We start from the raw sequence: 53283 nt of genomic DNA, 5'->3' as shown, positions 1-53283 counted from the left end.
GCGGAAACCATTGTCAAAGTCCATGAGAAAATCATCCGAGACAGTTCGGGATTACAGACGCTCGTTAAGAAGCGCGACGAGGCGAAGAAAGCGGCTGATAATATCGTAAAAGCGATAGAAAAAGGTATCATCACCGATTTTACCAAAGACAGGTTAGCGGCTCTGCAAGACGAGGTGAACTGCCTGGATATAGAGATTAACAAGGAAACGCAGAAAACCTATGCGCATCTGACAGTCGAGGAAGTAGAAAAATATCTCCTCTCCAAAGTGTTCGAGGATCCCGACGATATGAAAACCCGGAAGACGATTGTAAATACCTTTATCCGCGATATTATCTGGTACGGCGACCGTATCGTGATTACCTATAACTTCCAGGAGAACATATTTACGGAAAGATTTTCCAAAAACTATGTGGAAAAAGCTGAAAAGCAGATCGGGGACGCTTCCCGGTCTGCCTCTTCTTTCTCTTTGAGTTCGTACTTATTCCCTCAATCGGCGCCATAAAAAAAGTTCGAATAGCGATGTAGCTATTCGAACTTTTTTATATATAAAGGAATTTTTTATAAGAAGACAGACGCGTTAATGCGTCTGTCTTTATTTTAATAAAATAAATAATGTGTTATAATAAATGTGAATATCATTCAGAAAGGGGATGATTCCATTGGGTTTTTGATCGTTAAAAAAGAAAAATGGAATAATTTGGTAAAAGTCCGAACTTTTACTGTAATTGAATTTTGTATAATAAAAAGGAGTGATAATGATGAGAAAAAGACATTGAAGAAAGCAAAGATAAAGTGGATCGTAAAACGCCTCTCTTATATTAAGAAAATGATGAAAGAGAATAAGGTGGAAGCGGATTTTCGGATCGGCAAGAAAAAAGAACACATCGTTATCGATGACGATGTGATAAAGGTTTTGGCGATCATGGATGAAATCATAGAAAACGAAAAGACTAAATGGCTGCAAAAATGTTTGTCTGATGTAAAGAAAGGGAGAAAAGGCATAACCATTATAGTTGACAGCCCCTTTGAAAAAGGCAAGTTTTATTTGACAAAAGAACGATTTATCAATAAAATTTACGAATGTTGTATTTATAAAGGATACGTGTCGTATGACGACATAATGAACGAAGATATCGGGTGAGGCAATGCGTAAGAAAAGTGCGGAAGAGGTATTAGAACTTCTAATGCGGCATTTAATAGTCGGGATAGAAGAGTTGTTCGATTATAAGAATATCGAAGGGGAAGAGTTTCAATACGGCGAGAGAGTGGCATACACGGAATGCCTGGAATGTTTACAACAGTGGACCAATGCGGACCGGCACGGATTAGATTTCGATATCGAAAAGAGATATCCGTTATGAACCAAGAGCGAAATAAGCCATATTTATCGCAAGCGCGTATAAATATGGCTTACTTTTTTCTAATGGCACATATAATTTTTTGTGATAAATCGAATTTCTTCTGAATCATTGACAAAACGGCGGGCAAAGAATTATAATTTGGGCATAAAATTCAAACGGGCAACAAAGGCGTTGCGGCGGAGACTTCAAAGGCGAGGTCTTCTCCGCGGCGCCTTTTGCTTTTGCAGGAGGTAAACCATGAAAGTCCCCGAATTGTTCGCATCGAACGTATTCAACCGTCAGATCATGCAGGATAAACTGCCGAAAGAAATTTACAGATCGCTCTTAAAAACCATCGACGAGGGCGCGCCGCTGGATATGAGCGTGGCAAACGTGGTCGCCAACGCGATGAAGGATTGGGCGGTGGAAAAGGGCGCCACGCACTTTACCCATTGGTTCCAGCCCATGACGGGCGTCACCGCCGAAAAGCACGATTCTTTTATATCGCCCACCAAAGACGGCAAAGTCATCATGGAATTTTCGGGCAAGGAACTGGTCGTGGGCGAACCCGATGCGTCGAGTTTCCCCAGCGGCGGCGTGCGCGCGACTTTCGAGGCGCGCGGCTATACCGCGTGGGACCCGACCTCCTTCGCCTTCGTCAAGGACGGCACCCTTTATATCCCCACGGCATTCTTTTCGTACAGCGGCGAAGTACTGGATAAAAAGACGCCGCTTCTCAAAAGTATGGCTGCGCTCAACGAGCAGGCGCTGCGCATATTGCGCCTGTTCGGCAACGAAACGGTCAAGCGCGTGTATCCCACCATCGGCGCGGAACAGGAATATTTCCTCATCGATCGTAAAATGTACGACGCGCGCAAAGATCTTGTTTTTACGGGACGCACGCTGTTCGGTGCGAAAGCCCCGAAAGGGCAGGAGTTGGAAGACCATTATTTCGGAGCGATTAAGACACGCGTTTCCGAATACATGAAGGACTTGGACGAAGAATTGTGGAAACTGGGCATTTTGGCAAAGACAAAACACAACGAAGTCGCGCCCAGCCAACACGAACTCGCCCCCGTCTTTACGAGCACGAACGTCGCCTCCGATCAGAACCAACTCGTGATGGAAACGATGAAAAAGGTCGCAGGCCGTCACGGATTGTATTGCTTGCTTCATGAAAAGCCTTTTGCGGGCATCAACGGCAGCGGCAAGCACAATAACTGGTCGATGAGTACGGATACGGGAATGAACCTGCTCGATCCCGGCTCCACACCTGCGGAAAACGGGCAGTTCATGCTCTTTCTGACGGCGGTCATCAAGGCTGTCAACGAGCATCAGGATCTTCTGCGCCTGTCCGTCGCGAGCGCCGGCAACGACCATCGTCTTGGCGCGAACGAAGCGCCGCCCGCCATCGTATCGGTGTTTTTGGGCGAAGAACTGGAAGCGGTCATCGATTCGTTGGAGAGGGGCGTCAAGTACAGCGACAAGGGAAGAAAAACGATGAAACTCGGCGTAGATACGCTGCCCGAGTTGCCGAAGGATACGACCGACCGCAACCGCACTTCTCCCTTTGCTTTTACGGGCAATAAATTCGAATTCCGCATGGTCGGCGCTTCTCTGTCGCTTGCGGGTCCGAACATCATCATCAACACCATCGTCGCGGACGCGCTGCGTACCTTTGCCGAAGAACTGGAAGGGGCAAAAGATTTCAATGCGGCATTGCACGATCTGGTGGTACGCGAGTTGAAGGAGAACGGGCGGATCCTGTTCAACGGCAACAACTATTCGGAGGAATGGGCGAAAGAAGCGGCGCGGCGCGGCTTGCTGAACTTGAAAAATGCGGCGGAAGCGCTCCCTCTCTTTGCGGATAAAAAGAATATCGGTCTTTTTGAGCGCAACGGCGTATTCACCGCGCGCGAAGTCGTCACCCGCACGGATATCATGCTCGAAAATTACTGCAAGGTGCTCAACATAGAGGCTCTTACCATGATTGAGATGGCAAAGCGGGATATCTGGCCCGCCGTCAACGAATACATCGAAACGCTGTGCAACACCGCTCGCAGTAAAAAGGAGGCGGGCGCCGCAGCGGCTGCGGATCGTCGGCTCATACAAAAACTGTCCGCCGACAACGATGCGATGTTCGAGAGGGCGGAGGCGCTGGAAGGGCTGCTCGTGGAAGGCAAAGCGTGCGGGACGCCCGCGCTGCTCGCGGCATTTTTTGCGGAAAAAGTCATACCCGTCATGTGCGAACTGCGCATGTACGCGGACGGAATGGAGTTGGATACCGCCGCGAAGGTCTGGCCTTTCCCGACATACGGCGATATACTTTTCAGCATGTAAGACGTAAAAAACTGCAACAAACAATAAATTTTCGGAGGTATTTCGAATGGGTATATTCGGTTCGACGGGCATATGGTTTTTGATAGGCGCCATACTCGTCTGGTTTATGCAGGCAGGGTTTGCGATGGTGGAAACGGGTTTCACGCGCGCGAAAAACGCGGGCAACATCATCATGAAAAACCTTATGGATTTCTGCCTCGGCACGATCGTGTTCGTATTGCTCGGCGCGGGGCTGATGATGGGCGAGGACGTACTTTTCGGCTTGGTCGGGCTCCCCAATCTCGGCATTTTTACCGATTTTGCAAATTACGATTGGTCGGCGTTTTTCTTCAACCTCGTATTTTGCGCGACGACCGCGACCATCGTTTCGGGCGCGATGGCCGAGCGTACGAAATTTTTGTCCTATTGCATCTATTCTTGTGTGATCAGCGCGATCGTCTATCCCGTCGAGGCGCACTGGGCGTGGGGCGGCGGATGGCTCTCCAAAGAAATTCTGGGCGTGACATACATTGATTTTGCGGGATCCTCGCTGATCCACATGGTCGGCGGCATCTCCTCGTTTATCGGTGCGCTCATTCTCGGTCCCCGCTGGGGCAAGTATCTGGATAAGGATAAAAGGCCCACGCTTGACCGCAGAAAAGCAGTGCACGTCCGTGCGATTCCCGGGCACAACCTCACCATCGGCGCGCTGGGCGTATTCATTCTCTGGTTCTGCTGGTACGGATTCAACGGCGCGGCAGCGTCCGATATGACGCAGTTGGCGCAGATCCTCGTCGTAACGACGGTCGCGACGGCCGCAGCCACCTGCGCCACGATGATATTTACCTGGATCAAGAATAAAAAACCGGACGTTTCCATGACGCTCAACGGTTCGCTCGCGGGACTGGTCGCGATCACGGCAGGCTGCGCGGCGGTGGACGTGGTCGGCGCGTTTTTTATCGGCGTAGTTGCCGGGATCCTCGTAGTGGTCGCCGTTGAATTCATCGATAAAAAGTTACATATAGACGACCCCGTCGGCGCGATCGCGGTGCATGGCTGCAACGGTCTGTGGGGCACGCTTGCATGCGGACTGTTCTCGGTCGGCACGGGCTTGTTCTATACGGGTAACTTCGCGCAATTACTGGTACAGTTCATCGGTGTCGTCAGCATTGCGGCGTGGACGATCGTGTGCATGGTCGCTCTGTTCCTCATTCTCAAACGCACGGTCGGGCTCCGCGCTTCCAAAACGGAAGAGGTGGAAGGGCTCGACAAGCACGAACACGGTCTGCCCAGCGCATATGCGGATTTCGTGGCCGCGCCGCTCGCGGCTGAAATGCTCGATCCCGAAGGGATACCTGCCGAGCCTGCGGGCGTGCCGGTGGTCGATACTTCGGCGCCCGCGTTGCGGCAGAGTTCCGAAAAAGACGAAAAGTTATCGAAGGTAGTCATCCTTACCAAACAGTCCAAATTCGAAGACCTCAAACAGTCATTGAGCGCTATCGGCGTGACGGGTATCACGGTCACGCAGGTACTCGGCTGCGGCGTGCAGAAGGGCGCGGGCGAATATTACAGAGGCGTCAAGGTGGATATGGATCTGCTGCCCAAGGTCAAAGTCGAAGTGGTCGTCAGCAAAGTACCCGTAGCCGAAGTGGTCGCGGCGGCGCGCAGCGCGCTGTATACAGGGCATATCGGTGACGGGAAAATATTCGTCTACGACGTGGAAGACGTAGTCCGCATCCGCACGGGTGAAACGGGTTACGACGCCTTGCAGGACGAGAACGGATAAACGGGTGCGATTTGTTCCGCACGTTGCTCGCGCAATGGGAGAGCCCCGCCTGAAAATTCTCAGGCGGGGCTCTTCCGTATAAACTCCCGTTATACGGTGTATCAGCATAACAAAACGCAAGTTTTTCTTATGGTTTCCATAAAAAATGGCGAAAAAACGAATTTTTCTCCATTGCTTGACGGTACGCACGGGCGAAACTATAATAAAACGCGTATTGAAAAGTGCAAGGGAGAGCGACAATGATTTTATATGAAGGTCAATTCAGAAACCCGTCGGGCTGCGCGGTCGCGGGCGTTATAGACAGGAGCGGCAGGCCCATGAGCGGCGAGGGAATGATCGAGGCGATCTCTGTCATGCACGATCGTTCCAACGGTCTGGGCGGCGGGTTTGCGGGTTACGGGATCTATCCGCATTACAAAGATTTTTATGCCTTTCATCTCTTTTACAGCAAAAAGGAGGCGCAGGAGGAAACGGAAGCCTTTCTCGGCAGACATTTTGAGATCGTCTATTCCTCGGAAATGCAGACGCGCAAGATCCCTTCCGTTCGGGACGAACCGATCATTTACCGCTATTTTTTCGCGCCTCTTCCGCAAAAACTTGCGCGCAGCCATCTGGACGAACGCGAATACGTCGCAAGGTGCGTCAACCGCGTCAATGCGCAGATAAGCGGCGCCTATGTCTTTTCCTGCGGCAAAAACATGGGGATCTTCAAGGGCGTCGGGTATCCCGAAGATATCGGCAGATTTTACCGTCTGGAAGAATACGAGGGATACGCCTGGACGTGCCACGGCCGTTACCCGACCAACACGCCCGGCTGGTGGGGCGGCGCGCACCCGTTCGGGCTTTTGGATCTTTCCGTCGTTCACAACGGCGAAATTTCCTCCTATGACGCGAACCGGCGTTATATCGAAATGTTCGGCTACAAATGCACGTTGCAGACGGACACGGAAGTCATTACGTATATCATCGATTACCTTATGCGCAAGCAAGGGCTCACGCTTGAAGAAACCGCGCACGTCATTGCGGCGTCTTTTTGGAGCACCATCGCCGAAAAGGAAGCGGGGGCAAGAGAACAGGAAACGCTCCTGCGCCGTATGTTTCCCTCGCTGCTCGTAACCGGACCGTTCTCCGTTATTCTGGGCTATACGGGCGGACTGATGGCGCTGAACGACCGCTTGAAACTACGTTCCATGATCTGTGCGGAAAAGGGCGATAAGGCATACATTTCCAGCGAGGAGAGCGCGATCAGGCGCATCGAGCCGTCACTCGATAAGATCTGGGCGCCGGCAGGCGGCGAACCCGTCGTTTTCGAACTGTACGATAAAAAAGGAGAGCGCGAGCAATGAATATGTATATACAGCCCGATTATGAAGTCGTCCGCAGCGAAAAAAAATGTATTGTTTGCCGTGTTTGCGAGCGGCAGTGCGCCAACCTGGTGCACTCTTTCGATGCGCGGACAGGAAAAATGCTCGCGGACGATTCCAAATGCGTAAACTGTCACCGCTGCGTATGCCTGTGCCCGACGCACGCGCTAAAAATCGTGAGATCGGACGATGTCTATAAACCGAACGCCAACTGGGATAAGCCGACGATCGACGAAGTATATAAGCAGGCAGACACGGGCGGCGTGCTCCTTTCCTCGATGGGCACGCCCAAAACGTATCCGATCTATTGGGATAAAATGCTGCTCAACGCCTCGCAGGTCACGAATCCGCCCATCGATCCTTTGCGCGAGCCGATGGAAACGCAGGTATATCTGGGCAAACGCACCGTTAGGATCGAACGGGACGAAAAGGGCAGGATCAAAAACAATCTGCCGCCGCAACTGAAATTAAAGGTGCCCGTCCTGTTTTCGGCGATGAGTTACGGTTCCATTTCTTACAATGCGCACGAGTCGCTCGCGCGTGCGGCGGAGACGCTGGGTATCTATTATAATACGGGCGAGGGCGGACTGCACAAGGATTTCTACAAATACGGGAAAAATACCGTCGTGCAGGTGGCGAGCGGCCGATTCGGCGTATTCAAAGATTATCTGGAAAACGCAGCCGCCATCGAAATCAAGATGGGGCAAGGCGCGAAACCCGGGATCGGCGGACATCTGCCGGGTACGAAAATTTCGGCGGACGTTTCCGAAACGCGCATGATCCCGCAAGGTGCGGACGCCATCTCTCCCGCGCCGCATCACGATATCTATTCCATCGAGGATCTGCGCCAACTCGTATATTCTGTCAAGGAAGCGACCGAATATAAAAAGCCCGTCATCGTAAAGATCGCGGCGGTCCATAACGTCGCGGCGATCGCGAGCGGCATTGCCCGAAGCGGTGCGGACGTCATCGCCGTCGACGGTTTCCGCGGCGGCACCGGCGCGGCGCCCACGCGCATCCGCGACAACGTAGGGATCCCCATCGAACTCGCTCTCGCGCAGGTGGACGAACGATTGCGCGAGGAAGGGATACGCGACGAGGTTTCCGTCATTGCGGGCGGTTCCGTCCGTTCGAGCGCGGACGTGGTAAAGGCGATCGCGTTGGGGGCGGACGCCTGCTATATCGGAACGGCGGCGCTGCTTGCTTTGGGGTGTCATCTCTGCAGGTCCTGCCATGAAGGCAAATGCAACTGGGGCATCGCCACCCAAAGACCCGACCTCGTCAAGCGGCTGGATCCCGAAGTCGGATATAAGCGGCTCGTCAATCTCGTAACGGCGTGGGAACACGAAATACAGGAGATGATGGGCGGCATGGGCATCAATTCCGTCGAAGCGCTGCGGGGCAACCGCCTGATGCTGCGCGGCGTGGGGCTGAACGAGCCCGAACTGAAAATACTCGGCATTCGGTACGCAGGCGAATCGCTGTAAAGGAGAAAATCATGATCATAGATGCTGAAAGTCTGCATTTTTCCGCGCTCAACGAAGCGGTTCGGGCGTGCGGGGAAAAGCATATTTCCATAAAAAACTGCGTCGGGCAGCGCTACATAGCCGCAGGCCTTACGGGCAGGGAGATCGAGATCTCGGGTACTCCCGGCAACGCTCTCGGCGCGTATTTGAACGGCGGCGCGATCCGTGTGCTCGGCAACGTACAGGAAGCCACGGGCGACACGATGAACGGCGGAGAAATAGACGTGTTCGGCAGTGCGGGCGACGCGTCGGGCTACGCCATGCGCGGCGGGAAAATTTTTATCCGCGGCGACGCGGGTTACCGCTGCGGAATCCATATGAAAGCGTATAAGGAAAATAAACCCGCTCTCGTGATCGGCGGCAGGGCTGGCAGTTTTTTGGGCGAATACCAGGCGGGCGGCATTATCGTCGTGCTCGGCAACCACAAGGACGGCAAACCGATCATCGGCAATTTCTGCGGGACGGGTATGCACGGAGGCGAGATCTATCTGCGCTGCGAAAAGGTCCCCGCAAAACTGCCCGCACAGGTCAGGGCGGAAAGGCTGGAAAAGATTCCGCAGGGTACGGTGCGCGCGCTCGTTTCGCGGTGGTGTTCGCTCTTTGGAGAACAGGAAAGCGCGTTTACGGAAGCGGTGTATTATCGGCTCACGCCCGACAGCGAAAATCCGTACAGACAGATGTACGCGTTTCATTAGGGATATTGCCATGCAGAAGATCACGGTGCACTGCGGTTCGGACACGGTGAATAAAAAGGTCTGCCGTTTTTTGCGGGAGAACGGCTTTCAGCCTCGTTCGGCGTCGGAAGAGGAAAACGGCTCGATTCTTGCGCTGTTCGTTTCTCTTCCTAAGGGGAGTTGGGAGGAAAAAGCGCGCGCACTCGCAAACGGCGGTACGGCGGTTATCGCGATCGTATCTCCCGAAGAGGCGGCAAGCGCCGAACGCGAACTTTCGGGCGTCGGGGGCGCGGTACTTTGCCGCCCCGTGCGGCCTTCGGAACTGTTGCAGGCGTTGCGTATATGCGCGCGCGTAGGCTGCCGCTTGCGTGCGTTGGGCGACGAAAACGAGCGGCTGAAAGCGACGATCGGCGAGTTGAAACTGATCGACCGCGCGAAGTGTGCGCTCGTCGGGTATCTGGGCATGACGGAGAAAGACGCGCACAGATTTCTCGAAAAGCAGGCGATGGACAGACGGCTGCCCCGCCGTGAGGTCGCTTTGGAAATTTTAAAGGCTTACGAAACATAGGAGGGCGTTATGTTGCGGAAATTCGTAAAAATGGAGGGCGCGGGCAACGATTATATTTATTTCGACTGCCTGCGCGAACCGCTCGCCTCACCCGAGAATTTGGCGGTGCGGCTTTCGGACAGACACAGGGGCATCGGCGGCGACGGGATCGTACTCATCTGCCCGAGCGGGCGTGCCGATGCGAAAATGCGTATGTTCAACGCGGACGGGAGCGAGGGAAAAATGTGCGGCAACGCTATCCGCTGCGTGGGAAAATATCTGTTCGAGAGCGGCGCCGTGCCAAAGAGCGAAATGGAGATAGAAACTTTGAGCGGCATAAAGCGGCTTTGGCTTTTTCCCGAAGGCGGAACGGTGCGGCGGGTGCGCGTGGATATGGGAAAGGCAGAATTCGCCGCCGCAAAAATTCCCGTAAACCTTCCCTCGGCACAAATCATCGATTATCCCTTACGGCTCGCGGGCATGCAGCGGCGCATCACGTGCGTTTCGATGGGCAACCCGCATTGCGTCGTATTTGAAGATCCCGACGGCATTGAACTGGACGCAGTAGGACCGTTGTTTGAAAACGCCTCCGTGTTTCCGCAGCGCGTCAATACGGAATTCGTTCAAAAGACGGGCGAACGCTCGCTGAAAATGCGGGTATGGGAGCGCGGCAGCGGGGAAACGCTCGCCTGCGGCACGGGCGCGTGCGCGGCTGCTGCCGCGTCGGTCGCGATCGGTATGTTTCCGCGGGGCGAAGATATAACGGTACGGCTTCCGGGCGGGGAACTGGTCGTCAACGTGGGCGACCGCGTTCTGATGACGGGCGAGGCGCGCATGGTATTTACGGGCGAAACAGAACTGTAAAGAAATGCGGCGATCCTGCCGCAATACTCTCCGCACCGCGCTTTCGCGGGCGGAAAAGGAATCGAAAAACCATGAAGATCAACGAAAATTACCGCAGTCTGCGGGATAGTTACCTCTTTTCGGACATTGCGCATAAGGTGGCGGCGTTTTCCGAAAGTCACCCCGATCGGCGGATATACAAAATGGGAATCGGAGACGTGACTCTCCCGCTCGCGCCCGCCGTCGTTGCGGCAATGGAAGAAGCGGTGCGCGAACAGGGCGAAAGGGCGACCTTCCGCGGCTACGGGCCCGAGCAGGGCTATCCGTTTCTGCGGGAATCGATACGAGAATATTACCGTTCTTTCGGCGCGGCAGTGGATGCGGACGAGATCTTTGTTTCCGACGGCGCGAAGAGCGATCTGGGCAATATCCTCGATCTTTTCGATCCCGATAATACCGTGCTTATTCCCGATCCCGTATATCCCGTCTATGTGGATACCAATAAAATGGCGGGGCGCAAAATCATATATTGTGCGGCAACGCGGGAAAACGCGTTTCTGCCCATGCCCGATACGTCGGTAAAGGCGGATATCATCTATATCTGTTCGCCCGATAATCCGACGGGAGCGGCATACAGCATCGAACGGCTCCGCGCATGGGTGGATTACGCGCGGGAACGCGGCGCCGTGATTCTGTACGACGCGGCGTATGAGAGCTTCGTATCGGAAAAGGGGCTCGCGCGCAGCGTCTACGAGGTCGAGGGCGCGAAGGAATGCGCGATCGAGTTCTGCTCCTTTTCGAAAACGGCGGGGTTCACGGGCACGAGGTGCGGTTATACGGTCGTTCCGTTCGCATTGAAAAGGTGCGGTATGTCGCTGCATGCGATGTGGCTGCGCCGCCAGACGACCAAATTCAACGGCGTCGCATACGCCGTACAGCGGGGCGCGGCTGCGGCGCTTTCCGAAGAGGGGCTTCGGCAGATCCGTGCGAATCTTTCCGTTTACCGCAACAACGCAAAAATCATCTGCGACGCGTTGGATACGCTTGGCATATGGTACACGGGCGGCAGAAATTCGCCGTACGTGTGGCTGCAATGCCCGGGTTTTACAAACAGTTTTGCGTTTTTTGATTATTTGCTGGAAAAGACGGGCGTGGTCGGAACGCCGGGCGGCGGATTCGGCAGAAACGGCGAAGGATATTTCCGCCTGACCTCTTTTGCCGACGAAACGACGGTGCGCGGGGCGATGGCGGCGTTTTCGGCGGCGTTCGGCTGATAAAGGAGTAAGAGTATGTGTTCTATATTTTGCTGTACGAGCAGACAGATAGATAAGGCGCAAATGCAGCGCTGTTTCGATAAAACGGTTTCGCGCGGGCCCGACATGACCGCGCTGGACAGCACGCCGAGCGGGTATATGGGATTTCATAGACTCGCCGTTATGGGACTGAATGCGGAGGGGATGCAGCCTTTCTGGATGGGCAAAAATATGCTCGTATGCAACGGAGAAATATACGGTTTCCGCGCCCTTCGGCGGGATCTGGAGGCAAAGGGGTACGTCTTTCATTCGAAGAGCGACTGCGAGATATTGCTGCCCCTGTATGCGGAATACGGCGTAAATATGTTTTCCATGCTCGACGCGGAATTTGCGCTCGTGCTTTACGACGGAAATACGGGAGAGTATATCGCTGCGCGCGATCCCATCGGCATACGCCCGCTCTATTACGGGTATCTTTCGGGCGGGGAGATCGTGTTCGCGAGCGAGCCGAAAAACCTTGTCGGGTTTGTAGCCGGGCAGATTTATCCGTTCCCGCCCGGAAAGTATTACCGCGGCGGAAAGTTTATTTCTTACTGCGATATGACCGCCGTCGGCGGCTATACGAACGGCAGTCTCGATGAGATTTGCAGAAATATCCGTGAAAAACTCGTTGCGGGCGTTGAAAAACGGCTGGACAGCGATGCGCCGCTCGGGTTTCTGCTCTCGGGCGGGCTGGACAGTTCCCTTGTGTGCGCCATCGGACAGCGCGTGCTCAAAAAACCTATCCGCACGTTTGCCGTCGGCATGGATACGGACGCCATCGATCTGAAATATGCCCGCGAAGCCGCCTCCTATATAGGTTCTGATCACCGCGAAGTCATGATTACGCGCGAGGATGTGCTCGCCGCTCTGGAAGAGGTCATCGCCGCGCTCGGCACTTTTGACATCACCACGATCCGCGCATCCATGGGAATGTATCTGCTGTGCAGGGAGATCCGTCGCACAACGAATGTGCGCGTTCTGATGACGGGCGAGATCTCCGACGAGTTGTTCGGGTACAAATATACCGACTTTGCACCGAGCGCGGAAGAATTTCAAAAGGAATCGCAAAAGCGCGTGCGCGAACTTCATATGTACGACGTTCTCCGAGCCGATCGCTGTATTTCCGTCAACTCGATGGAAGCGCGCGTGCCTTTCGGCGATCTTGCCTTCGTAAAATACGTCATGGGCATCGATCCCCCGCTGAAAATGAACACCTATGGGCAGGGCAAATATTTGTTGCGCCGCGCATTCGAGGGGGATTGGCTCCCGCACGGCATACTTTACCGCGAAAAGGCGGCGTTTTCCGACGCGGTGGGACATTCCTTAGTGGACGACCTGAAAGAATATGCCGAACGGAAGTACGGAGCGGAATGGCGGAAAATCGCGGAAAAATACGCTTATCACGCAAAGCCGTTTACGAAGGAGAGCCTTTTATATCGGGAAATTTTCGAAAAATATTATCCCGGGCAGGCGGCGATGGTTTCGGATTTTTGGATGCCGAACAAGAGTTGGGAGGGCTGCGACGTGAACGATCCGAGCGCGCGCGTACTCTCCAACTACGGCGCGAGCGGCCGCTGAAAAACAATAAAAAGGAAACCGACAGGTTTCCTTTTTTCTATTTGTTCAAAAGTTTTTGCATGAGAAGGTATCCGTCCTCGACGAAAACGCCCGTCGCCTCGGCGTGTTCCTCGTCGTAGCGCGCTGCGCCCGCGGAAAGATCTTTTTCGCTGTCGTATAAAAGATAGGGAACGGGATCGGAGGTATGCGTGCGGATACAGATTGGCGTGGGGTGGTCGGGACATACGAGCATACGAAATGGCTCTTTCGCATCGTTCAGTCCCTTTACGAGCGTTCCCACAACGGCGCGGTCGATCTCTTCGATGGAAAAGATCTTGTGCTTTACGTCGCCCTGATGCCCGCACTCGTCGGGTGCCTCCATGTGAATGTAAACGAGGTCCAGACCGTTTAAAAGGGCGCTGAGAGCCGCGTCGGCTTTGCCTTGAAAGTTGGTATCGTAATTGCCCGTCGCGCCCTCTACGTCGAGAATTTGCATGCCTGCGAGCATGCCGATGCCCTTTACCAGATCGACGGCGGAGATCACGCCGCCTTTCACGCCGAATTTTTTTTCGTAATTTTCCAGCGCGGGTTTCGTTCCTTCCCCCCAGAACCATACGGAATTGGCGGGGCGCTTGCCCGCCGCGATCCGCGCAAGGTTGACGGGATGATCTTTCAAAAGTTCGTAGGAGCGGCGCATCATGCCCAAAAGTTCTTTCTGCAATTTCCCTTGGGGAAGATGACCGCGCACGGGGCGCTCCGTAATGTCGTGGGGCGGCGTAAGATCGTTTCCCGTTTCGCCCTTGTCGATGACAAGGCAGTGACGATAACTCACGCCGCTGTACAGCGTAAATTTTTCGTCGTCGAAAAACGTTTTCAGATATTCGATCAGTTCATTCGCCTCGCGGGTGGAAATTTCCCCCGCGCTGTAATCGATCATGCGTTTATCTTCGTAATTTTCCTCGTCGGAAACGGTCACGAGATTGCAGCGCATGGTAACGTCGGTGCTGCGAAGGGGAATGCCGATGGAAACCGCTTCCAAAGGCGAGCGCCCCGTATAGCCCTGTTTGGGATCGTAACCGAGCACGGAAAGATTCGCCACGTCGCTGCCGGGCTTCATGCCGTCGGGCACGGTCTTGCACATACCGATCTCGCTGCGGGCGGCAAGCGCGTCGAGATTGGGCGTACGCGCGCTTTCGAGCGGCGTTTTATTGCCCAGGTTTTCCAGTTTTCTGTCCGCCATGCCGTCGCCGAGCACAACTATGTATTTCATGATTTAACCTCGCTGTTTACAAAGATTCCAGTCGATTGGCTCTATGCCGTTGGCTTTGAGATATTCGTTGGTTTTGGAAAAATGTCTGCATCCGAAAAAACCGTTGTACGCGGAGAGCGGGGAGGGATGCGCGCATTCCAGAATGAGATGTTTTCTCCTGTCTATGAGCGGCTTTTTAGAACGCGCGTTGCCGCCCCAGAGAATGAATACGAGATGGTCGCGATTTTCGCTTAAAATGCGGATCACGTTGTCGGTAAACCACGTCCAGCCGCAGTTTTTGTGCGAATTGGCTTGATGCGCGCGCACCGTGAGCGCGGTGTTCAAGAGCAAAACGCCCTCGTTCGCCCAGTTCGTCAGATCGCCCGAGGAAGGGATCTCGCATCCGACGTCTTCTTTGAGTTCCTGAAAAATATTCACGAGCGACGGGGGCGGCTGTACGCCTTCTTTCACCGAAAAGCACAATCCGTGCGCCTGATTCACGTTGTGATAGGGGTCCTGCCCCAGAAGCACGACTTTCACGCGCTCGAAGGGCGTCAGTTTGAAACAGTTGTAAATGTCGTACATGTCGGGATAAACGACGTGGTGCGAGTATTCCTGTTTCAGAAATTCATGAATTTTTGCGTAATTTTCGTCTTGGAATAATTCTTCCAGCGCCTCGTCCCAGCCTCCGCCCAGTTTAATCATCGGCTTTCACCTCGGATAGTATGGCTGCGTACGCGGCGCATTCTTTTCTTGCGCCGTCTAAATCGTGTTCAAGATAATTGCCGCACTCTTTTTTCGACGAACCGGGGATTTCCTCCGCCTGCGCGCCCAGAGAAAAGGCGCGGCGCAGTTCGCCGAGCACCTGTTTGAAAGACAGAGCGACCGTCAGAAGATAAAACCCCGTGCGGCAGCCCATGGGCCCGAAATAGATGATATTCTCCTTATGCGGACCGTTCCGAAGGAGCGTGGCAATGATATGCTCTATGGTATGCAGCGCTTTGGGCGGAACGTAGTCGCCGCCGTTGGGCGTTTTCATGCGCAGGTCGAAAGTGGAAACGCCTTGCTGTACGGTGGAAAGGTACAGCCCCGTCTGCAAATTGTCGTGATCTTTACAAAAGGAAGGGATTTTTTCCATCATTTCACCTCGCTGAATATCTGCGGGACGGCGGCCGTCAAAGCGCCGAGCGCGCGCGCCAGATTATCCCTGTACTGCTGCACGCAGTCGCCGCCCACGACGTCGGAAATCGCCTTGTACATATAGAGGGGCACTTTTGCGGATAGCGCGACCTGCGCGATCGCGGCGCCTTCCATGTCGCGGATATCCGCGTAAAGTTCGTCGTTTAAGAGTGCCAGATCCTGCGTGCTGTCATTGAAACGATCCCCGGTTGCGAGCGTCGCAAGGGGGAAAGCGCTCTTTGCGAGTACGGGAAGATAGGGCGAATCGTATTCGTCCAGCGTGCCGATCTTCGTATGGTTGAGTTGACTCAGATCGAAATCGTACTGCACCGCCTTTTCGATCGCGAAAACTTTCCCGAGCGCCGTGCGGGGAGAAATGCCGCCCGCCACGCCGATGTTCAGAAGGGCGTCGGCTTCCAGTTTATCGATCGCCATCTGCGCGCCCGCAGCGGCGTTCACCTTTCCCACGCCGCACACCACAACGTGAAATTCCCTGCCGCACGCGGATGCGAGAACGACGGTCTTTCCGCAAAGCCGATAGGATCTTTGCGCGGCGCATCTGCATAAAAGCGCGTCCGCCTCCCGCTGCATGGCGGTAATGACTGCTAACATAGAATGCCTCTTTCGTTTTTCTTTATTGTACCAAAAAACAGAAAATTTTGCAATTATATGAATAGGAAAAGGGCGCAATGTTCATAATATACAAGTCAAATTTCAAAAATTTGCGGAGGTAGTTATGAATCCATTTAAGGAAACTTACAAAAGCATTGAAAAGACGTATAAGAATTGGAAGAGCATCAACGTAAAACCTTACGACAAAAACGAAGTGGACCCGTACACGCGCGTCCGCATCATTTTAATGAACGGCACGGAATTCGAGGCGATCTGGAACACGCACCGCTTTAACCGCCATTGCCCGAACAACGACGTTCGCCGCGCCATGGCGATGATCCGCCGCGGCGAACAGCAGCAGCAAAAGCGCATCGCCAATTTAAAACCGCGCAACGAATCCATTCTCGAACACACTTTGGGTTACGAACAACTCGCCGTCGATCTGACCGCCATTATGGCGCAGCGCGAGAAGAACGCCTACGTGAAGAAACAGTTGGATTTCGCTCTGCTCGAAGATTTCGACCATTTATACCGTTACAGCGACCTGATGGATCTCGAAAAGGGCGCGCACGCCGATGCGATCATCGGCAAATACACCGAAGTGATGCCCGGCCGTCCGACCGTTTCTGAACCGCGCCACCCTTACGACGACGTGGATTTCTATATCAATAACTATCTGAGCGATCCCGTCACCCGCCTCAACGCGGGCATCATCACCGCGGCGGAACAGCAGACCATGAACTATTATCTCAACGTCGCCAACCTGTACGAGAGCGAACTGGGCAGAAAACTGTACGCCGAGATCGCGATGATCGAGGAACAGCACGTCACGGGCTACGGCAGCCTGATGGATCCCACCGTGACCATGTATGAATGTATGGTCATGCACGAATATACCGAATGCTACCTCTACTGGTCGTGCTATAACGACGAAACGGACGCGCGCATCAAGGATATCTGGCTGATGCACTATGAAGAAGAACTTTCTCACCTGCATTACGCGGTGGAACTTTTGGCAAAATACGGCGGCAAGGTCTGGCAGCAACTCTTCCCCGAGGGCGGCGATTTCCCCGAACCCATTCTGTTCAAGCCGCAGAAGGAATACGTCCGCAAAGTGCTCAAGAGCGTCCGCCTGACGGGCAGGATGGAGGACTGGGAAGAGGTGGACAAAGTGCCCGAAAAGTTCCGTTTCTTCTCTTACAACCGCGGCGTGCTCGGCTCCGCGGAGAGCATGGCGAGCCACGCCGTCATTGCGAAGCATATTACCAAAAAGGGCGAGGATTACCGCATTCAGGACAAGGCGCATCCGATCCCCGAACTTTCCGCCCGCGATACCGACAATACCGAGATCGGCCGCGTGCAGGGCAAATAGAGATCACGCAGGAAGACCCGACGCACACGCGTCGGGTTTTTGCTTTACTTATTTTTCCGCTTATGCTATAATCTTACCGTATAAACCATTGAAATCAAGAGCGGGAAATATGAACTACGTTTTTTTCGACATTGAATGCGCATGCGTCTACAAAGACGTAGCCAAGATATGCGTGTTCGGGTACTGTATCTGCGACGAAAAATTCAATATACTGAAAAAAGAAGATATATTGATCAATCCGAACGGCAAATTTCATCTGACCGCGCACGGCGGCGACGGGATCGTCTTGCCGTACAATTACGAAGATTTCAAAAAATATCCCGATTTTCCCGCATTCTACCGTACGATTAAAGATCTTTTGGAGGGCGGCGACAAGATCGTCGTGGGGCACGCGGCCGTCAACGACGTCAAGTATCTGAATCTGGAAACAAGGCGATATAAATTGCCTTCCTTTTGTTTTGAATTTGCCGACACGCAGATATTGTATATGGCGATGAGCGAAACGTTCGACCGTCAGACGGGGCTGGATAAACTGACCGAACTGTTTCAAATAGAGTTTCAGGCGCACTGCGCGGCAGACGACGCCTATGCGACCATGAGAGTCGCCGAGGCGATGTGCCGCGAAAATCAGTGTACCTTTCCCGGACTTTTGGAAAAGTATCAGATCCGCAACGGCAGTATCCGCGATTATACGTTTACCAACTGCTCTTCCAAACGCGGAAACGAATATTATGAAAAGCGCGCCCGCGAGAAAGCGGAGCGCGAAAACGTACGCGTGGAATTCAATAACTTTGTCAGCCGCACGCGCATGCGCCCGCAGACGCGCGAATTGTACGGCAAGCGTTTTACGTTTTCCCGCAAGATCGAGGAAGATCTTTCCCTTTCCAAGCGCCTCGTGCGGGAGATCTGCCGCAGGGGCGGCCGCTATTCTTTGAAACTCGGCGCGGCGAACGTGTTCGTCACGGAGGAAAACGACGAGAGCGTGCGCAGCGTGACCGCCGCGCGGCTTGTAGGCGAGGGCAAACCTTTGCAGATCTTGCATCTGTCCGACCTGTATTCTCTTTTGGAGTTGAACGAATGAATCTCCCCGAAAAATATATGCAGAGAATGAGAGCCGCGCTCTCCGATTATTCGGAGTACGCGGCGATTTTCGAAAAAGAACCTTATAAAGCCGTGCGCGCGAATACGCTGAAAGTCAGCCCGTCCGAATTTTCGCGCGTTGCGCCCTTTCCGCTCGAAGGGGGCGTCCCGTGGGCGGAAAACGGCTTTTATATTTCCGACGAAAGACCGGGACGCAGCCCGCTGCACGACGCGGGCGTCTTTTACGTGCAGGAGCCGAGCGCCATGTGCGCCGTGCCGCTCCTGCAAATCGGAAAGGGCGACAGGATTTTAGATCTTTGCAGCGCACCCGGCGGCAAGGGGACGCAGATCGCCGAACTGTTGCAGGGGACGGGCGTCGTTCTGATGAACGAAAAGATCCCCGACCGTGCGAAGATTCTTTCGCGCAACGTCGAGCGGCTTGGGATCCGCAACGCGGTCGTGACCAACGAAGATCCCGAAACGCTCGCGGCGGCGTTCCCCGCATATTTCGATAAGATATTGGTGGACGCGCCCTGTTCGGGCGAGGGAATGTTCCGCAAAGAGCCCGCGGCGATCGAAAACTGGAGCGAGGAAAACGTGGCGATGTGCGCCGCGCGCCAGGACAATATTTTGCGCTGCGCGGCGGCGATGCTGCGCGGCGGCGGCAGGCTGGTCTATTCCACCTGCACCTTTTCGCCCGAAGAGGACGAGGAGGCGGTCGGGCGCTTTTTGAAGTCGCACCCCGAATTTATTTTAGAGCGGCAGGAAAAACTGTATCCCCACCGCGTGCGCGGCGAAGGGCATTTCGCCGCGGTGCTCGTCAAGGAAGGGGAAGGGCGCGGCGCGGTGCGCAGGCACTGGCGCAAGGCGGACAAGAGGCTCGTCAATCTTTACCGCGCGTTCGAGCGCGATTTTCTGAAAACGCCGCTCGAGGGCGATTTCATCGCTTTCGGCGAAACGCTGTATCTCGTGCCCGAAGAATTGTTTTCGCTGGAAACGCTGCGCGTGCTGCGCGCGGGCGTCTGCCTCGGCGAACACGTCAAGGGGCGTTTCGAGCCCGACCACGCGCTCGCCATGAGCGTGAAAACCAGCGACGCCTTGTGCGCAGAAGAACTTTCCGACCGCGTAAACGCCTATTTAAAGGGCGAGGAGTTGTCCGCGCAGTCGGCAGGCAGAGGGTATTGTCTGTGTACGTATATGGGTTTTCCGCTCGGTCTCGGAAAGGCGAGCGGCGGCGCGCTCAAAAATCGTCTGCCCAAAGGACTTCGAAAATTTTAAATCGATATAAAAAAATCACCGCCGCAGGCATTGCCTGCGGCGGCTTGTTTTAGGTTCGTACGAAGATATTATTTATTATCTTCGTCGTCGGACTTGTCGTCCGCATCGGGTTCGTCTACCTGATAAATATCTTCCTCGTCGATCTCGTCTTCATCGGGAAGGATGTCGTTATCGTCATCGTCTGACTGGGATTCTTCGAGTTTCAGTTTTCTCATGTAGTGCGTACGCTTCGCGGAGTAAGTGTTCTTGGCGTTCTTCTTGCCTTTCTTCACGTTGGAAACCAGTTTTCTGACCAACATCGCGATCAAGGTAAGGATCAGGATGACTGCAAGAATGATAGAGGAGATGAGCAGCCATACGTTCTGGTTTTCATCCGTCGTATTCTCGTCGCCGGAATCGCCGGAATCGTCCGAACCGGATTCGATGGTCTTATCCATCGCGCCGAAGTTCACAAAAGTGTTGTAAACGGAATCGGTGTTGTAACGGAAATACGCGACCGTGTTCTCGTAAGATTTCTGCTCGTATTCGCTGTAAGGGTCGCCCTTGTCGTCCTCGTCGTAGTTTTTGTCGTAAGGCTTGTAATCGGAATCGTCAAAGAGGGAATAGCGGTAGTACACGAGAGAAGAGTCTTCACCGTTGATGAAAGAGGAGGGATCTTTCGAGTACGCCTCTTCCAATTTATCGGTATTCGCGTAAGAGGGATATGCGTTGCGCAGGTTCTCTTCCAGATGCTTGGTATAGTTGTCCGCATCCAGCGCGTTGCCGTTGACTTTGTCGAAGATGACGAAAGAGTTTGCTTTCATCGGCTCGCTTCCGTCGCGGCTGCCGTTCCAGACTTCCAGTCTGTAATTTTTCGCCGTATCGCCGTTGGCAATGTAGAAAGTCACGGTGATCCATTTGAAGGCGTTTTCTTCCGTTCCTTCGATCACCTGCATGAGTTTCGCGTCCTGTGCGCCCTGCACGGTTGCCTGGTCGAGTTGATCCTGCGTGATCTTTTTGTCGGTCACGGCGTCTTTGAAATCTTTGACGACGACGGAGTACTTGTCTTTGTCCTCGTCGTAATAGCGATAGAATTTACCGTCGTGATTGTAGTAAACGATATTGTCGGAAACGTCTGTCAGGTTGCCGTCCTCGTCCTTCTCATAATTCGAGAGGTTGGCGTACAGGTCGCTGCCCTTGTAATTTTTGCTCTCCGCCCACAGCCCGTTGGACTGCTTATAGAGGAGCGTATCGTTTTTGGAACTGAAATCCTTGTCGTCGGGATCTTTCGTGACCAGGTTTCCGTTGTCGTCGTAACGGTAGGAAACGCCCGAGTTAAAGTTAAGAGTATCTTTGTATCTCGCGTCGTCCAGAGAGTCGGGCTCGGTGGTGTCGATGAGGTACAGATATGCTTTCGCGCCTTCGCTCAGCATCACTTTATAAGAAATGGTCGTATAAGAGGAAGCGGAGAAAGAGGAGGAACTCTTGGCTACGTAGCCGTAAGAGAACTTCGCGTCGGTGTTTTCGGGATTGGTGATGAACAGGGGCTGGTTTACGTCGTTCCCGAGAATGGTTTTCCACCAGGAGTCGGCATTGACGACGGCCGCGGTCGCAGATCTCGTATAGGACTGCACGAGCGCGGTGATGGCTTTTCCGTTGAAATACGCGCTCGAATACGCTTTGTTCAAAAGTCCTGCGTGATCGTAATCGTTTTTGATATTGTATTCGGAATCCGTTCCGACGGAATCTCCGCCCACATAGTTGGAGCCGCCGTACACGCCGTCATAGTTGCGGGTATCGGCAAAGCCCGTTTCGATCTTATCGGTAGGGGCGTACGCCACGTCGTCGAAACCGCCGCCGACGGTAGCGGATTTGTAATCGCCGAGGAGCGACGCGCTCACAGCGTAGGTTCCCGTGGTTTTGAGATTGAATTCTTCCTCGGTCATCTCCTTTTGTTCAAAGCCCGTGAAGGCTGCGAACCCGCTGCGGTATGCGGAGTAGTCGGTGCCCGTTACGGTCGTAGGGCCGTAAGAGAATTCGAGGGTGAAGGAAAGAGTGCTCTTGGTCTGGTTTTCCACGAACAGGTAGCACTGCTGCCATCCGTCGAAGATATCTTCTTTCTTGCTTTCGTCGTCTTTCAGAGTCACGCCCGTCAGAGTCGTGGTGTCTACCGCTCCGATGGTCGTCTTGTTCATGGCGTCGCGCAAGGTCACAGTCGCGCCCGTGCCGCCGTTCATTTCGCTCGTTTTGACCCAGAAAGAAATGGCGAGATAATTCTCGGATTCCACTTCGAAGGTATTGCCTGCCTTGGCGGTATAGTTGGCGCCGCGGTTGCTGGAGATCAACAGGATCTCGTCGTTTTCATCGAAGGGGTATTTTTCAAACGCTTCTTTGAGAAGGTGATTCGTGCCGTTCTTGATAGAGGAGAGGCTGACGAGCGAGCCCTTATTGTCATTGGTGTCTTTCAGTTTTCCGTCGAACATCTGTTCCGCGCTGTTGCCGTTGTCGTCTATCGTCCAGCCGTTCGTAACGTTTTGCAGTTTCAGTTCTTCGAAAGGCGTAAAGAGATCGAGCGCGTAAACTTTTTCCGTACGGGTATCGGTCGCCGCGTTTTTCTTGTTCAGATCGTTGGATGCGGCAAGGTTGAGTTTGTAGGTGTACTGGCTGTCGAGAGTTGCCGTGGCGGCGTCGTATTCGTCCGCTTCGAGAACGCTGTACTCAACGTCGTCGAAGAACGCGTAACCGTCCACGTATTCGAGTTTGGATTTTCCGCCGCCTTGTCCCAATCCGAGAACGAGGGAGAAGGAAGTGCTGGCATAGTTGGAAGCCTTGATATAGAAAGTATACTGCTGCCAGCCGTTGTTATCGGAAACGCCTTTGGTATTGATGTTGTTCACGAACAACGCGTCCTGCGAGGAACCGCCTACGGAGTTGGTGAGGGAAATGTAGGCGCCGCGCGTCGCGTTGTCCGCCGTCACTTCGTTTCCGTGATAATCGGTCATGCCGTAGGTCTTGACCCAGACGGAAACTTTCGCGGCGGTATTCGCCTGCAAAGTGATGGAAGTGGACGTATACTTCGCGGCGGTGCCTCTCTGTTCGCGGTCGGAACGGTAGTTGTGGAGCATTAAAACGTTCGTGCCGTTTTCCTTTTCGCCGTCGGAGTCTTTGCCCCAATGCGTGCCGGGGTTGGCGTCGTCCGCCGCTTTTTTGATGGCGTCGTCGGTAAGCGTTTCGCCGTCTTTCTTCGCGTCGTTGGCGATATCCCAGCCGGGGATATCGTAATCGTTGTCGATATCGGTATAATAATTCACGTCTTTGGGGATATCGTCTTTATCGGTATCCTTGTACGTGTCGTAATCCTTTTTTGCCTGCGGGAATACATCGCTCCAAACGAGGGAAGTATCCATGATGCCCGATTTGGCGAGCGAAGAGGAGGCGGATTCGCCCAACGCGTTGCTGCCCGAAGACTTCGACCAGCTGTTCGCGGTCGGGATCAGGTAACTTTTGCTGTTGTTGTCGAAATACTCGAAATCGGCGTTCGCAAAAGTCTGCGTATCCGTCTTCGTCGTATTCTCGTCGTCATCGTCGTCATCATTCGTGCCGCATGCGCTGAATATATATGCGCAGGAAACCAGCAGCAAAATCAACGTCAACAATAAAGCCTTGAATCTTTTTTGGTTTGTCAGTTTGCATTTAGCCATAAAATAACACCTTTTTGTAGATATTGATTGTAGATATTGTATCGTAAAACAAATAAAATCGTACTACCCTATTTTAATATAAAAGACCATGAAAAGCAAGTAAAAGCGGTTAAAAAAAAGTGAAAATTGAATAATTTTTTGACGATAATACACAAACTATATATTATGGATAATATACGCGTACAAAAAAGGAAGGAAAAAAGTGAGCGGTAAAATCAAAAAACAAAATATATTGCTGATTTTGAGCGGTATTTTCACGGGCGCGGTGAACGGCGTATTCGGCGGGGGCGGCGGCATGATCGCCGTGCCGCTTTTAAATTCGCTGCTGCAAAAGCCTACGAACGTGTCGCACGCGACGGCGATTCTCGTCATTCTGCCCATCAGTTTCGCCAGCGGCATCATGTATCTGTTCAACGGATATTTCGACGCGGAACTGTTCATCGCGGTGGGCTTGGGCGTGCTCGCGGGCGGCTTTTTCGGCGCGGAACTTTTAGGCAAACTGTCGGCGGGCAGCATCACGCTGATCTTCGCGATCATCATGTTCGCCGCGGGCATCAAAATGATTTTTTAAGGGAGAGAAACATGCGCTTTATCGTATATATGTTCGCGGGGCTTGCGGGCGGGATCTTAGGCGGTATGGGAATGGGCGGAGGCACGGTGCTCATTCCCATTTTAACGATCTTCTGCGGGGTGGAACAGCACCTCGCGCAGTCGGCGAATCTCATCACCTTTCTGCCGATGGCGATCTTTTCGTTGCAGGTGCACGCCAAGCACGGGCTTTTGGATACGCGCGGCATCGGCTATATCATATTGCCCGCGCTCGTTCTGTCCGTCGCGGGCGGTCTGTTGGTCAACCGTATCGGCGGCGAGGCGCTGCAAAAGGGATTCGGCATCTTTTTATGCCTGTTGTCGGTATGGCAGTTCATTTCCGCGTCAAAGAGTATTGCCGCCAAGAAGCGGGAAGACGGCGCGCTATTTTGAGCGGAAACTCTTTACAAGCGTGGGGAAAAGTGGTAAAATATCAAGCGACATCCTATCAAAAAACAGAGCAACGAATCGGAGGTTAGCCAGTTAGTGAATACGTTTCAAAACGGGGTGCATCCCGCGGGTTCCAAATACCTGACCCGAGGCGCGGCGATCGAGCAGGGGCCGATTCCCGAAAAGGTATATATCCCGCTCAGCCAGCATATCGGCGCGCCCGCCGTTCCCGTCGTGGAGGCGGGGCAAAAGGTGAAAAAGGGCACGCTCATCGCAAAGGCGGGGCAAGGATTGTCCGCGCCCGTCTTTTCGTCCGTCGCGGGCACGGTCAAGGGCGTCGTTTCCCATATCACGCTCGCGGGCAAGAAACGCGATCATATCCTTATCGAGAACGATTTTTCCGAGGAGGAAGAGCGTTTGCCCGCCCTTTCTTCCTTTGACAGGGAAAGCGTGCTCGGCCGCATTGCGGAAGCGGGCGTCGTCGGCATGGGCGGCGCGGCGTTCCCCACCTTTGCCAAACTCAATATCGGGCAGAGAAACGCCGATTATCTCATCGTCAACGGCGCGGAGTGCGAGCCGTATATTACCTGCGACTTCCGCATCATGACGGAGATGACCGATAAATTTTTGAAGGGCGTACGCTGCGCGATGCTCGCCTGCGGCGCGAAGAAAGCGATCGTCGGGGTAGAGGATAACAAGCCCGAGGCGATCGACATTCTGTCCACCCATCCCTTATGCCTTCCCGGCGGCGCGGAGGGGCTGGACGGCGAGCCCGTCAAGATCATTGTGAAAAAGTTGAAGACCAAGTATCCGCAGGGCGCGGAAAAACAACTCATATATGCCTGTTGCAAGCGCGTCGTGCCCGAGGGGAAACTCCCGATCGACGCGGGCGCGGTGGTCGTCAACGTGCATACCGCGCTCTCGGTCTTTGAGGCGGTGTTCGAAAACAAGCCCAGTTACGAGCGCGTGATGACTGTTTCCGGAAGGGCGGTCGCGCACCCGAAAAATATATGGGTAAAAACGGGAACGCTTTTCCGCGACGTCGCGGATTTCTGCGGCGCGGACGATACCGCCGCGGAGAGCATCGTGGCGGGCGGCCCGATGATGGGGGAAAACGTGTTTTCCCTCAAAGCGTGCACGGGCAAATTCTCGTCGTCCCTTTTGTTTCTGGATAAGACGGAGAGCGAAGTGCGCGAGGCGGAACCCTGCATCGGCTGCGGAAAGTGTGTGCAGGCGTGCCCGATGGGACTGATGCCCGTCTATATCGAATCGTCGCTGTTTGCGAAAGATTTAGAGAGCGCCAAAAAGTTCGGCGCCAAGTCGTGTATCGGCTGCGGCTGCTGTTCGTACGTGTGCCCTGCCAAGCGTTACCTCGTGCAGAGCGTCAAACTCGCCAAAAAAACCATACAGGAAAGGGGGATCTGAGCATGGCAGAGATCAGCAATTACAAAGTCGCCTCATCCCCGCACAAAGTGGGAAAGCAGACGGTGCGCGGCATCATGCTCGACGTCATCATCGCGCTTTTGCCCTGCGTCCTCTGCGGCGTCATATTTTACGGGCTCTATTCGCTCATGCTCGTCGTCATCTGCGTGGCGACCTGTCTTTTAAGCGAACAGATCTATCAGAAGATACGCAAAAAACCTTTTACGACCGATCTTTCCGCCGTTGTCACGGGCATCATTCTGGGGCTGAACCTTCCCCCGCGCGCGCCGTGGTATATTCCCGTCATCGGCGGCGTGTTCGCGATCGTCATCGTAAAAATGCTGTTCGGCGGCATCGGCAAAAATTTCGCCAACCCCGCGGCGACGGCGCGCGTCTTTTTGTTGCTCGCTTACGGTTCCATGACCGCGCAGTTTATCGGCGCGGACGTCGGCAATATGATCCTCGGCGACGTGTCGACTTCCGCCACTTACTTAAGCGGCGGCGTGAACGCGCTGCAAGATTCTTTCTGGGGCGTGAGCGGATATTGGGGCTACGTCTTGCAACTGTTTTTCGGCGTGACGGGCGGCAGCATCGGGGAAACGTGCGTCCCTGCGATCCTTGCGGGCGGCGTCTATCTGTGCGTGCGCAAGATCATCGACTGGCGCATCCCCGTCGTCTATATAGCGACTAGCGCGCTCATGGTGCTCGCCTGTTATCAGAGCGCGTCGGAAATTTTGCTGCAACTGTTTGCGGGCGGACTCATGTTCGGCGCCGTGTTCATGGCGACCGACTACGCCACTTCTCCCAAATGGGAATACAACCGTATCCTCTACGCGGTGGGGCTGGGCGTGGTCACCGTGCTCATCCGTAAATTCGGCATTTACCCCGAGGGCGTTTCCCTCGCGATCCTCATCATGAACCTCTTCGTGCCGCTGATGGACAGATACATTCTGCCCGTGCGGTTCGGTCAACTCGACTCCAAGGGCGCGCCCGTAAAACCTGTCATGAAGTACGCCATGTGGATCTTGTGCGCGGTCGGCGCGCTTTCCCTCGTCGTAGCGGCGCCCGTCGTCGCGTCGATCCAGGCGAAAGCCTATACCCCGCTGGAGTTGACGGGCAACTACGACTATATACAGTCGGTCGAAACGCGCCCCGACGGAAATTACCGTTTCCGCGTCAAGGGGTCGGTCATGATACAGGGCTACGAACAAAAACTCGAATATCTAATCGTGTTCGAGGGGAAAGAATACCGCGTTTCGGATATCGACCCGATCGCCGAAAGCACGATGGGCTATGTTCTGAAACCCGAACTCTTTATCGGCAAAGGGTACGAACAGATCGAAAATATGACGGAATCCGACCTTTCCACGGGCGCGACCTATACGACGACCAAAGTGCGCGATATGATTCTGGAGTGTTATTCCGCGTTCGCGGAGAACGGCGTGCGGACGGAGAGCGTTGCCGCGGGGCTCGCCTATAAACACGTGAAATCGATCGTCAAAGACGGTATCTCGGGCAACTTTGTCGTTAACGTCACGGGCATCGCAAAAATTCCTTTCGGCGACAGCGTGTACGAACAGGCGCTCGAATACAACGTGCATATCGACGGCAAGGACTTTATCGTGCGCGGCATCACGCCGATCAAACAGAGCACGATGGACGCAAAATATCAACTCAAACGCGAACTGTTCATCGGAAAAGATCTCGCGGGCATTCTGGCGCTGGGCGGCGATTCGTTCACGGGCGCGACGTATACGCACAACGAATTCGTTTCCATGCTCGAAGAGAGTTACCGCGCGCTCACCGACGCGGGCGTCGGTGTGACCGACGTGCCTATCACGGGCGATTACGAATACGTGACGGGCGCGAAATCATCCGCGTTCTTCGGCGGTACGATCTATACGGTCGAGGGTAAGGCGGTGCTTACCGACCAGGGCGGTTATGAACAGCCTCTCGAATACAATATCTGTATCGAGGGCGGAAAGGTGACCTATATCGGCGCAATCAAACAGAGCACCTGGGGCTATCCCGCAAAAACGGAGATATTTATCGGCAAGACCGAATCGGAGATCGAGGGGCTTGACGCGGACGAGATGACGGGAGCGACCTTTACCAATACCAAACTCAAAGAAATGATCCTCGAAGCGTTCGGGGCTGCGGGAGGTGAAAGGGCATGACGGCAAAGACGAAAAACAGGATACAGTGCGTCGCGGTGCTCGCGATCATCGCGCTGTGCAGCGGGCTTTTGCTGGGCGCGTTCAACCTTCTGACCTATGTGGATCCCTTTCAGTCCACGCTGGACGGTTTTAAAAAGGACAGCGGCGCGGAAGGGGAATTTACCATGGTGGTCGCGGACGAACCGGTAAATTACGGCACGGGGCAGATCGTCTATTACGCGGTTTCCGACGACGAAGTGCCCGTACACGCATTCCTTGCGGGCGGCAGCGGCGGCTATCAGGGGACGGTGCAGATCTACGTGTACGTGCGCGACAATAAGATCTATAAGATCGTGATCGGCGAAAACAGCGAAACTTTTTTGGGTAAACTGGACGATGCGAATTATTATGAAAATTTCTACGATAAAGATCTGACCGAACTGTCCGATTTCAACGACGTGGATACGGTCAGCGGCGCGACGCTCTCTTCGACGGCGGTCAGAAACGGCGTGAACGCGGTCGTCCGCTATTATAACGAAGAAATTTCCAAAGGAGGCAAGGCATGAATAAAGCGAAAGTAAAAGAGACGTTTTTCGGCGGGCTGATACGCAACAACCCGACGTTCGTGCTCGTTTTGGGGACGTGTCCCACCATCGCCATGACCTCCACGCTCTCGCAGGCGTTCGCCATGGGGGTCGCGACCATGTTCGTGCTCGTCTTTTCCAACCTGTTCGTGAGTTTACTCCGCAACGTTATACCCGACAAGGTGCGCATTCCCTGTTATATCATCATCATTTCCACCTTCGTCATCATCGTGCAGATGGTCATGCGCAAGTATATGCCCGAACTGTACGATACCATGAAGGCGTTTATCGCGCTCATCGTGGTCAACTGTATCATTCTGGCGCGCGCGGAAAGTTTTGCGTCGTGCAACAAACCGCTGTACAGCGCGCTCGACGGCGTTTCCATGGGCTTGGGCTTTACCGCGGCGCTGTGCCTCATCGGCATCGTGCGCGAATTTTTCGCGGGCGGCTCGTTCGCGGGCTTCGCGATCCCCGGGTTTCCCGTCATGAACGGCACGTCGGCGAGTGCTTTCGGGTTTATCGTGTTCGGGTGCCTGATGGCGCTGTTCAATTTTATCAATCAGAAAATAGAGAACAAGCGGCAGGAAGAATACCGCAAGACGCTGCCTCTCAAAGAGAGCGCGCTTGAACTGACGGAGGTGCAAAAATGACGGTTTCCATCATATCGGTCATGTTTGCCGCGGTCATCTCCAACAACATCGTACTCTCCCAGTATCAGGGCATCTGCCCGTTTCTGGGCGTATCCAAAAAAATGTCCAGCGCGGCGGGCATGGGGTTTGCCGTCATCTTCGTCATGGCGATCTCTTCGGTGTTCACCTGGCTCATCTATCACTACATTTTGTTGCCGTTGGAACTGGATTATCTCTATACGATGGCTTTTATCCTCGTCATCGCGAGTCTGGTGCAGATGACGGAGATGATCGTCAAAAAATATTCGCCCACGCTGTACAGCGCGCTCGGCGTGTATCTGCCGCTCATCACCACCAACTGCGCCATTTTAGGCACGGCGAACAGCGCGGTCGTATTCAACAGTTACAACTTTATTACGACTTTCGCCGTTTCCGTGGCGACGGGCGTTGGCTTTTTGGTCGCGATCCTGCTTTTGGCGGGGATCCGCGCCAAGACGGACAAAGCGGATATTCCCCAATGTTTCAAAGGTTTTCCCATCACGCTCGTGACGGCGGCGATCATGGCGCTGGCGTTCGCGGGATTTGCGGGAATGGTATAAGGAGGAAAGCGTTATGACAGCGGTTTTATTGGCGGGCGGGATCATGCTCGCGCTCGCCGTCGTGTTCGGCGTCATCCTTGTCATCTTCTCGCACGTCTTTTCCGTGGAGAAGGACGCAAAAGCGCAGGAGATCGAGGAACTTTTGGCGAAATCCAACTGCGGCGGCTGCGGCAAAGCGGGCTGCGCCCAGTTTGCCGAGGCGCTCGTGAAAGGGGAGGCGAACCTTTCCGACTGCAAGGCGACGCCCAAGGCGAACAAGGAAAAGATCGCCGAAATTTTGGGCGGCGGGGACGTGGGCGAAGAAACCGTCGCGGTGGTGCATTGCAACGGCGGCGACGCGTGCTTTAACAAATACGATTATCACGGTTACGGAAACTGTCAGTCGTGCGAACTGATCGCGGGCGGCATCAAGGCCTGTCCCGTGGGCTGTATCGGTCTGAAATCGTGTGTGGATATCTGTCCCTATAACGCCATCGAACTGAGCGACGAGGGGTATGCGCAGGTCAATCCGGAAAAATGCGTTTCCTGCGGGGCTTGTATCGTCAACTGCCCCAAACATATCATCGGGCGCATTCCCAAAAGCGCGAAAGTCTATATCGCCTGCTGCAATCACGGCAAGGGAAAGGACGTCATGGAACTTTGCAAACGCGGCTGTATCGGCTGCGAGATCTGCGCCAAGATTTGTCCCGTCGGGGCGATCTCCATGCGCGACGGCCTGCCCGAGATCGACTATACGAAGTGCATCGGCTGCCTCAAATGCGCGGAAAAATGTCCGCGCCACTGTATTAAAAAGCATTGATATGAAAAAGAAATATCTGCTGTTCGACCTCGACGGAACGCTGTTCGATACGAGCGAGGGCATTATAAAGAGTATTTTATACACGCTCGGAAAGATGGGCATAGAAGAGACAAACAGGAACAATCTGCTGCGCTTTATCGGTCCGCCGCTGGTGGCGGCGTTCGAGGAATTTTACGGGTTTTCGCACGAAAAGGCGCTCGCCGCAAAGGAAGTTTTCCGCGAGCGGTACGCCTCTCTCGGCGTATTCGAATGCGCGCCCGTCGAAGGCGCGAGGGAATGTCTGCAAGCGCTGCAAAAAGACGGACGCACGCTCTGCGTCGCGACCTGCAAACCCGAACATTTCGCAAATATGATCCTGGAAAAATTCGGGTTTTCCGACTTTTTCCAAGTGGTCGTCGGCAGCGAAATGGACGAGCGGCGCACGCGCAAGGACGAGGTCATCGAAGAAGTGTTCGCCCGCCTCGATAAGGGCGACGTGCGCGGGGAGAGCCTGATGATCGGGGATCGAGAGCACGATATTTTCGGCGCGAAAAAATGCGGCGTAGAAAGCGTGGGGATGCGCCTAGGGTTTGCCCGCGAAGGAGAACTGGAAGAGGCGGGAGCCGATCATATCGTCAGCGATTTCAAGGCGCTTCGCGCGTTGCTTTTAACGTTATAATCGTATGCGGGGTTGTGCATTTTGTACAGCCTCTTATCATTTTTTAAGGTATAAAATCCGTGAAAAATGCAATAATTAACCTGAAAAAAACAAAAAAAATCATAATAAAACACGATGTGACCAATTCACACAAATCTCACAAAAAAAATTGCACAAAAAATGGAAAAAACTATATACAAACCGCTTTTTCAATGTTATAATGTATGCGGTTGAGTTTTATATATAGTAGTGATTATATATAGACAAAGTTTTATTATCAGTCAGCAGAGGTGGCATAAGTGGAAAAAATCGGAATCATTGATTTGGGCTCCAATTCGGCGAGGCTCGTCATAGTAGAGTTGTTTGGCGACGGGCATTTTATGGTAGTGGACGAATTGAAAGAGAGCGTAAGACTCGGGCAGGATATGGAAAGAGACGGGTTCTTGAAACCCCAGCGCGTCGCGGAAACGATCAAGACGTTGAAGATGTTCCGCAAACTGTGCGACGCGAGCAACGTGGACCGTATCATCGCGGTGGCGACGGCGGCTGTGCGCCGCGCGAAAAATCAGCGCAGTTTTCTGGACGAGATCCAGGCGACGTGCGGCATCAAAGTAAAAGTTCTGAGCGAGGAAGAGGAGGCTACGTTAGTCTACCGCGGCGTCATCAATTCCATGGATATCCCCAAGGGGATCATTTTGGAGATCGGCGGCGGCAGCACGAAGATCGTCTATTATAACCGTCGGAATATGCTCAATTACGTGACGCTACCTTTCGGCGCGGTCACGCTCACGGATCTTTTCAAGGACGACGGGCTTTCCCCCGAACAGCAGGCGGAAAAGGTGGAAGAGTTCTTCACCGAACAACTCAAAGGCATCGAATGGCTGTCCAATATCGAGCCCGACGTGCAGATGATCGGCGTCGGCGGCTCGTTCCGTAACATATTCAAGATCAGCAAAATGGTGCGCAAGTATCCTCTGGATACCGTGCATAATTATAACCTCCCCGTAGAGGATTTCGAGAGCATATACGACATGATCAAGGTGCTTGACCTCGATAAGAAAAAGAAGATCAAGGGCCTGTCCACGGGGCGCGCGGACATTCTTCCCGCGGCGCTCGCGGTCGTGAAATCTTTCGTGCATTATATGCACTTTGAAAATTTCACCATCGGCGGCAGCGGACTGAGAGAAGGTATCATGTTTAACCAGGCAATGCCCATCACGATGGAAAAGCCCATTTCGGACATTCTCGGGTACAGCCTGAACAGCCTCGTGAAATACTACGAGTGCGACGAAAAGCACGTGGAACACGTCGTCAACCTTTCCGTTCAACTCTTCAAACAGTTGCGCGTTCTGCACAAGTTCCCGCGCCAGTATCTAAAAATCTTGAAAGTGGCGGCGACGCTGCACGACTGCGGCAACCGCATCAAGTTCTACAATCATCAGAAACACAGTTGCTACATGATTTTGAACGCGACGCTGTACGGCATCACGCACCGCGAGATCGTGTTGGCCGCGTTTGTGGCGGGCTGCCACAAGAAAGAGGACATTTCCGCGGCGGACTGGGTAAAATATAAAGATATCGTGCAGGAAGAAGATCTGGAGGCCGTCAGAAAACTCGGCGTCATGCTCCGCATCGCGGAGAGTCTCGACAGGAGTTGCGTCGGCTGTATCAAGGGCATCAACTGCGACGTTCTGGGCGATTCCGTCATCATGAAAACGGAAGTGGACGGCGACGCTTCGCTGGAGATCCGCGACGCGATGACCGCCAATGCGGAGTTCAAAAAGTCCTTCCGCAAAAATCTGGAAATTTTATAAGCGAACAGCCGCAACGACCTTGCGGCTTTCTTTCGATTTATACAGGATAGTATATGCGTCTGATTTTGGCAAGCGGTTCCCCGCGCCGCAAAGAGATCTTAGCGGAGATCGTGCCCGATTTCGAGGTGGTTCCCGCCGCGGGGGAAGAACGGGCGGATTTATCCTTGCCGCCTTCCGAAATCGTCTGCGCGCTGGCGAGGGCCAAGGCGAAAGAAGTATTTGCAAAGTTTCCCGATTGCGCCGTGCTCGGCGCGGATACGATCGTCTGGTTTCGCGGCCGCGCGCTCGGAAAACCCAAAGACGAAGGGGAGGCTGCGGCAACGCTCCGCGCGCTGAGCGCAAACGAGCACGAAGTTTATACGGGCGTGTGTATTTTGGCGGGAGAGCGCGAAGAATGTTTTTTCAGCCGCTCCGTCGTGCGCTTTCGCGCGCTCGACGAAGAATTTATCCGTGCTTACGTTTCTACCGGCTCGCCTATGGATAAGGCGGGCAGTTACGGGATACAGGACCATCCCGCGCCGGTCTGTTCCTATACCGGCAGTTTTTCCAACATCGTTGGCTTGCCGAAAGAAGAAGTGCGCGAAAAACTCGTTTCTATGGGGATACTCCAATGATCAAACTTGCGATAGACCTCGGGTCGTCTGTAACGAAAATATTTAAAATCGGGAGCGGCGTGGTGCTCGCGGAGCCTTCCTGCGTGGCGGTCGCCGCAGGTTCGAATACCGTGAAAGCCATCGGTGAAGATGCGAAACGCCTTATCGGCAAGACCGCGGAATTTACCACCATTGTCTTTCCCGTGTTCGAGGCGGATATCGTCAACGAGGGGATGGCTGCGATCATGCTCTCGTATTTTTTGAAGAAAGTGGGTATTTCGCCCTCGCAGGCAAAGCGCTGCGAAGTGCTGTTCGGCGTGCCCTGCGGCGCGCAGGACGAACTTTTAGACAAATATTCCCGCCTTGCGGACGCGTGCCGTATCGGCGCGGTCAATTTCGTCGAGGTGCCGTTTTTGGCGGCGTTCGGGCAGAACCTTTCGCTGAGCGAAACGAATCCTTCCTTTATCATCGATATCGGAGGGGGGAGCACGAATATCGCGGCGTTTTCTCTGGACGGCGTGATCGCGGGCATCAGTCTCAATCTCGGCGGCGGCAATATCGACAGTCAGATCATCGACCACGTCGCGGATTCTTTCAATCTGAAAATCGGGCTCCTGACGAGCGAAAAACTCAAAATGACGGTCGCCAGCCTGTATACCAACGATAAGGAGAGCATGGTCATCAACGGGCGGGATATTACCACGGGGCGGCCGAGATCGGTCGCGGTCTCCTCCGCGGATATCTATGAACCTGTGAAAGTATTTGCCGATAAAGTCGTGGAGTATGCGGGGCTGATCTTATCCAAACTTCCCGCCGAGGTTTCGGCGGCGATCTGGCACAGCGGCATCTATCTTTCGGGCGGCGGCGCGAAAATTATCGGCATGGATGATTATCTTTCTCGCGCCCTGCAAATGGATATCAACCTTTCCGACGAACCGCAGATGGCGGTCATTCTGGGCGGCGGAAGAACGATCGGATACGACGATATTCTGGAAACGATCCGCATCGATTATTGAACGGGATTCGGCGCGCTGTTGCGCGGATCAAATATAGTGAATAGGAGAGAAAAATGAACAAATTTTGCAAAAAATGTGGCAAAAAGAACGTTTCGGACGCGCAATTTTGCGGCGGCTGCGGAGCGAGTCTTGCGGAGGACGAAGTCAGCGATCTTCCCGTCGGCACTCGCTGGGGCAGGGTATGTGAGATCGGACGCACGTACATACTGAAATCTCTGGTGCTTCTCGTATCCGTCATCGTGTTTATCAGCGGATTTTTCACGACCGTGAAATATGTGCCGCAGGAAACTTTGCATAACGATTTTTATTCATATCTGATCAACGGTTCGGCAGATATGGAAGACGTCGCGTCGATGTTTTCCCAGAAAGGATTCGATCAGAACGTGTTCAACGTGTTTTCTGCGTTCGCGGTCGGTTATGATCTGGAAGAGAATACCGAACAAATGCAGAAACTCGTCGAGCAAGTGGAATCGAAAGCAAAGAACATTATTCTCAAATATCAAAAACGCCTCACAGAACTTACGGCATTAGTGCAGCAGGGCGACAAAACCGCTGCCAAACAGATGATCGATCTCATGTATAAGATCGTAGACGAAGTGATGGCGGGCATGGAGAATGTCAACCTCATTAAACTCGAAAAACTGGAGGCGGAGATCGCGTATTCGTCTACGACGGGCACCGAGGGGGTCGGCAATCTGGACGCGCTGAAAAACGCGCAGGATCTCGATATCCGCATGGCGGTGATGGTCGGTTACCCCGTCGGTTATCTGTTTTTACAGATCGTTTCGCTCGTCTTTATCATACTGACGACGATCTCGCTGTGCCGTAAAAAGAGCGCGCGCTTCGGAAAGTTCTTCGTGCTGTATCTTTCGGGCTGTCTGTTCCTGTTGGCGATAGGGCAGTTGACGGCGTGTTTCTTAAATCCTGTCGGAATGTTCTGCTTTATCTTTGCCCTCGTCTGCGGCGCTCTGTACGCCGTGGGAAATTCGCTTTTCAGCCACCGTATCGGGCTCAACGACGTCGTGGCATTCTCTTTGAAAGGCTTTGCGTTCGTATTCTCGTTCGTCGCCGTCGTTCTGCTTTTGGGCAATTTCGCCTCTTTCAACGCGACGCTGGATAAGATCGGCGCAGTGTTCGGCTTGAGCGGCGATTACGGAAGTTCCGACGAGGTGATGGCGTTTACGCTCACGAATTTCCTGCCGTCCGCGATTCTCTATCTCACCATGCTCGCGCTGTCGGCCGTCGTGTTCTTCCGCGCGGCGTTCACCTTCTCCGACGTGCAAAAGAGCGCCGCTACGCTCGTGCCTCTTGCGGCTGTAACAACGGGATTCGGGCTCGTTTCCTATATCGTGCTCGGTTCGCTCGGTATGGCAGGCGTTCTGGATCTGGTGATGGATCCCGTCGTTCTGGGAAGCGTCATATTCTCGGGCGCGGCGCTGCTGTTCTTTATTCTGAGCGGCGCGCTCGCCAACGCGTATGTGAAAGAGAAAACCGAACTTCCCGCGGAACCCGCGGAAGAAACCCCGCAGGAAACGCTTGCGGACGAACAATAATCGAATAGAAAAAGATCCCGAACCGAACGGTTCGGGATCTTTTTATTGAATATCGTTTTCGCGTATTTCCACGCGGCGGATCTTGCCGCTGATCGTCTTCGGAAGTTCGTCCACGAATTCGATGACGCGCGGGTATTTATAGGGCGCGGTCGCTTTCTTTACGTAATTTTGCAGTTGTTTTTTCAGTTCGTCCGTGGCGGTGTAGTCGTTTGCGAGCACCACGGTCGCCTTGACGAGTTGGCCGCGCACGCCTTCGGGATCGGGCACGCCCGTGATCGCGCATTCGAGCACGGCGGGATGTTCCATCAGCGCGCTTTCCACTTCGAACGGTCCGATGCGGTAACCCGAACTCTTGATGATGTCGTCCTTTCTGCCGACGAACCAATAATAACCGTCCTCGTCCATGTACGCGAGGTCGCCGAAATGGTAATAGCCGTTGTACAAAACCGAATCCGTGAGCGGCTTATCCTTATAATAGCCGTCGAACAGTCCGTATTGGTCTTCTTTGATCCGTATACAGATCTCGCCCGTTTCGCCCGCTTTGACGGGCTGCTCGTCGTCGTCCAAAAGTTGTACGTCGTACAGGGGAGAAGGTTTGCCCATCGATCCCGCCTTGATGCCCACGTATTGACTGAACGTGGCGCAGACGATGGTGGATTCCGTCTGACCGAAACCCTCGTATATTTTATGTCCCGTCTTTTCGTAGATCTGTTTGAAAATTTCGGGATTGAGCGCCTCGCCCGCGGTCATCATAAATCTGATGCTGGATAAGTCGTATTTTGTGAGATCGGATTTGACCATAAAGCGGTACACGGTCGGCGGCGCGCAGAAGGTCGTTACCTTGTATTTCGCGATATAGCGCATCAGATCGTCGGGCTCGAACCGTCCGTGAAAATCGTAGACGAAAATCGCGGAACCGCACAGCCATTGGCTGAACAGTTTCCCCCAACTCGCCTTTGCCCAGCCCGTTTCGGCAAGGGTAAAGTGCAGTCCATCGTCCATGCAGTTGAGCCAGTATTTGCCCGTGACGATATGCCCTAAAATATATTTTTGGCTGAGGGACACCATTTTCGGCATTCCCGTCGTGCCCGAGGTAAAGTATAAGAGGGTGCGGTCGTCGCGGCTACGGGTATAAAAATATTCGCAGTCGAGCGTTTCACTCTGTTTTTCCACCTCGGCGTTGAAGTCGATAAAGCAGTCGCGCCTTCCTACGGTCGCAAGGTATTTGACGGAAGGGACTTTTGCCGCCGCGGCGAGAATATGTCCGCAAAGTTCGTCCTCGTTGACGGAGAGTACCATTTTCACGTCCGCGCATTGCATGCGGTAGACGAGATCTTTTTCCATCAGCATATGCGTCGCGGGAATGGCGACCGCGCCGATCTTGGCAAGTCCCATCAGCGCCGTCCAATATTCGTGCCGACGCTGTAAAATGACGAGCACCGCGTCGCCCTTGCCGATGCCGAGCGACAAAAAATAATTCGCGCTCTTGTCGGAAAGCCGCTTGATCCTCTCGAAATCGAAAAATTCTTCGTTTCCGAGATCGTCGCACCATACCATCGCACGCTTGTGCGGTTCCAGCCGCGCGTATTCGTCCACCACGTCGTACGCGAAATGAAAGTTTTCGGGCGACGTGATCTGAAAATTCTTATAAAAATCTTCGTAACTGTCAAAGTCCAGAGCGTTGCAATAACGCTTCAATATATTCATAGGAAAGTCTGCGCTCCAAAAAAATCTGATCCGTTTTATTTTAGCACAATTTTGCGGAATAATAAAGTAAATTGACGCAAAAATTGCAGGACTATTTGCAAATTTCACAAGATAATGGTATAATGATGACAGCAAAAGTCAAAGGTTTCGTTTGAAATGCCGCGATTTTGAGCATACTGTTAAGAGGAAGGGTTTATGCTGGACAAACTCACGAAATTTGTGCTCGATAAAATCAATGCCGCTTCGGACGGTTCGTATAAAGTGATGGACGCCGAGGACTTTCTTTCCGCGCTGCCCGCCCGCATGACCGCGGACGAGAACGGCGTGTCCAACGCCGTCAAATATCTGAGCGAACGCGGATACGTCGATCTGAAATATGCGGATAACGGCACTTATTGCGTGTGTTCCATGCCCAAAGGGCGGCAGTACGTCGAAACGGCGCGCGTTTCGGATACCGATGCGTCGCGTATCAAGCGTTCCTTTTTTGCCGCCGCGTGCGCGGGCGGGCTGTTCGGCGCTCTCATAGGGGGCGCGCTCGTCGCCCTCATTATCGCTTTTTTGGTTTAAGGAGTTTTTGCGGATATGCTTACGAAACAGGAAAACGAAATCATGAATTCCGTCTATCGCCTATGTGAGGGGAAGGGCAGTTGCCTCGTCAGCCCGCTTGAAATCATGAGCATGCTCCCCGAAAAGCGGAAATACACCGTGGAACGGGTAGACCGCATCCTGCGCTCTTTGGAACTCGACGATTATTTCGATATCATCGAATCCGATCGCAAGGGGGAGCGCATGTACGTCATCACGCTGCACGCCAACGGTGTGGCGTATAAACGGACAAGCATTCAGATGAAGCGTTCCATCGCTTTCAAAGTGGCTCTGTCCGTTGCGGGCGCGATCATCACCTTTGTGGTAGGGCGCATACTGGTCGGTATATTTTCTTAAAATGCAATGCTTACGGCATTGCATTTTTAGCGAAATCGTTTGACAGGACGCGGTGCTTTATTGTATAATAATATTCGAACATTTGTTCGTAAAATTAAAATATAAGAAGGAGGTTACATGGCAGATTTCGAACTGGTTTCGCCCTTTCAGCCGACGGGCGATCAACCGCAGGCGATCGAAAAACTGACGGAAGGCGTGCTGGACGGCATCCGCACGCAGGTGCTCGTGGGCGTCACGGGCAGCGGAAAGACGTTCACGATGGCGAATATCGTCAAAAACGTCAACCGCCCCACGCTGGTCATCGCGCACAACAAGACGCTCGCCGCTCAACTGTGTAACGAATTCCGAGAATTTTTTCCCAAGAACAGGGTGGAGTATTTCGTTTCCTATTACGATTACTATCAGCCCGAAAGTTATATTCCCACGACGGATACCTATATCGAAAAAGATATGTCCGTCAACGACGAGATCGATAAACTCAGAAACTCCACGACCTGCTCTCTGGGCGAACGCAGCGACGTTTTGGTGGTCGCCAGCGTGTCCTGCATTTACGGTTTGGGCGCGCCCGAAGAATATTTCCGCCTTGCCGTATCCCTGCGCCCCGGCGACGAGATCTCTCGCGACGAACTGATGCGTCGGCTGATCGAACTGCAATATACCCGAAAGGACGTCGATTTTTCGCGTTCGTCCTTCCGCGTGAACGGCGACACGGTGGAAATTTTCCCCGCGAGCAATTCGGAGATCGCCATCCGCGTGGAATTTTTCGGCGACGAGATCGACCGTATCTGCGAAGAGGAAGTCGTGTCGGGAAAGATCACGTCCGTTCTGAAACACGCGGTCATCTTTCCCGCCAGCCACTACGCGGTGGGCAGCCAAAAACTGATGTCTGCCATCACCGAGATCGAGAGCGATCTGCAGGAAGAGGTGAGAGCCTTTCAGGAATCGGGAAAACTTTTGGAGGCGCAGCGCCTCGACCAGCGCACGCGCTACGATATCGAGATGATGAAGGAAGTGGGGTATTGCAGCGGCGTGGAAAATTACAGCCGCTATTTCGACGGCAGAAAGCCGGGGCAGCCCTCGTTTACCTTGCTCGACTATTTCCCCGAAAACTTTCTCGTGTTCATCGACGAGAGTCATATGACCATACCGCAGATACGCGCCATGTACCACGGCGATTATTCGCGCAAGACCAACCTCGTCAATTACGGTTTCCGTATGCGTTCGGCGTTCGACAACCGCCCTCTCAAATTCGAGGAGTTCGACGCGCGCGTGCCGCAACTCATATGCGTTTCCGCAACGCCCGCCGAATACGAACTCAAAGAGGCGGGTCAGGTCGTGGAACAGATCATCCGTCCCACGGGGCTTTTAGATCCCGAGATCGAGATACGCCCCGTACAGGGACAGATAGACGATCTGTTGGGCGAGATCAAGCGCGTGACGAGCGAAAAAGGAAGAGTGCTCATCACCACGCTCACCAAGCGCATGTCGGAGAGCCTCACCGATTATCTGAAAGAGCATGGCGTCAAGGTCCGCTATATGCACAGCGATATCGACACGCTCGAACGCATCGATATCGTGAACGGGCTGCGCGGCGGCGAGTTCGATGTGCTCTGCGGCATCAACCTTTTAAGGGAAGGGCTCGACCTTCCCGAGGTCAGACTGGTCGCCATTCTCGATGCGGACAAGGAAGGTTTCCTGCGCAGCGAAACTTCGCTCATTCAGACGATCGGGCGCGCAGCGAGAAACGCCGACGGCAAAGTTATCATGTATGCCGATAACATAACGGGCAGTATGCGCCGCGCGATCGACGAAACAAACCGGCGCCGCGAGGTGCAGAGCGCCTACAACCGCGAACACAATATCACGCCGCGGACCATCCAAAAAGAGATCAAGAGTTCGCTCGCCATCACGCAAAAGCAAAAACAGATCGACGAACATATTTCCGCGGATCAGATCCCCGCCGAGATCGAAAAGCTGAAAGCGCTGATGAAAGTCGCATCCAATCAGCTGGATTTCGAAAAGGCGATCGAAATACGGGATACAATCAATTTACTCAAACGAAAACTGAGAAGATAGGACAGTTATGAAAGAAGAAATATTCGTAAAAGGCGCCAAAGAAAACAACCTCAAAAATATCGACGTGCACATTCCTCGCAACAAACTCGTTGTCTTTACGGGGCTGTCGGGCTCGGGGAAGAGCACGCTCGCGTTCGACACCATCTTTGCCGAAGGGCAAAGACGCTACGTCGAAAGCCTCTCATCCTACGCGCGCCAATTTCTCGGACAGATGGAAAAACCCGACGTGGAGTCCATCGACGGGCTCTCTCCCGCCATTTCCATCGACCAGAAGACCACCTCGCACAACCCGCGCTCCACGGTGGGCACGGTCACGGAGATTTACGACTATATGCGCTTGCTGTTCGCGCGCATCGGCGTCCCGCACTGTCCGAAATGCGGCCGTGAAATACGCCGCCAGACGGTCGACGAGATCGCCGATCAGGTCATGGCGATGCCCGAGGGGAGCAAGATCCTCGTCAACGCGCCCGTGGTGCGGGGACGTAAGGGCGAATACACCAAAAATCTGGAAGCGTTCCGCAAGAGCGGCTACGCCCGTGTGAAAGTGGACGGGATCGTCTACGACTTGCAGGAAGACATAAAACTCGATAAAAATATCAAGCACAACATCAGCGTGGTCGTAGACCGCCTCGTCGTCAAGGACGGCATCCAAAAGCGCCTGTCCGACAGCCTGGAAAACGCTTTAAAGTTGGCGGACGGGCTTGTCGTCATCGACTGCGAGGGCGCGGAAAATTTATATTCCATCAAGTATTCCTGCCCCGACTGCGGTATCAGCATCGAGGAGATCGAGCCGCGCCTCTTTTCCTTCAATACGCCGTACGGAGCCTGTCCCGAATGCGCGGGCCTGGGCTTTAAGCAGGTGGTGGACGAGGCGCTCATCTGTCCCGACAAAAACAAGACGCTGCGCGAGGGCGCCATTCAGATCGGCGGCTGGTACGTCGAGAGCAAGAAGACGAACGAAATGTACGCCGAGGCCGTGGCGCGCCATTACGGCATCGATATGGACGTTCCCGTCAAAGATCTGCCCAAAAAACAGTATGACATTCTCATGTACGGCAACGGTAACGAACAGATCGATATGAAATACGATGCCTATAACTTCCACGGCACCTATAAAATGAAGTGGGAAGGTTTCGTCAACACGCTCACGCGGCGCTACAAGAATACCGAAAGCGAAGGCGTGAAAGCGGAGATCGAACGCTATATCACCCAACTTCCCTGCCCCGAATGCGGCGGCAAAAGACTGAAGAAAGAGGCGCTCAGCGTCTATGTGGGCGGCAAAAATATCGCGCAACTGTGCGATATGTCCATTGACGATCTGTACGGCTTTTTCGACGCGCTGACGCTCAGCAAGACCGAGCACCTCATCGCGGATCTGATCTTAAAGGAGATCAAGGCGCGTTTGAACTTTTTGCGCAACGTCGGGCTTTCGTATCTCAATCTGGCGCGCAGCGCGGGCACGCTTTCGGGCGGCGAATCCCAGCGTATCCGCCTTGCTACCCAGATCGGCAGCGGGCTGACGGGAGTCTTATATATTCTCGACGAGCCGAGCATCGGACTGCATCAGCGGGACAACGAAAAACTTTTGAATACGCTCGTGCATCTGCGCGATCTGGGCAATACGCTCATCGTGGTGGAGCACGACGAGGATACCATGCGCGCCGCCGATTATATCGTGGATATAGGTCCCAAAGCGGGCGTGCACGGCGGCGAGGTGGTCGCGGAAGGGCGCGTTGAGGACATCATGAACAATCCCCGTTCCATTACGGGCGAATTCCTGAGCGGCAAGCGGAAGATCGAAGTGCCGCCCGTCCGAATGCAGCCCGACGGCCGCTATTTCGAAGTGAAGGGCTGCCGCCAGAACAATCTGAAAAATATCGACGTGAAGATTCCCGTCGGTCTGATCACCGCGGTCACGGGCGTTTCGGGTTCGGGCAAAAGTTCGCTCGTCAACGAGATCATCTATCCCTATATGGCGAACGCGCTCAACGGCGCGCACCAGATATTGGGCAAGTGCGACGGTTGCACGGGAATGGAATACTTCGATAAAGTCATCGCCATCGACCAGTCGCCCATCGGCAGAACGCCGCGCAGCAACCCCGCGACCTATACGGGCGTATTTACGATGATACGGGAATTGTTCGCTGCCACGCAGGATGCGAAAGAGCGCGGCTATAAGGCGGGACGTTTCTCGTTCAACGTGGCGGGCGGGCGCTGCGAACACTGCTTCGGCGACGGTATCATCAAGATCGAAATGCACTTTTTGCCCGATATCTTCGTACCGTGCGAAGTATGCGGCGGCAAGCGCTACAACCGCGAAACGCTGGAAGTGCGCTACAAGGGCAAAAATATTTTCGAAGTTCTGGATATGACGGTAGAGGAATCCGTGGAATTTTTCAAAAACGTTCCCTCCATCTACAATAAAGTCAAGACCATTAACGACGTGGGGCTGGGCTACATCAAACTCGGGCAGAGCGCCACTACGCTCTCGGGCGGCGAGGCGCAGCGCGTCAAACTCGCGACCGAACTTTCCCGCCGCTCCACGGGCAAGACCTGTTATATCTTAGACGAGCCGACCACGGGACTTCACAGTTACGACGTGGATAAACTCATCAAAATTCTGCAAAAACTGCGCAGCAGCGGCAATACGGTCATCGTCATCGAACATAATCTGGACGTCATCAAAGTTGCGGACTATATCGTCGATCTCGGCAAGGAGGGGGGCGACGGCGGCGGCGAGATCGTGACCGAGGGAACGCCCGAACAGGTCGCCGAATGTCCCGACAGTTATACGGGCAGGTTTTTGAAAAAAATGTTATGAGAAAGAAAAAAGCCGTTTCTTTCACTGGTTGGAAATAATATCGAAAAACGGGCGAAATTATCATGATTTCGCCCGTTTTCATAGTACTATGTCTGACATAAATCAGAATATATTCTCAAAACTTACGCCGTAGGTGTCGGGTATCTGTTCGCACATATCGATCAGAACGACGACTTTGGATAGAGCGAGATCGAATTTTTTTGTTTCGATCAAGCCGATGGCTTCGCTCAGCCAATAGTCGATATTTGCGATATTGGTGTGGGGAACGATGACGTGCAAATTTTCTTTTTCCTTGTTCCACAAGGTCTTGACCGATTCGGCGTCAGTTGTCTGTGCTGTTTCGTCCTCGATCTTGTCGTAGAGCACGTACAGCGCCGTCTTCAATTCGTCGAACTGTTTTTCCACGAAAAAGTGTTCGAAAATTCCCAGACCGACCAAAAGCACGAGGGTGACGGAAATCGTCCAAAGCGTCTTTACCATGTGCAGCCCTCCGGGAGTTCGATCTGGAAGGTGCGGTATTTTTCGCCGCGCAGTTGCAAAAAGACTTTGCCCTTGCCGTCTACAGTCAAGGCAAATACGCGGCGCAGGCTCTTCACGTTCTGCTCTTTTAAAATGTCGCGGAAAAACTGTTCTCCCGCGTTGCACAATTTCAGATTTTTTTCCTCGAATTTTCCGTCGTCGATGATCAAAAGCGGCAGCGCGGTTTCGTCGGGCGTTTCCGAATCGGGTTTCGGCATCGCCGAAAACTGACCGTTCGCCTCGTACAGCGCGTAGTCTACCTGATCCAGTCCGAAAATTCCCGCCACGCGCAGCGATTCGATCAGGTCGGAAGTGTCGAGGTTGTTGTGTTTCAGTTGGTAAATGTCAATGCCGTTTTTGTTCATCACAACGGCGGGTTTGCCGCTCACCAAAAATTTCAGCGGTTTGAAATTCAGGTCGATGAGGCAGATGAGTTGGTGCAATAAAAAGATGGCGAGGATCGCCACGATCCCGTACAAAAGGGGAATGGAGGTATCCGCCATGGGTATGCACGCAAGTTCTGCGATGAGCAGGGTGATGACCAACTCGAAGGGCTGCATTTCCCCGATCTGGCGCTTGCCCATCAATCGCATCACGATCAAAAGCGTAACGAATATAATTGCCGTTCTCAAAACTGTCAGTGCCATATTAACAGTATTTGTCCGACCGTTATTTTTATTCGCAAATCAGTTGCAATTTTTTGTCGAAAGGTTTACAATACTATACGCAGAGTAGCCAAGGCGCGTTAAGTGTTGCGAAACGGGACGTTGTTCGCAAACGAAAGGATCATTCCTGCGGTGCCGCGGCGCGTCCGTTGTATTTGAAGTGCCTTCGGGCACGCATCTATGATCGGACCTCTCTGAAATTTTCAGGAGGTTTTTTTTCATGTTCACAAAAACTTTTATCGGGCTTTCTTCGGGTAAGAAGATCGCCTACCTCGCGGTTTTTTCCGCGGTGATGGTGTTGGTTAACGCATTCTCTCTGGATGTTTCCCCCTCGTTCAAAATTTCGTTTACCGCCGCGGCCGCCTTTATCACGGGCGCGATGTTCGGTCCCGTGGGCGGCTTTTCCGTCTGTTTCGTGGGCGATCTGATCGGCTGTCTCATCGCGGGGCAAGCGCCAAATCCTTTGATCATGCTCGCTACGGGCATGCTCGGATTGATTCCCGGCTGTATCATGACGTACATCAAAGGCTTTTTCTACTTGAAAGCGATTTTAAGTTTCGCTCTCTGCCTTTTGATTTGCACGGCGGGCATCAATACTTTTGCGATTTATTTCTATTATTCTTCGCGTTCGGTATCCTATTTTTCCTATATGTTTTCCCGTCTTCCCATGCAGAGCGCGGTAATGGCGGTTAACTGCGCTGCGGGTATCGTTTTGGCAAAAGTTTTGAACCGCACCAAAATCGGGTTCAAGATTTCTTAAAGATGGTTTTCAGCCATTTGGGGTCGAGTGTGCCGATGGCAAGATAGAAAAGGATGCTCGCGCCCACGGTTACGGCCGCGCAAACGCCTATCAGTAGGTAGAGCGGCAGGTAGTTGACGAGCAGATTGCGAAGCAGTACGCCCAATAAAATGATCGGCAGGATCCCGGCCAGAGTAAGGAGAGTGTGTTTGAGAAAACGCACTTTTTCTTTACACTTTTTTATGATGAGTATGAGATTGAGCGCGCTGGAAATGATGCCGCTCGCCGCCATTCCGACGAACAGCGCGTACACGCCGATGACGGAGGGCAGAAAATAAGTGCATAAAAGCGACGCCGCCGCGCTGACGAAAAAGTAGATGCAGGTATATTTTTCATAGCCGAGAGAGTTCAATATGCTCGTCGTGATCATTGTGAAACTCATGGGCAGCAGGACGAACGAGGCGTTTCGGATGATCTCGCCGCTCTTGGCGTCGGAAAAGAGAAAGACGCCCATATCTTCGCCCGTGACGAATAGAAAGGGGATGAGGATCGCCGCGATCAGCACGGTGACTTTCAGCGCTTTTTCGATGTTGTCGCGCAGTTTCGCGTGCCGTGAATTATAAAAATTTTCGGCAAGTTCTGGCACGATGACGAGGGAAAGCGAGCCGATCAGCGTCGCGGGAATGGAGAGAATGGGCATGCTCATGCCCATCGCCACGCCCAGTTCGCTCATCGCCTGCTGGGAGGTGAAGCCTGCGGCGATCAGCCTTGCGGGCAGCAGGAGGGAGATGACCGAATTGATGAGAGAGTTCGAAGTGCGCATTCCCGTGATCGGCAGCGCGGAGTGCAAAAGCGGTCTGAACTGCGAACGCGGGTTTTTCAGCCTGCCGCCCTTGACGAAAAAGTAGACGAAGGAAATGGAAAAGGAAAAAAGATAAGAGATGATGATGGCGAACGCCGCGCGCTGGGCGCCGTCCAGAACGCTGGTCATATTCGTCACGAGCAATACGCCCGCTACGATCATCACGATCTCTTCGATCAGATCGATCACGCAGTAGGGCATGAACTGTTTATTTCCCCAGAACACGCCGCGGATGACCGAATATATCGAGTTAAAGGTCAGGCTGGGCAATAAAATGAGAAAGATCGACATACAGCGCGCGTCGGAAAACAAAAAGTCGAACCATTTATGCCCGAAGAATAATATAATGAATACGGGAACGGAAAAAACCAGCGTGCTCACGATGGCCGCCGTAATGGTGGATTGCTCTGCATTCTTGTTTTTTTCCGCGCGGTGTTTCGTGATCAGCCGGGATACCGTAATGGGGATGCCCGAAGAGGCGGCTGTGATCAGTACCGCGAAGATGGAAAGGGCCAGTTGGTAGAGTCCCATTCCCTCCGAACCGAGGGTACGGGAGAGGATGATGCGGTACAGAAACCCCAAAAATTTTTCCACGACGGAAAAAACGGTAACATAGACGGCTGTTTGGTATATGTTGGCTTTACTCAAAATGTTACTCCAAAATTTGTCTTATTTCATTATATACGAATGAAAATTGGTTTATGATAAAGAAATTTGTCGAAGCCGCCGTCATAATCGCGGCGCTCGGCGCATATTTTAGGTGACAGAATAAAAAGGGGTGAATATGGTCACACTGCAAAAATCCCCCCTTCCCCGCACGGGATTGTATCTGGTGCGAAGGGGACAGACGATCGGGCAGATCTCGGAATATTTCGGCTTGCCCGAACATATCGTAATATTCCGTAACAAATTGCAGGGAGAAGTAAAAGAGGGCGAAGCGCTCTTTCTCCCCGTAATTTCCGCGCGCGAATACAGGGCCGAAGTCGGCGACACCATCGAGGGGATATGCCGCAGATTTTCCGTATCGCGGGAACAATTCGACGCGCTCAACGGCATAGAATATCTCTGGCCGCGCATGCGCGTTTTGTTGCCCGCGGAGAGTAACAATTCAAAATAAGAATTCATATAGTGGAATATAAAGACTGTTTTTAAACAAAAGAGTTTTTTAAGTTTTAACAATTCGGAGGTCAGAAAATGTCATTTTTCTCAAATTTTCAGACGGATAAATGTCCCGGCCCGATTAACGGCAATCCGATGAACGGTCTTGCGGAAAAAGTTTGCGTGCAGGCGCAAAGAGTGTTCGACGCTTGTATCAAACAGGGGCAGAACGAGGGGTTGGTCTTGACTCTCAGCGATTTCACGCCCGCGAATCCTACATATCCTTTAACGTTTATCAGCGCGCGCAGTTCCTCCTCGCAAGGAACGGTCACTAACCTGCAGGTCGACAGGCTTCCCGATAAGGCAAACTGCGCGAGAGTGCAGGCGGTCGTGAATATTCCCATGGAAGTCATTTACACCGACGCCGCGGGTGTGGAAGGAAAGGCGCAGGCAGCCATCGCTGTGCCGCAGGACGTGATCCTGTTCGTGCCGCAGCCTTCTATCATGCCTTTCGAGGTGCAGAGCGTCGTCAGCGCCGTCGCGCCCGAGGGTACGTTCAATTCCGCGGACGGAACGTTTATCATCGATTGCTGTATTACGGTCATCTTAAAAGTGATCATCAATGTAGACTTGCTTTTGCCTTCGTACGGCTACTGCGTCATTCCTCCCGCTCAGGAATATACACAGGAAGTGTGCGCAGGGTTCTTCGAGTTGCCGCTCTATCCGCAGGGAACCGTTTCCAATAACTGCGGCTGCTGCAACAAGTAAGCAAACGAAAAAAGCCGGTATTACGATATCGGCTTTTTTTTATTTTTCAAAGGGGGAACCTGAAAATGTTCGAACGAAATTCGGAAAAACACGTCTGCCGCATCTGCGGCGCGGCGGTACAAAAAGACAAAAAAATCTGCGAATGCTGCGAAGAAAGTTTCGCGCTGTGCGATCTGGATAATCTGCTGAATACAAAAACGGCGGAGCCGAACGGGGAAAACCGCCGTCAAACGCTTTTAAAAAATTGAATAATATGGTAAAATAGACTGGAAAAAACAAAGTAGGTAATCGATGAAAGTATTCGCGGTCAGCGATCTGCATCTTCCCGGGCGGCAGAATAAACCGATGGACGTGTTCGGCGGCAACTGGACGGGGCATATCGATAAAATCAAAGAGGATTGGAAGAGCAAAGTCGGGGAAAACGACGTCGTGCTGATCGCGGGCGATCTGAGTTGGGCGATGTCTATGGAAGACGGACTTTCCGACCTTCGAACGCTCGTCGGGCTGCCGGGTAAAAAAGTTTTTATCAAAGGCAACCACGATTACTGGTGGTCGGGCATCACCGCGCTGCGTCGCGCCGCTCCGGACGACAGTTTTTTCTTTTTGCAGAACGACTGCGTGAAGTTCGAAGATCTCGTCGTCTGCGGCTCCCGCGGTTGGACGTGCCCGGGCAGTATGGATTTTACCGAAGCGGATAAAAAGATCTATCAGCGCGAGGGCGAACGGTTCAAACTCGTTTTCAACAGCGTAAAAAACGTGCGGGAGGAAGGGGACAGGCTGCTGTGCATGATCCATTATCCGCCCTTCAACGCCAAGCGGGAGGAAACGCTCTTTACCCAAGCGTTCGAGGAAAACGGTGTGGAAAAGGTCGTGTACGGGCATCTGCACGCGAGCGCGGGCAATTATCCGTTCGTATGCGAAAGGGGCGGTATTCGGTACTTTTTGACTTCCTGCGATCTTCTGGATTTTAAACTCACGCAAATTTATTGAGGCAGGCGCTTTACTTTGCGCCGCGTTTATGATATACTGATAAGCGATAAGACTGAACTTTAAAGATACGGTACGGGATGCCGCAAAGTTGGTTTTGAACTTGTGATTCCATGGGATGATTGGTTCCTCTGTTTGAAATGAGCCTGCGTATTCTGTACGCAGGCATTTTTTTATCGAAAAAAGGATTTTTGTATATGAAAGAAGAACGGCTGTTGATGGACGCGGCGGCGATCCGCCGTACGCTCACGCGCCTTTCCCACGAGATCGTGGAGAAAAACAAGGGAGCGGACAACCTCTGTCTTGTCGGGATCAAGCGGCGCGGCGAGATCATCGCGCGGCGCATTTGCGGACTGCTGGAAAGTTCGTACGGCGTCAGTCCCGATACGGCGGGCATCGATATCGGCATGTACCGCGACGATCTGGTAAGCGGCTTTTTCGTGCCCGACGCGAGCGTCAACGATCTGGGGTTTTCCATCGATAATAAGAGCGTGATCCTCTGCGACGACGTGCTCCATACGGGGCGCAGCGTGCGCGCGGCGATCGAGGCGCTCTTTGTCTTGGGGCGGCCCGCGAGTATCCGCCTTTTGGTGCTTGCCGACCGCGGCGGGCGGGAAATGCCCGTATGCGCGGATTTTGTCGGTAAAAATATCCCCACCGCGCGTTCGGAATTTCTGGACGTGGCGCTTGCGGAGATCGAGGGCGAAGACAGTCTGACGCTCCGCGGAAGAACATTGTAAAACAGGTGAAAATATGTTAGGAAAAGATTTGCTTGGGTTGTGCGACGCGAGCGCCGAGGATATCATGCTCATTCTCGACACAGCGGTCAATATGAAAAAACTTTTGACGCAGAATTTAAAGAAACTGCCGCACTTGCAGGGGCGCACGGTCACGACGCTCTTTTACGAAAACAGCACGCGCACGCGCGTTTCTTTCGAACTCGCCGCCAAATATCTGGGCGCGGGTACGGTGAACGTTTCCGCGTCGTCCAGTTCCGTGCAGAAGGGCGAAACGCTCATTGACACGGGCAAGACGCTGGACGCAATGAAGAACGACGTCATCGTGATCCGTCATCCCATGGGCGGCGCGCCGCACCTGCTCGCGAAAAACGTGCGGGCGAGCGTGATCAATGCGGGCGACGGCATGAACGAGCATCCCACGCAGGCGCTTTTAGATCTCTTTACCATGCGCGAAAAATTCGGTTCCGTCAAGGGACTGAAAGTGGCGATTTTGGGCGATATCAAGCATTCCCGCGTGGCGAAAAGCAATCTGTTCGGATTGACAAAACTGGGCGCGAAGGTGTATATGTACGCCCCCGCGACGCTCATTCCGCAGGGCATGGAACGCATGGGCGCGGTCATGGCGAAATCCCGCCGCGAGGCGATCGCGGGCGCGGACGTCGTGATGGGACTCAGGATCCAGTTGGAGCGTCAGCAGGGCGGGCTGTTTCCCTCCCTGTCCGAATACAACCGTTTTTACGGCGTGGACGGTTCCGAACTGAAATTCGCCGCGCCCGAACATATCGTCATGCACCCGGGGCCCGTCAACCGCGGCGTGGAACTGACTTCTTCCGTCATCGACGGGGATTCCAGCAAAATAACGGAACAGGTGCTGAACGGCGTGGCTGTCCGAATGGCTCTCTTGTTCCTTCTTGCCAGACAAAATAAGGAGGCGGCCAAATGAAAAAGATTCTCATCCGCGGCGGCAGTGCTGTATTTTCAGAGCAAACCAAGATCTGTGATATCCTCGTCGAGGGGGACCGCATCGCGAAGATCGCGGAACGTATCGACGACGAAAAAGCAGTGATCATCGACGCCGCGGGTCTGTACGTATTTCCCGCGCTCATCGATATGCATGTGCATCTGCGCGAACCCGGTTTCGAGTATAAAGAGGATATTGCCAGCGGCAGCGCGGCGGCGGTCAGGGGCGGTTTTTCGCAAGTTTGCTGTATGCCGAACACTTCTCCCGTCTGCGATAACGCGGCGATCGTGCGCTATATCGTCGAGCGTTCCAAAGAGGTAAATCTGGCGAAAGTGCGTCCGATCGGTTCCATCACCGTGGGCGAAAAGGGCGAGCAACTCGCGGAGATCGGCAAGATGAAGGAAGCGGGCGCCGTGGCGGTGAGCGACGACGGGCGGCCCGTTTCCAACGCGAAGATCATGCGCCTCGCCATCGAATACGCGTCCGATTTCGATTTGCTGTGCCTTTCGCACTGCGAAGACAAGGATCTTGTGGACGGCGGCGTCGTGAACGAGGGCTACAACAGCACTCTCGCGGGCTTGAAAGGCATTCCCCGCGCGGCGGAAGAAGTGATGATCGCGCGCGAGATCATTCTGGCGGAAACGCTGGGGCGCGCGGTGCATATCTGTCACGTTTCCACCAAGGGCGGCGTACAGATCATCCGCGAGGCGAAGGCGCGGGGCGTGCGCGTCACCGCGGAAACCTGCCCGCACTATTTCACTTTGACCGACGACGTGATCACTTCTTTCGATGCGAACACGAAAGTCAACCCGCCCATCCGCGAGGCGGAGGACTTGGCGGCGATCCGAGAGGGGCTTCGCGACGGCACGCTCGACTGCATCGTGACCGATCACGCGCCGCACCATGCCGACGAAAAGAACGTGGAATACAATCTCGCGGCGTTCGGTATCAGCGGCATCGAAACTTCCTTTGCGCTCTCTTATACCAATCTCGTCAAAACGGGCGTTCTTTCGCTCGGACAACTTGCCGAGCGCATGAGCGCCGCGCCCGCGCGCATTCTGCATCTGGAAGGGGGGGCGCTCGAAGAGGGCGGCGCGGCGGATATCATGATCGCCGATCTCGATAAAAAATACGCGATCGATCCCGCGAAATTTGTTTCCAAAGGCAAAAATACGCCGTTCGGCGGCGCCGAAGTGTACGGCGAAGTGCGCTATACGCTGGTAGACGGCGACGTGAAATACAGAGCGTAAGGAGATAATCATGACTTATAAACAGCAATTTATTCAATTTCTCGCCGAGTGCGGCGTGTTGAAATTCGGCACGTTCAAATTGAAGAGCGGCAGGATCGCTCCCTATTTTTTAAACAGCGGCGAATACAAGACGGGCGCGCAACTCAAAAAACTCGGGGAATTCTACGCCGACTGTATGCACGAAAACGGCTTGCAGGCTGACACACTGTTCGGACCCGCGTACAAAGGGGTCCCGCTGGCGCTTTCCGCCGCGCTCGCGCTCTATGAAAAATACGGGCAAAACGTCAATTTTTGTTTCGACCGCAAGGAAGTCAAAGACCACGGTGAGGGCGGTATGTTCGTGGGAAAACAGCCCGAGGATGGCGAAAAAATCGTCGTTATCGAGGACGTGATGACGTCGGGTAAAGCGCTCAAAGAAGTGCTTCCCAAATTGCAGGGCGCGGCAAAGGTAAACGTCGCAGGCATGGTCATCACGGTCGACCGCATGGAAAAGGGGCTTGGCAGCGAGCGTTCGGCGGTGCAGGAAGCCTATCTCGAACACGGCGTGAAAGTCTATTCCATCGTCAATATATTGGATATATTGCAGGCGATCGAAGAGGGCGTCATCGAGGGCAAAGAGCACGTGAGCGCTATCCGCGGCTATCTGAAAGAATACGGCGCGCAGT

50 protein-coding genes and 1 riboswitch (1 of these 51 running past the window's edge) are annotated in these 53283 nt (G+C 53.6%); of the genes, 41 read left to right on the top strand and 9 right to left on the bottom strand.

The annotated features are described in order from the left end of the window. From ESZ91_RS09425 to asnB, 12 genes are all read left to right on the top strand, one after another. On the top strand, positions 1 to 504 hold a 504-nt coding region (locus ESZ91_RS09425), incomplete at its 5' end, for a hypothetical protein (protein ID WP_161971125.1). 126 nt (positions 505 to 630) lie between these two features. Next, on the top strand, positions 631 to 1143 hold the full coding sequence (locus ESZ91_RS09420) for a hypothetical protein (protein WP_129226602.1): 513 nt from the start codon (positions 631 to 633) through the stop codon (positions 1141 to 1143). Positions 1144 to 1147: 4 nt separating this feature from the next. After that, on the top strand, positions 1148 to 1363 hold the full coding sequence (locus ESZ91_RS09415) for a hypothetical protein (protein WP_129226600.1): 216 nt from the start codon (positions 1148 to 1150) through the stop codon (positions 1361 to 1363). 237 nt (positions 1364 to 1600) lie between these two features. Continuing rightward, complete coding sequence (locus ESZ91_RS09410; RefSeq protein WP_129226598.1) at positions 1601 to 3682, top strand: glutamine synthetase III family protein; 2082 nt, start codon at positions 1601 to 1603, stop codon at positions 3680 to 3682. A gap of 46 nt (positions 3683 to 3728) precedes the next feature. Beyond that, positions 3729 to 5447, top strand: coding sequence for an ammonium transporter (locus tag ESZ91_RS11795; protein ID WP_129226596.1), 1719 nt, complete (start codon positions 3729 to 3731; stop codon positions 5445 to 5447). Positions 5448 to 5689: 242 nt separating this feature from the next. After that, entirely contained in the window at positions 5690 to 6793 is a 1104-nt protein-coding gene (locus ESZ91_RS09400; RefSeq protein WP_129226809.1) for a class II glutamine amidotransferase, read from the top strand. Beyond that, entirely contained in the window at positions 6790 to 8298 is a 1509-nt protein-coding gene (locus tag ESZ91_RS09395) for a glutamate synthase-related protein (protein ID WP_129226594.1), read from the top strand. The genes ESZ91_RS09400 and ESZ91_RS09395 overlap by 4 nt, the downstream gene beginning before the upstream one ends. A gap of 11 nt (positions 8299 to 8309) precedes the next feature. Then, complete coding sequence (locus tag ESZ91_RS09390; protein WP_129226592.1) at positions 8310 to 9032, top strand: GltB/FmdC/FwdC-like GXGXG domain-containing protein; 723 nt, start codon at positions 8310 to 8312, stop codon at positions 9030 to 9032. Positions 9033 to 9042: 10 nt separating this feature from the next. Next, the gene (locus ESZ91_RS09385; protein ID WP_129226590.1) at positions 9043 to 9579 is read left to right on the top strand and encodes an ANTAR domain-containing response regulator; all 537 of its coding nucleotides are present in this window, start codon (positions 9043 to 9045) and stop codon (positions 9577 to 9579) included. 9 nt (positions 9580 to 9588) lie between these two features. Next, positions 9589 to 10422: a diaminopimelate epimerase gene (dapF, locus tag ESZ91_RS09380; protein ID WP_129226587.1), complete on the top strand. Its 834-nt coding sequence runs from the start codon at positions 9589 to 9591 to the stop codon at positions 10420 to 10422. Between the two features lie 71 nt (positions 10423 to 10493). Further along, positions 10494 to 11675 (top strand): LL-diaminopimelate aminotransferase, encoded by a 1182-nt coding sequence (locus tag ESZ91_RS09375; RefSeq protein WP_129226585.1) that lies wholly within the window; start codon positions 10494 to 10496, stop codon positions 11673 to 11675. 15 nt (positions 11676 to 11690) lie between these two features. After that, positions 11691 to 13274 (top strand): asparagine synthase B, encoded by a 1584-nt coding sequence (gene asnB, locus ESZ91_RS09370; RefSeq protein WP_129226583.1) that lies wholly within the window; start codon positions 11691 to 11693, stop codon positions 13272 to 13274. 37 nt (positions 13275 to 13311) lie between these two features. Here the strand turns inward: asnB and ESZ91_RS09365 are convergent, their stop codons facing one another. From ESZ91_RS09365 to ESZ91_RS09350, 4 genes are read right to left on the bottom strand one after another with little or no spacing between them, the layout of a single operon-like run. Further along, positions 13312 to 14523 (bottom strand): cofactor-independent phosphoglycerate mutase, encoded by a 1212-nt coding sequence (locus ESZ91_RS09365; protein ID WP_129226581.1) that lies wholly within the window; start codon positions 14521 to 14523, stop codon positions 13312 to 13314. Between the two features lie 3 nt (positions 14524 to 14526). Continuing rightward, positions 14527 to 15207, bottom strand: coding sequence for a uracil-DNA glycosylase (locus ESZ91_RS09360; protein ID WP_129226579.1), 681 nt, complete (start codon positions 15205 to 15207; stop codon positions 14527 to 14529). Continuing rightward, positions 15200 to 15643 (bottom strand): S-ribosylhomocysteine lyase, encoded by a 444-nt coding sequence (locus ESZ91_RS09355; protein ID WP_201270895.1) that lies wholly within the window; start codon positions 15641 to 15643, stop codon positions 15200 to 15202. Before ESZ91_RS09355 ends, ESZ91_RS09360 begins: the two co-directional genes overlap by 8 nt. Continuing rightward, on the bottom strand, positions 15640 to 16293 hold the full coding sequence (locus ESZ91_RS09350; protein ID WP_129226577.1) for a 5'-methylthioadenosine/S-adenosylhomocysteine nucleosidase: 654 nt from the start codon (positions 16291 to 16293) through the stop codon (positions 15640 to 15642). The genes ESZ91_RS09355 and ESZ91_RS09350 overlap by 4 nt, the downstream gene beginning before the upstream one ends. A 124-nt stretch (positions 16294 to 16417) precedes the next feature. Here ESZ91_RS09350 and ESZ91_RS09345 point away from each other — a divergent pair, with 124 nt between their 5' ends. From ESZ91_RS09345 to ESZ91_RS09335, 3 genes are all read left to right on the top strand, one after another. Beyond that, positions 16418 to 17665, top strand: a complete 1248-nt coding sequence (locus ESZ91_RS09345; RefSeq protein WP_129226575.1) for a hypothetical protein — start codon at positions 16418 to 16420, stop codon at positions 17663 to 17665. 109 nt (positions 17666 to 17774) lie between these two features. Further along, a complete protein-coding gene (locus ESZ91_RS09340) occupies positions 17775 to 18746 on the top strand; it encodes a 3'-5' exonuclease (protein WP_129226573.1) in 972 nt (323 codons plus the stop codon). Further along, positions 18743 to 20023, top strand: a complete 1281-nt coding sequence (locus tag ESZ91_RS09335) for an RsmF rRNA methyltransferase first C-terminal domain-containing protein (RefSeq protein ID WP_129226571.1) — start codon at positions 18743 to 18745, stop codon at positions 20021 to 20023. The genes ESZ91_RS09340 and ESZ91_RS09335 overlap by 4 nt, the downstream gene beginning before the upstream one ends. Before the next feature lie 68 nt (positions 20024 to 20091). Here the strand turns inward: ESZ91_RS09335 and ESZ91_RS09330 are convergent, their stop codons facing one another. Next, positions 20092 to 23703: a hypothetical protein gene (locus tag ESZ91_RS09330; RefSeq protein ID WP_129226569.1), complete on the bottom strand. Its 3612-nt coding sequence runs from the start codon at positions 23701 to 23703 to the stop codon at positions 20092 to 20094. Between the two features lie 160 nt (positions 23704 to 23863). On the opposite strand from ESZ91_RS09330, the gene ESZ91_RS09325 reads away from it, so the two are divergent. The 13 genes from ESZ91_RS09325 (at position 23864) to ESZ91_RS09265 (ending at position 36483) form a co-directional block, all read left to right on the top strand. Then, the gene (locus tag ESZ91_RS09325; RefSeq protein ID WP_129226567.1) at positions 23864 to 24274 is read left to right on the top strand and encodes a sulfite exporter TauE/SafE family protein; all 411 of its coding nucleotides are present in this window, start codon (positions 23864 to 23866) and stop codon (positions 24272 to 24274) included. Positions 24275 to 24285: 11 nt separating this feature from the next. Further along, the gene (locus tag ESZ91_RS09320; RefSeq protein ID WP_201270893.1) at positions 24286 to 24684 is read left to right on the top strand and encodes a sulfite exporter TauE/SafE family protein; all 399 of its coding nucleotides are present in this window, start codon (positions 24286 to 24288) and stop codon (positions 24682 to 24684) included. A gap of 93 nt (positions 24685 to 24777) precedes the next feature. Further along, entirely contained in the window at positions 24778 to 26106 is a 1329-nt protein-coding gene (gene rsxC, locus ESZ91_RS09315) for an electron transport complex subunit RsxC (protein WP_161971123.1), read from the top strand. Between the two features lie 2 nt (positions 26107 to 26108). Beyond that, the gene (locus ESZ91_RS09310; protein WP_129226563.1) at positions 26109 to 28280 is read left to right on the top strand and encodes an RnfABCDGE type electron transport complex subunit D; all 2172 of its coding nucleotides are present in this window, start codon (positions 26109 to 26111) and stop codon (positions 28278 to 28280) included. Further along, positions 28277 to 28825, top strand: coding sequence for an FMN-binding protein (locus ESZ91_RS09305; protein ID WP_129226561.1), 549 nt, complete (start codon positions 28277 to 28279; stop codon positions 28823 to 28825). The genes ESZ91_RS09310 and ESZ91_RS09305 overlap by 4 nt, the downstream gene beginning before the upstream one ends. Beyond that, positions 28822 to 29493, top strand: coding sequence for an electron transport complex subunit RsxE (gene rsxE, locus ESZ91_RS09300; RefSeq protein WP_129226559.1), 672 nt, complete (start codon positions 28822 to 28824; stop codon positions 29491 to 29493). The genes ESZ91_RS09305 and rsxE overlap by 4 nt, the downstream gene beginning before the upstream one ends. After that, on the top strand, positions 29490 to 30071 hold the full coding sequence (locus tag ESZ91_RS09295) for an electron transport complex protein RnfA (RefSeq protein WP_129226557.1): 582 nt from the start codon (positions 29490 to 29492) through the stop codon (positions 30069 to 30071). The genes rsxE and ESZ91_RS09295 overlap by 4 nt, the downstream gene beginning before the upstream one ends. A 13-nt stretch (positions 30072 to 30084) precedes the next feature. Beyond that, positions 30085 to 30870, top strand: coding sequence for an RnfABCDGE type electron transport complex subunit B (locus ESZ91_RS09290; protein ID WP_129226555.1), 786 nt, complete (start codon positions 30085 to 30087; stop codon positions 30868 to 30870). 1 nt (position 30871) lies between these two features. Beyond that, the gene (locus ESZ91_RS09285) at positions 30872 to 31528 is read left to right on the top strand and encodes an HAD hydrolase-like protein (protein ID WP_129226553.1); all 657 of its coding nucleotides are present in this window, start codon (positions 30872 to 30874) and stop codon (positions 31526 to 31528) included. A 278-nt stretch (positions 31529 to 31806) separates the two neighbouring features. Beyond that, a complete protein-coding gene (locus tag ESZ91_RS09280; protein ID WP_129226550.1) occupies positions 31807 to 33321 on the top strand; it encodes a Ppx/GppA phosphatase family protein in 1515 nt (504 codons plus the stop codon). 53 nt (positions 33322 to 33374) lie between these two features. Further along, on the top strand, positions 33375 to 33935 hold the full coding sequence (locus ESZ91_RS09275; protein ID WP_129226548.1) for a Maf family protein: 561 nt from the start codon (positions 33375 to 33377) through the stop codon (positions 33933 to 33935). After that, the gene (locus ESZ91_RS09270) at positions 33932 to 34930 is read left to right on the top strand and encodes a rod shape-determining protein (protein WP_129226546.1); all 999 of its coding nucleotides are present in this window, start codon (positions 33932 to 33934) and stop codon (positions 34928 to 34930) included. The genes ESZ91_RS09275 and ESZ91_RS09270 overlap by 4 nt, the downstream gene beginning before the upstream one ends. A gap of 53 nt (positions 34931 to 34983) precedes the next feature. Continuing rightward, positions 34984 to 36483, top strand: a complete 1500-nt coding sequence (locus ESZ91_RS09265) for a zinc-ribbon domain-containing protein (protein WP_129226544.1) — start codon at positions 34984 to 34986, stop codon at positions 36481 to 36483. 42 nt (positions 36484 to 36525) lie between these two features. Here the strand turns inward: ESZ91_RS09265 and ESZ91_RS09260 are convergent, their stop codons facing one another. Then, positions 36526 to 38184: an AMP-binding protein gene (locus ESZ91_RS09260; protein WP_129226803.1), complete on the bottom strand. Its 1659-nt coding sequence runs from the start codon at positions 38182 to 38184 to the stop codon at positions 36526 to 36528. A gap of 201 nt (positions 38185 to 38385) precedes the next feature. On the opposite strand from ESZ91_RS09260, the gene ESZ91_RS09255 reads away from it, so the two are divergent. The 4 genes from ESZ91_RS09255 to uvrA all read left to right on the top strand — a co-directional run bounded on the left by ESZ91_RS09255 (position 38386) and on the right by uvrA (position 44029). Further along, positions 38386 to 38757, top strand: a complete 372-nt coding sequence (locus tag ESZ91_RS09255; RefSeq protein WP_129226542.1) for a hypothetical protein — start codon at positions 38386 to 38388, stop codon at positions 38755 to 38757. A 15-nt stretch (positions 38758 to 38772) separates the two neighbouring features. After that, positions 38773 to 39132 carry a hypothetical protein gene (locus tag ESZ91_RS09250; RefSeq protein ID WP_129226540.1) on the top strand — a complete coding sequence of 120 codons (360 nt, stop codon included), beginning with the start codon at positions 38773 to 38775 and terminating at the stop codon, positions 39130 to 39132. A 117-nt stretch (positions 39133 to 39249) separates the two neighbouring features. After that, positions 39250 to 41208: an excinuclease ABC subunit UvrB gene (gene uvrB / locus ESZ91_RS09245; RefSeq protein ID WP_129226538.1), complete on the top strand. Its 1959-nt coding sequence runs from the start codon at positions 39250 to 39252 to the stop codon at positions 41206 to 41208. A gap of 7 nt (positions 41209 to 41215) precedes the next feature. Further along, a complete protein-coding gene (uvrA, locus tag ESZ91_RS09240; RefSeq protein ID WP_129226536.1) occupies positions 41216 to 44029 on the top strand; it encodes an excinuclease ABC subunit UvrA in 2814 nt (937 codons plus the stop codon). A 102-nt stretch (positions 44030 to 44131) separates the two neighbouring features. Here the strand turns inward: uvrA and ESZ91_RS09235 are convergent, their stop codons facing one another. Beyond that, positions 44132 to 44509 carry a DUF4363 family protein gene (locus ESZ91_RS09235; protein WP_129226534.1) on the bottom strand — a complete coding sequence of 126 codons (378 nt, stop codon included), beginning with the start codon at positions 44507 to 44509 and terminating at the stop codon, positions 44132 to 44134. Continuing rightward, positions 44503 to 45195, bottom strand: coding sequence for a DUF421 domain-containing protein (locus tag ESZ91_RS09230; protein ID WP_129226532.1), 693 nt, complete (start codon positions 45193 to 45195; stop codon positions 44503 to 44505). The genes ESZ91_RS09235 and ESZ91_RS09230 overlap by 7 nt, the downstream gene beginning before the upstream one ends. 78 nt (positions 45196 to 45273) lie before the next feature. Next, positions 45274 to 45367: riboswitch (THF riboswitch) on the top strand. 66 nt (positions 45368 to 45433) lie between these two features. Between ESZ91_RS09230 and ESZ91_RS09225 the strand changes: the two genes are divergently transcribed. After that, the gene (locus tag ESZ91_RS09225) at positions 45434 to 45973 is read left to right on the top strand and encodes a folate family ECF transporter S component (protein ID WP_129226530.1); all 540 of its coding nucleotides are present in this window, start codon (positions 45434 to 45436) and stop codon (positions 45971 to 45973) included. Here the strand turns inward: ESZ91_RS09225 and ESZ91_RS09220 are convergent. Beyond that, on the bottom strand, positions 45960 to 47462 hold the full coding sequence (locus ESZ91_RS09220) for an oligosaccharide flippase family protein (RefSeq protein WP_161971122.1): 1503 nt from the start codon (positions 47460 to 47462) through the stop codon (positions 45960 to 45962). The genes ESZ91_RS09225 and ESZ91_RS09220 overlap by 14 nt on opposite strands. 136 nt (positions 47463 to 47598) lie before the next feature. Between ESZ91_RS09220 and ESZ91_RS09215 the strand changes: the two genes are divergently transcribed. The 8 genes from ESZ91_RS09215 to pyrE all read left to right on the top strand — a co-directional run. After that, complete coding sequence (locus tag ESZ91_RS09215; protein WP_129226526.1) at positions 47599 to 47931, top strand: LysM peptidoglycan-binding domain-containing protein; 333 nt, start codon at positions 47599 to 47601, stop codon at positions 47929 to 47931. A gap of 77 nt (positions 47932 to 48008) precedes the next feature. Then, on the top strand, positions 48009 to 48680 hold the full coding sequence (locus ESZ91_RS09210) for a hypothetical protein (protein ID WP_129226524.1): 672 nt from the start codon (positions 48009 to 48011) through the stop codon (positions 48678 to 48680). A gap of 65 nt (positions 48681 to 48745) precedes the next feature. Further along, positions 48746 to 48928 carry a hypothetical protein gene (locus tag ESZ91_RS09205; RefSeq protein WP_129226522.1) on the top strand — a complete coding sequence of 61 codons (183 nt, stop codon included), beginning with the start codon at positions 48746 to 48748 and terminating at the stop codon, positions 48926 to 48928. Positions 48929 to 48971: 43 nt separating this feature from the next. Next, positions 48972 to 49670: a metallophosphoesterase gene (locus tag ESZ91_RS09200; protein WP_129226520.1), complete on the top strand. Its 699-nt coding sequence runs from the start codon at positions 48972 to 48974 to the stop codon at positions 49668 to 49670. Between the two features lie 194 nt (positions 49671 to 49864). Next, complete coding sequence (gene pyrR / locus ESZ91_RS09195; RefSeq protein ID WP_129226518.1) at positions 49865 to 50407, top strand: bifunctional pyr operon transcriptional regulator/uracil phosphoribosyltransferase PyrR; 543 nt, start codon at positions 49865 to 49867, stop codon at positions 50405 to 50407. A gap of 13 nt (positions 50408 to 50420) precedes the next feature. Then, a complete protein-coding gene (locus ESZ91_RS09190; protein WP_129226516.1) occupies positions 50421 to 51350 on the top strand; it encodes an aspartate carbamoyltransferase catalytic subunit in 930 nt (309 codons plus the stop codon). Further along, entirely contained in the window at positions 51347 to 52618 is a 1272-nt protein-coding gene (locus tag ESZ91_RS09185) for a dihydroorotase (RefSeq protein WP_129226514.1), read from the top strand. Before ESZ91_RS09190 ends, ESZ91_RS09185 begins: the two co-directional genes overlap by 4 nt. A gap of 10 nt (positions 52619 to 52628) precedes the next feature. After that, positions 52629 to 53283, top strand: partial view of an orotate phosphoribosyltransferase gene (gene pyrE, locus ESZ91_RS09180; RefSeq protein WP_129226512.1) — the 5' portion only. It continues 5 nt past the right edge of the window; only the first 655 of its 660 coding nucleotides appear in the window; its start codon is at positions 52629 to 52631; its stop codon lies beyond the right edge, outside the window.

It is taken from the genome of Candidatus Borkfalkia ceftriaxoniphila (assembly GCF_004134775.1).
In the GTDB taxonomy this organism is placed as follows: Bacteria; Bacillota; Clostridia; order Christensenellales; family Borkfalkiaceae; genus Borkfalkia; species Borkfalkia ceftriaxoniphila.
This window is presented reverse-complemented; position numbering and strand designations above follow the sequence as displayed.

Coding starts and splice junctions, on each gene's coding strand:
- ESZ91_RS09415 (WP_129226600.1), top strand. CDS start 1,148: ATGCGTAAGAAAAGTGCGGAAGAGGTATTAGAACTTCTAATGCGGCAT.
- ESZ91_RS09410 (WP_129226598.1), top strand. CDS start 1,601: ATGAAAGTCCCCGAATTGTTCGCATCGAACGTATTCAACCGTCAGATC.
- ESZ91_RS11795 (WP_129226596.1), top strand. CDS start 3,729: ATGGGTATATTCGGTTCGACGGGCATATGGTTTTTGATAGGCGCCATA.
- ESZ91_RS09395 (WP_129226594.1), top strand. CDS start 6,790: ATGAATATGTATATACAGCCCGATTATGAAGTCGTCCGCAGCGAAAAA.
- ESZ91_RS09390 (WP_129226592.1), top strand. CDS start 8,310: ATGATCATAGATGCTGAAAGTCTGCATTTTTCCGCGCTCAACGAAGCG.
- ESZ91_RS09385 (WP_129226590.1), top strand. CDS start 9,043: ATGCAGAAGATCACGGTGCACTGCGGTTCGGACACGGTGAATAAAAAG.
- dapF (WP_129226587.1), top strand. CDS start 9,589: ATGTTGCGGAAATTCGTAAAAATGGAGGGCGCGGGCAACGATTATATT.
- ESZ91_RS09375 (WP_129226585.1), top strand. CDS start 10,494: ATGAAGATCAACGAAAATTACCGCAGTCTGCGGGATAGTTACCTCTTT.
- asnB (WP_129226583.1), top strand. CDS start 11,691: ATGTGTTCTATATTTTGCTGTACGAGCAGACAGATAGATAAGGCGCAA.
- ESZ91_RS09365 (WP_129226581.1), bottom strand. CDS start 14,523: ATGAAATACATAGTTGTGCTCGGCGACGGCATGGCGGACAGAAAACTG.
- ESZ91_RS09360 (WP_129226579.1), bottom strand. CDS start 15,207: ATGATTAAACTGGGCGGAGGCTGGGACGAGGCGCTGGAAGAATTATTC.
- ESZ91_RS09355 (WP_201270895.1), bottom strand. CDS start 15,643: ATGATGGAAAAAATCCCTTCCTTTTGTAAAGATCACGACAATTTGCAG.
- ESZ91_RS09350 (WP_129226577.1), bottom strand. CDS start 16,293: ATGTTAGCAGTCATTACCGCCATGCAGCGGGAGGCGGACGCGCTTTTA.
- ESZ91_RS09345 (WP_129226575.1), top strand. CDS start 16,418: ATGAATCCATTTAAGGAAACTTACAAAAGCATTGAAAAGACGTATAAG.
- ESZ91_RS09340 (WP_129226573.1), top strand. CDS start 17,775: ATGAACTACGTTTTTTTCGACATTGAATGCGCATGCGTCTACAAAGAC.
- ESZ91_RS09335 (WP_129226571.1), top strand. CDS start 18,743: ATGAATCTCCCCGAAAAATATATGCAGAGAATGAGAGCCGCGCTCTCC.
- ESZ91_RS09330 (WP_129226569.1), bottom strand. CDS start 23,703: ATGGCTAAATGCAAACTGACAAACCAAAAAAGATTCAAGGCTTTATTG.
- ESZ91_RS09320 (WP_201270893.1), top strand. CDS start 24,286: ATGCGCTTTATCGTATATATGTTCGCGGGGCTTGCGGGCGGGATCTTA.
- ESZ91_RS09310 (WP_129226563.1), top strand. CDS start 26,109: ATGGCAGAGATCAGCAATTACAAAGTCGCCTCATCCCCGCACAAAGTG.
- ESZ91_RS09305 (WP_129226561.1), top strand. CDS start 28,277: ATGACGGCAAAGACGAAAAACAGGATACAGTGCGTCGCGGTGCTCGCG.
- rsxE (WP_129226559.1), top strand. CDS start 28,822: ATGAATAAAGCGAAAGTAAAAGAGACGTTTTTCGGCGGGCTGATACGC.
- ESZ91_RS09295 (WP_129226557.1), top strand. CDS start 29,490: ATGACGGTTTCCATCATATCGGTCATGTTTGCCGCGGTCATCTCCAAC.
- ESZ91_RS09290 (WP_129226555.1), top strand. CDS start 30,085: ATGACAGCGGTTTTATTGGCGGGCGGGATCATGCTCGCGCTCGCCGTC.
- ESZ91_RS09285 (WP_129226553.1), top strand. CDS start 30,872: ATGAAAAAGAAATATCTGCTGTTCGACCTCGACGGAACGCTGTTCGAT.
- ESZ91_RS09275 (WP_129226548.1), top strand. CDS start 33,375: ATGCGTCTGATTTTGGCAAGCGGTTCCCCGCGCCGCAAAGAGATCTTA.
- ESZ91_RS09270 (WP_129226546.1), top strand. CDS start 33,932: ATGATCAAACTTGCGATAGACCTCGGGTCGTCTGTAACGAAAATATTT.
- ESZ91_RS09265 (WP_129226544.1), top strand. CDS start 34,984: ATGAACAAATTTTGCAAAAAATGTGGCAAAAAGAACGTTTCGGACGCG.
- ESZ91_RS09255 (WP_129226542.1), top strand. CDS start 38,386: ATGCTGGACAAACTCACGAAATTTGTGCTCGATAAAATCAATGCCGCT.
- ESZ91_RS09250 (WP_129226540.1), top strand. CDS start 38,773: ATGCTTACGAAACAGGAAAACGAAATCATGAATTCCGTCTATCGCCTA.
- uvrB (WP_129226538.1), top strand. CDS start 39,250: ATGGCAGATTTCGAACTGGTTTCGCCCTTTCAGCCGACGGGCGATCAA.
- uvrA (WP_129226536.1), top strand. CDS start 41,216: ATGAAAGAAGAAATATTCGTAAAAGGCGCCAAAGAAAACAACCTCAAA.
- ESZ91_RS09235 (WP_129226534.1), bottom strand. CDS start 44,509: ATGGTAAAGACGCTTTGGACGATTTCCGTCACCCTCGTGCTTTTGGTC.
- ESZ91_RS09230 (WP_129226532.1), bottom strand. CDS start 45,195: ATGGCACTGACAGTTTTGAGAACGGCAATTATATTCGTTACGCTTTTG.
- ESZ91_RS09225 (WP_129226530.1), top strand. CDS start 45,434: ATGTTCACAAAAACTTTTATCGGGCTTTCTTCGGGTAAGAAGATCGCC.
- ESZ91_RS09215 (WP_129226526.1), top strand. CDS start 47,599: ATGGTCACACTGCAAAAATCCCCCCTTCCCCGCACGGGATTGTATCTG.
- ESZ91_RS09210 (WP_129226524.1), top strand. CDS start 48,009: ATGTCATTTTTCTCAAATTTTCAGACGGATAAATGTCCCGGCCCGATT.
- ESZ91_RS09205 (WP_129226522.1), top strand. CDS start 48,746: ATGTTCGAACGAAATTCGGAAAAACACGTCTGCCGCATCTGCGGCGCG.
- ESZ91_RS09200 (WP_129226520.1), top strand. CDS start 48,972: ATGAAAGTATTCGCGGTCAGCGATCTGCATCTTCCCGGGCGGCAGAAT.
- pyrR (WP_129226518.1), top strand. CDS start 49,865: ATGAAAGAAGAACGGCTGTTGATGGACGCGGCGGCGATCCGCCGTACG.
- ESZ91_RS09190 (WP_129226516.1), top strand. CDS start 50,421: ATGTTAGGAAAAGATTTGCTTGGGTTGTGCGACGCGAGCGCCGAGGAT.
- ESZ91_RS09185 (WP_129226514.1), top strand. CDS start 51,347: ATGAAAAAGATTCTCATCCGCGGCGGCAGTGCTGTATTTTCAGAGCAA.